The organism is Oceanobacillus rekensis (genome assembly GCF_002153375.1).
In the GTDB taxonomy this organism is placed as follows: domain Bacteria; phylum Bacillota; class Bacilli; order Bacillales; family Amphibacillaceae; genus Oceanobacillus; species Oceanobacillus rekensis.
This window is the reverse complement of sequence record NZ_MTBQ01000007.1, coordinates 57672-115342: the sequence shown is the minus strand read 5'-3', so window position 1 is coordinate 115342 and position 57671 is coordinate 57672. Positions and strand designations below refer to the sequence as shown.

Here is a 57671-nt window from a genome sequence, read left to right as displayed (position 1 = left end):
GTTTCTGTATCTTCAAAGAAAACTTCAATTTTCTTGCCGGCAACCTCCATTGTTCCATCTGTAGCATATTCGAGTCCTAATTCAAAACCCTTCTTTGTCTGATCTCCATAGGCTTCCAATGCACCTGTCAAAGATGCTAACACTCCTATTTTGATTGTTTCTTGTGTATCCTCCGGTGTATCTCCAGATGAATCTTCTGAATTGCTGGATGCATCTTCACTGTCATTGCATGCTGCCAAAATACCAACAAAGAATAAAACAATCAATAGTGACCATATTCGGTTAACCTTCATAATTTCTCCCCCTCAAAATTTAATCACTTTACATACTGCTATCATAAATAGAAGAAGTTACAGGAAAGTTACAAACAGGTTCTTCACCCAAACCAACGTAGTGCAGTTGCTGCCCATGTATAACCGGTTCCAGCAGAAACGATGACCGCAATATCCCCTTTTTTCAGTAAACCACGTTCCTCTGCCAGGTATAAACCGTAGCATGGATCAAGAGCAGACATATGCCCATGATGTGTTAGATAAATGGCTTGTTCCTCTTTTATTCCCACATGATCAAGCATTTCCTTAAACATGGATTTTTTCGTATGGAGTGGTAAAAGCACCTTTAAGTCCTCCAATGTCAGCCCACTTCTCTCTAATGATTGTTTAATGACATTCGTAAAATTGGGAATCGATACAAGGTCCAAGCGCTCTTTCATACTGGCTGGGTTTGGCACATCAATATAGTGCATTTTTTGCTGAACTACTTCTGAGCTTACTGGATTTACTGAGCCACCTCCCGGAACAAGTACGTCTTTACTGAATGAACCATCTGTAATTATCGACGAAGCAAGAATTTCGCTCTTTGTCGCATTTTTCGTTACTAATGCAGCTGCACCACCATCTGCAAAATTAAACATAAACCTTGAACGAGGATTTTCATAGTTGATGGTCATTGATTCCTTCGTTCCACCAACAAGCAAAATATTGTCTAGTTTTTCATCAGAATAGAGCATATCCTTTGCAACTTTAACAGCTATCGGAAAACATGAACTAACATTCATCAGCTCAAAGGCATACGAATTGCTGGTTCCCAGTTCATGTTGTATTTTTGATGAAGCCGTCCAAATCTGATAATCTTTGAAAGGGCTCCCAAAATAAATTACAATATCTATTGTTTTCGGGTCTACTTTACTCAGAATCTTTTTCCCTGCAGCTATCGCTAAATCCGATGCATGCATATGGTCTGGTGCTATTCTTTTTTCAGATAGCCCAAACTTCTCTATAATTACCTGTTCTGGAATGGTAGTTTTAAGTGATAGTTCTGCTGCAGTTTCCTTCCGTTCAGGTTCATAAATACTGGTTGCCTGAATACCAATCATATATCTAGCTCCTTCTTTGGCAGTTTCATTACTCCCTCACCATCCAGGACAATACTCCCATTTTGATTTTTACAAGTTGTTTTTAACGTTATTAATCTATTATCCAACTCAATCACTTCTGCAAGAGCGGTTATCGTGTCACCTATATAAACAGGCTCCGTAAAATACAAGGTTTGCGAAACATAGATTGAACCTGGTCCCGGAATATGCATTCCCAATAATCTGGACAGGAAACTCGCTGTAAGTAATCCAAGGCTGATGCGCTTACGAAAAAATGTATTTTTGGCATATTCCTTGTCAACATGTATGGGATTATAATCGCCACTTAATCCTGCAAACATTACAAAATCTGTTTCCGTTACGGTTCTTGAAAAACTCGCTGAATCTCCAATTGCAAAGTTCATAACGATATCACCTCCAAAGTAAATTCTTATTTAATTCTTTCTTATCAATTTTTCCTGTTGCATTTTTAGGAATTTCCTCCACTACTATCACCTTTTTAGGTACTTTGTATTTAGCTATTTTCATGAGGCAATAGGATCTAATTTCCTGTTTACTTATTATTTCATCATTATTTAAGGAGACAAAAGCAATTGGAACCTCTCCCCATTTATCGTCTTCTACTCCGATTACAGCTACTTCATTAATTTGCGGTAATTCGTTAATTATCTGTTCGACTTCTAATGGATATATATTTTCCCCTCCAGATATAATCATATCTTTCTTCCTTCCAGCGACGTATATGAATCCTTCCTCATCTTGTCTCATTAAATCACCCGAAAAAAACCAGCCATCTCGAATTGCTTCATTTGTTTTTCCAGGCAATCCCCAATACTCCTTCATGACATTCGGACCTTTTATGAGAAGTTCACCTACCTCTCCATTTTTAACTTGATTGCCTTCATTATCTACAATTAAAATGTCACAAAACATGACCGGCTTTCCTATAGAGCCCACTCTAGTTTGGTAATCTTCCCTGGAAAGCATGAAAATCGTTGGTGCAGTTTCCGTCATTCCCATTCCCTGTCCAAAAGGCAATCCCCTTTCTAAATAGGCGTTTATGAGTTCTTTCGGGCAAGGGGCGCCACCACTGTAAAACCATCTTACGGATGAGAAATTTGCAGTTTCAAATAAGTGATGTTTCCGGATAGCGTCATGTATCGTGGGCACTCCCATTACGATTGTTACACCAGTTTCTTCAATTATTTGGATTGTGTTGTCAGGATTAAATTTTCCAGGGATAATAACCGTACCGCCGGCAAGTAATGTTGGAAAGGCAAATAACCCAATTCCACCGATATGAAATAAAGGCAGAAGGACAATCACTTTATCCTTAGACGTAATGTCTATTGCATACTGGCAATTGATCGCATTCCAAAACATATTCGCCTGGGTTAACACAGCTCCTTTTGGTCTCCCGCTCGTTCCGGATGTATAGCATATGATAAAGGGATCATTTGCAGCATCTATTTTTACATGTTTTACTTTTATATCAAGACTGCTTTCTTCATCCTCAAAGTAGAAAGCGTTTTCAAATTTTATAAGATTGCAAATGGCATGATATAAATCAGCAGTTTCCTCCTCGTAAATGATTGTTTTGGTTCTACTATCGTTTAATTGAAATGTTAATTCCTGGGCAGTCAGCCGAATATTTAATGGCACTGCAATCAACCCAAGCTGAGCAATGGCAAAATAGGAAATCAGATACTCTTCACGATTATTGGAAAGGATAGCTATTCGTTCCCCTTTTTGAAGGAGATATTTCTTCTGAAGCAAAGCAGCCATCCATTCAACTCTTTCCGAAAGCTCTTTGTACGTATACTTATTTTTATCACTGATTAATGCGATACGTTCAGGTGTTATAAAAGCTCGTTTATGGATCCAGTAGGAAATAGGTTCCAATTATTTTACCTCCTGTCGTTTCAGACCATTAAAGATTACCTCCATAACCTCATCCAATACTTCATCAGGGACTAATCTCTCCTCCCAAAAAACCCAGCGCATCCCGATAAATTGACCGATTCCCATTAAGCAATAGGCAATCGTCTCTGGGGTCAAAGCTTTACATTCATGACTATCAACAGCTTCCTCGATCGATTTAATAAATCCATCTGCAATCTTCTCGTAATACCAACGATATAGATTCTTATCCACTAATACCGACTGCTGTACAATACTGTAAAAATTACGATGATTAATTACCCATTCGAAAAATGCGAGAAAGCCGGCCCGCTGTTTTTCTTCAAATGTTGTTTTTCCTTCCATTGCTAATTTAATCTGATGTCGAAAATTTGAACTCAATTGATAAACGAGTTCATCATATACTGACTTTTTCGTAGGAAAATAATTATAAAAAGTACCTTGTGCCACACCAGCCTTTACAGTAATTTCAACGATGGATGCTTCAAAATACCCCTTTTCACCGATAATCTCTTCTGCAGTATCTAAAATCTTCTGTCTTGTTTTCATACCTTTTGATGTTAACTGATTTTCTTTTATTCCTGACACATGAATCACCTCTCAGTTTTAGTTTATACAAAAATTTCAGATAAATTACAAGTGTTTTTCAAAAATACTACCTACAGATAAATAATTCATTTATCTTTCTGTCTTAGACCTCTATAACTTTTTCAAGACAAGCAACATGGTAAACTAAAATGCCTTAATCTGAATAGGTCCCTTAGGAGGTCACCTCTTCAAATTAAGACATATGTCAGTAAGTATTCAATTCTTCAGATTCCATTATCAACTGGTACATTTCTTTTGTGGATTCCATTGGTTCCACGCCAAGCTCCGTTTGCAGCGCATCACAGCACTTCCCATACCATTTCATTGCCTGCGGACGATTATTGTTCTGATAATAACTATACATTATCAGACGATAGGCCTCCTCCCAAGTACGATCAATAACCAAAATCTTTTCACACCAAGCCATACATTGGTTAAATTCCAACAAACGTACTGATACTTGAGCCATCTTCTCCGCACCTCTAAGATAAAGCTGTTGCAGCCGTTCTCTCTCCGTTTGACACCAGGATGTAAAGCGAAGGTCGGACAAGTATTCCCCATAATACAGTTTCAAGCCCTTCTCAAGTAATTCCATTGCATGTTTTGGATCCCTATCATCCATGCCTTTCATAACCAAGTCTTCAAACTGAATGCAATCCAATTCACACCCTGCATCCGGGTTTAATCCATATGCACTTCCTTCTCTCATAATAAAAAATGATTCCTCTCTTGCTTTCCTATGAGGCTCCAATACTTTCAATAAAGCATTAAGTGTTACTTTGAAACTTTTACTCACATTCGCTTCATCCTGATCCGGCCATAAAAATTGAAAGATCTCTTCCTTTTGTAAAAGTTTTTTACGGTTGGTTATAAGCAACTCAAATAATTCCTTAGCTTTACCCCGTTGCCAATCCTTGGGCTCTATTTGTTTCGTTCCAAGCCATATTTTAAATTGGCCAAGTGTACTTATCCGCAATGTATAACCTGGATGATTTTTAATCGATTCACTCAGGTTGAGTTCATACATTAACCTGGATACATATTGCGGTGCGATACCTAGCTCGTTTGCTTTTAATAACATTGGAGCAATATTTTGCATGTCTGTCGGCCCAAAGACTGTTTTTCTTTTCAGGAAAAATTCATATTCCTCTGTCTGCACTTCATGGAGAAAACGTTCCATCTCAAACTTAAATTGATCTTCCGCTTCATTTTCAAATGAAATGTAAGCATTCCAAAATGTGGTTACCATCATTCCATAGCGATCACCACAGGACTCCATATCAGACATTACTTGTTCATTCATTATCCAAGCCTGTTCGAAATTATGGTTATAAACCTCTGTTATCATCATACCAAGCTTAATCAGCGCACTTAACCAACGGTCGTTTACTTTTTCTGTTTCCTTCAACCCTTTAACCGCATAGTCCATGGCCCGGTTATAAACTTGCCGTTTGCCGTATAAAATGGAGAGACCCATATATGGTTCGGCCTTACCTCTTGAAATATTGATTTTACCCATCATTTCAAGCGCTGTTTCATAACATTGGATTGCTAGATTTGTATCATAATGGTCTGTCAATTGAACCGCATGCCCCATCCGTATCCAACCACATGCTTCCACAAATGGGGCTTGTATAGAAAGTCCTAGTTGAATCGCATCTGAAGCAAGCTGCTTACTTACTTCAGCATGACCCATAAAAGCTTCAATAATAGACAAAAGTAAATCTGTCTCACGGTGGGATTGCGGTAAATGTTTATGATTACTGGTATCGCTGTCCTTTTTTCTATTTAGCAGAATTTCTCTTGCCTTAACCAATCTTCCGGTACGCAGGTAAATTCTTGGCTGCAGATTACTTTCTTCCATCGGTAGGTTGAGTCGCTTTGCCCGTTCAAACCAAACTTCCGCCTTTGTTGCTTTGCCGGCATTCAATAAATTCTCCGCCATTAACAAATACAACTGAGCCATATCCTCAGGCAATCCCCCGGCTTTATCCCTGTAATGTATGGCTTGATTCACAAATCGTTCTGCTTGATCAGGCTGAATCGTATCCAGATAAATACGTGCCATCCCTTCCAAAGCCTGACTTCCGAGATAATGGTTTTCCTTTGTTTGTTCCGGCATTGAATGAATAATACGTTCATAATTATTCATTGCTAATTCATATAAGGATCGATAACGTTCAATCTCCCCTTGATAAAAATAAAGAACCTGCGTCTGTTCTTTATACTTATCTGGCAAATCCACCAATAAGTCATAGAGGGTATTAAGCCTTCCAGAACGCAGCATGTCGGGTCCGATATCTTTCAATAAATGAGCAATCTTATAATATTCCTCTACCTTTTGGTAATGGTTAAGAGCGGATTCCATACTCTCTCTTTTTTCAAAATAACTCGCTGCACGTAAATGCAATTCTTTGTATTCGCTTTCATAATTCTTCAGCAGTAGGTTTTCCAAAAATGCTTTAAATAGTGCATGATATCGGTAATAATTTCTATCACCTTCAACGATAAACAAGTTTTGCTCAATCAGACCCACTAGAATATCCTCTGACCCCTTTATTTGCAATACCTCATCACAACTCTCTGGTGATAGAATATCAAGTATGCTCGACTGCATGAGGAACTGCTGAATGATGAACGACTGCTTCGTTAATACTTCTGCAGCAAGATAGTCAAATAGGTCCCTTAACGATCTTTTTTGGTTCGTAAAAATCGCCTCTAATGATGTGCCTGCGTTGAGTTGCTGAATAAGCATATTAAATGCAATCGCCCAGCCTTCCGTTAACTGGTAGATTTTAGTTACCTCTTGGTCTGTTACTTTTACATGATGCACATCTTCTAGAAGGTAATGCATCTCCTCTGGAGAAAAGACTAAATCAAATTGGGTTATTTCTAGTAAATCTCCCTCAACCTTTAATTTAGGAAGAACTTCCCACCTTGGTTTCTTTCTACTGGATATTATTATATGAAGATTCGGTGGAATATGGTCGAATAAATAAAGCATCCAATTCTCAATTTCATTTGAATTGGCAACATAATGAAAATCATCCAACACGAGTATGACCTCTTCTTTTAATTGAATAATTTCATTTATAAAAGAAGTCACCAATGAATAGATGTGTTCTACATCAACATAATTATTAAGATTTTGTAGTTCTAGCAGAATGGTGTCACCAAAATAGAAATGGTTTTGTTTAATCGATTGAACCAGTTTGCTGATAAATGGCAGGATAGCGGCATCGTTTGGGGAAACAGAATACCAGCTTACATCTTTATTTATCTCATGCACAAATAATGTCAATGCTGTGCTCTTTCCGTAACCAGCACCTGCATACAATAATGTTAAAGGATACTTCTGGATATTTATTAGTTTTTTATTTAATTTACTCCGTTGTAGAAATCGTTTTCTTACCTGTGGTGGAGTAAGCTGACTTTGTATGATTGGTACTGTTCGCAAGCGATATCCTCCCCCTATTTTATTTAACTTAATATTCTATCATTTTAACATAGAATTTCTTTGTTTTTGTTGGATTCTTTCTCATTTTATTCTTTCCGTAACTTGTTTATGATTTGTTGATGGACGATATATGTGAGATTAAGAGCAAGCTTGCAGGTTTAGTAAAGTTCTGTCCTTATTATCTTGTCACAATGATTAACCTTAACCACTCGGGACGAAACCAAAAAAAGAGCTAAACCCCGAAGGATTCAGCCCTTATTCCAAATTCTTAGCTAAGGAAAACAAAATACAATATAAAGATAACAAACAATCCATACATGATCGGATGAATTTCTTTAGTCCGACCTTTTACAAGCATCGTAATTGGATAGAATATAAATCCGATTGCAATTCCCGTAGCAATACTATACGTTAAAGGCATCATCAATACCGTTAAAAATGCTGGTACTGCAATTTCGAATTGATCCCATTCAATATCTTTCAATGCAGATGCCATCATAACACCGACGATAATTAATGCTGGTGCAGTTACCTCTGATGTAACGACACTTAGTAAAGGTGAAAAGAAAAGTGCTAGTAGGAAAAATCCTGCTGCAACGATGGCCGTAAACCCTGTACGCCCACCAACACCAACACCTGCAGTTGATTCGACATAGGATGTTGTTGTTGATGTACCAACAGACGCACCGACAATTGTTGCTGCTGAATCTGCAAATAACGCTTTTCCAGCACGTGGTAATTTACCATTTTTCGTTAACCCTGCTTGCGTTGCCACTGCGACAAGTGTTCCTGCAGTATCAAAAAAGTCAACAAATAAGAAAGTTAATATAACAACTAGCATTTCGATTGTAAAAATATCACCAAAATGTAAGAAAGCCTGCCCAAATGTTGGTGCCATGCTCGGAACACCACTTACGATTCCGCTAATCCCAGACGGTACAGGGATTATTCCAAAGATCATACCTGCAACAGCAGTGAAAATCATTCCATAAAAGATACCTGCTTTGATACCAAATGTAATGAATATAACAGAAACAACTAAACCAAATATAGTCAATAATACTGTTGGTGAAGTTATATCACCAACTGCAAGTAATGTAGCTGGATCTGCAACAATGATACCTGCATTTTGAAAACCAATAAATGCAATATAAAGCCCAATCCCTGCCCCAACTGCCAGCTTCAAGCTTGCTGGAATGGCGTTGATTATTTTTTCCCGAAGTCCTGTTAATGTTAAAATAACAAAAATAATACCTGAAGCTAAAACACCGGACAATGCCGTTTCCCAGGGAATTCCATACCCTAGCACAACCGTATAAGCGAAGAATGCATTCAATCCCATACCAGGTGCAAGAACGATAGGATATTTAGCAATCAGTCCCATTAAGAGAGACCCTACAGCAGCTGCAATTGCTGTAGCTGCAAACACTGCCCCTTCATCCATACCTGTTTCACTTAAAATGGATGGATTCACAAAAAGTATATATGCCATTGCCAGAAATGTTGTTAATCCAGCCATAAACTCTGTTTTATAACTTGTGCCAAGTTCTTCAAACCTAAAATAATTCTTCAATGACCTTCCTCCTTCAAAAAATTGCCCCAAAAAACTGCAATACTCACTACATTAACTATAGGTTCACACTCTGAAAAAATACGAGTACTAAATAAATTACATTGTAATATTACTATTCGGTCAGTACATTGTCAATAAAATACGGACAATAAATATATTTAAATGGATAATGTTCGTTTTTACCCTTTTCAGAGCATCCTGAATTAAAAATACCTTCAACCGTTAGTTGAAGGTATTTTCCTCACTCCCACTCAATCGTTGCTGGTGGCTTACTCGTAATATCATAAACGACACGGTTAATATGTTCGACATCGTTCACCAATCTTGTTGAAACTGTTTCCAGAACGTCCCATGGAATACGGGCCCAATCAGATGTCATGCCATCAATGGATGTTACTGCACGAATCCCGATTGTATGATCATAGGTTCTTGCATCTCCCATGACACCGACGCTCTTAATGTTTGGAAGCACTGTAAAGTACTGCCAAATATCACGATCAAGTCCTGCTTTTGCGATTTCTTCACGCAAAATCGCATCCGATTCACGAACTATTTTAAGCTTATCTTCTGTTACTTCTCCAAGTATACGGATGGCAAGTCCTGGTCCCGGGAAAGGTTGGCGCCATACAATATGATCCGGAATTCCTAACTGAGATCCCAATTCACGAACTTCATCTTTAAACAATGTATTCAATGGTTCAATCAATTCAAATTGCATATCTTCCGGTAATCCACCTACATTATGATGGGATTTAATTGTTTGAGCTGTATCTGTTCCACTTTCAATCACATCGGTATAGAGTGTACCTTGTGCAAGAAAATCAATTTCTTTCAATTTTGCTGCTTCATCGTCAAATACGTAGATAAATTCATTACCAATTATTTTACGCTTTTTCTCCGGATCATCTACTCCAATAAGCTTCGAGAGAAAACGCTCTTTAGCATCTACCTTAATAATATTCATATGGAAATCCTGAGCAAAGACCTGCATTACATCGTCCGCTTCATTTTTACGAAGCAGGCCATGGTCAACAAAGATACATGTTAGTTGGTCACCGATTGCTTTATGAATTAATGCCGCTACAACCGAAGAATCCACTCCACCACTTAATGCACAAAGAACTTTGCGTTCGCCAACCTTGTTTTGGATATTTTTAACTTCCATATCAATGAAGTTTTCGATACTCCAATCACCACTACACTTACAAACATCAAAAACAAAATGATTTAATACATCATTTCCGTACTCTGAATGACGTACTTCGGGATGAAATTGCACACCATATAAATTGTTTTCGATATCACTCATTGCTGCAATTGGTGTAGAAGGACTTGTTGCATCAATTTTGAATGAAGGAGGAGCGGCAGTTACTTTATCTCCATGGCTCATCCATACCGTTTGCTTTGTTGGTGTGTCTTTAAAAAGAATCGGATCCGGATTTAATTCAATGAGTGCTTTCCCGTATTCACGATTTTGTGCCTTTTCTACTTTTCCATTAAAATGCAATGCCATCAGCTGCATCCCATAACAAATTCCAAAAATCGGAATATCTAAATCGAAAATTCGTTCATCACAGCGGAAACTATTTTCGTCATACACACTATGTGGGCCACCAGATAAAATGATACCTTTAGGATTCATTTCTTTAATCTCTTCAGCGGTTAATTTATGTGAGTGTAATTCACTATAAACCCCAAACTCTCTTATGCGACGTGTTATTAACTGATTATATTGACTGCCAAAATCTAAAACGAGTATTAATTCATTGTTTTCCATCGTTTTTCTCCTATCTACTTGCTTTTTGTAAAAAAAGTGCTTATACATTCTAAACTGCATAAAAAAACCTGGAATCCTCTTTTTGCATTCTATATAAAATTCACATAGAAAGCTACAAAAAGACAGAATACCAGGTAATATTACAAACGAGGGTTCTGCCTTCATAGTCAGAGCATTTACGGTGCCCCGGTAGAAACTTTCGACCCATATTGTCGAGGATATACGAACGGCTTATTTTTCATTTTTTGATAGCGGTTGTTACATTGACAGCAATGTCTGCCACGTCCAGCTCCAGCGCCCAGCGACTATTGGACTTCCTTCACCTCTGTGCGATAAGTCAACATCGGTTCACTACCGTTCACCGTGTTTCCTTTATCTCCGCCGGCTCAGTCCAGTCCATACGTCGCTAACCGGGCGCTTCCGCTTTTGTTCTTACAAGTACATCATTTATTCTACTAACCAACGTTCGACAGGTCAACCCATTATTCGTTTAATTAAATTTTTCCATAATTGAATCAGTTCAGGTATATTTAATGGCTTTGTTTCATTTTTATAAAGCATACGTTCATAAGAATTCGTCAGTTTTCCCATCTCATCAGTAGAATAATGAGTATCCACTTTCTTTGCAAATTCACCTAATGTTTGATCTGGATCCTTTGTATAGCCCCGTTTATTGAGTAAATTCATTAGGTAATGGTAGGCATCCTGAAAGGTTTTTGCATCCTGATTATGATGAAGCTTTACTGCAAGTGCCTTCGTTTTCCAGCGATACCTTGTTTTATAGATACCTACACAAATAGTAGCAATGATAGCAAGCAATATCACAACATGCCACCATTTAATGGAAACAGTTGAAGCATCTGCCATCGATTCATCTGGATTTACTTCCGCTTCTTCGGGGAATTCAGGCTCAGGCTGTTCCGGAATTTCTACTTCTGGTGGTTCTATCATAGCTTCTTCTGTTTCTTCACCATTCTCATCTAACTCAACATGAAAATCGGAGAGGTTGGAGAAACCTTGTGTTGGTTCAAACGAAACCCATCCAGACTCAGGAAAGTAAACTTCGACCCAGGAGTGTGCATTAGCATTCGTCACTTCATAGGTTGTTCTATTTCCCTCTACATCAACCGCTTCACCACTTGTAAAACCCTTCGCCCATCTGGCAGGTATATCAAGGGTACGGAGCATAACAACCATCGATGTGGAAAAATTATCGCAATATCCAACCTGTGATTCAAAAAGAAATTGGTCCACATAATCCTCATCCCCTGATGGTACGGGCACACCCTTTGTTTGGTAAACGAAATCATTACTTGCAAAATAGCGCTCAATCGCTTTTGCCTGATCATATGTTGTTTCCTGTCCAGCGGTAATTTCTTCTGCCAGGTCACCGACACGCTCAGGAAGTGTATCCGGTACCTGTGTATATTGTTCGATAATTTCATTTGTATATTCATCTGTATTGTTACGGAGTGCATTCATCTCAAAAGAAGGATGATCATATGTTAATTGGTATCCAGACAAATTCGTAGCTGATCCATTAATACGGGCTTCTATTGCATCCGAGTTTGTATCAAGGAAGAATGCTGCATTGTCTATCCCTTCTGCCTTCTTAATTCCGTATGGATATACGAGCTTATTAATTGTTTCATTTTCATAAAACTCGATAAAAGCCTCATGCTCTTCTGTCTCTACATTATCCGCAAATGTTTGTAAAGCAATGGATCCTCCTGGTTGTGACTCATAATTAGGCTCCGTTGAGGAAACCCATCCTTTTCCAGTATAAAGATCCTTTGTTTCTATCCGCCAATAATGGTTTTCAGATGCATGTGCAGTAAAGACCGGATTATCATCCTGAATAAAGGACCCTCCAAGCCTGGTATCGTCCTCCCCATAGCCAACCTTTTGAATTGTCGCTCCACCGCTTCCCACGTTACCGGCTGTACTTTGTATAAATGGTACTGGATCAGGCCATTTGGGTTCAGCCTTTGGTGCAGCGAAACCAATCATGCTTGAAAGAAACACAATTACAATGAGTGATGCCAACCAAATTGGTTTGTGCTTAACCAAGGCGAAGTGAATGGATTCCCTGTCCATTTCCCTTAGTAAGTTCGCTATCCCAAGGGCAACAAAGGAAATAATAAATGTTCTTATAATGGATACCTGTCCATCATATGGAGTAAACGTATCTAGAATCGTTATATACATCATCGTAAGAAGTACAAACAGAAAAATCCGCTTCATCTGGACGAACCAATAATGTAATAAATAGCTCATTAGCCAAATTAATAATAAGAACAGGAAGCTACGAAACAATGGTGTGAGATAATACCACTGTTGTGAAAATAAAGCCTGTATATTATAGGTGAATTCTATACTTACCTGTTCAAGCCATAAGGCACTTAAAATCGTTGGCTCAATATATAAACCATTTAAAATAAACAGCAATGCAAATCCCTTTAGTAAAAATCCAATCCACCATTTCCATTGAAAAATGGAAATAAAGAAACAAAACAGGGTGTAAATAAAAAATATCATACTATTTGTTGTATCTGTAATAGCTTCTAATGGATAAAGCCATTCAAGGAATAGAAAAAAACCACTTACATACAAAATAAAAGTGTATATGATTGCTGTTTTGCTCTTCTGTTGATTCATCCTATACTCACCTCTATCGGGGCTTTCATTAATTCCTTCTCTGTCAGTAACTGTACGGGTATATTGGAGTAGCGAAGTTGTTGTATCAATTGTTGTTCTTCATCTGAAATCAGCGCCTCCGACTGGATACATATTACCGACGCTTGTTTCGTACGCAATGTAAACCGCCTGATTGTTTGCTTTAAAAAGTCATCAAGATGGGTAGTTATAATAATAACGAAATCCCCTTTATCTATTCGCTTGATCTCTTCCTTTAAATTCATAGAGAATGTTCGTTCTCCACCAGGGGTCAATCTTGTCAAATAATGATTGACTGGGAGTTTATTTGCCTTACTTTGATCTGAAGGAAAATAAACCGTTTTTTTACCGATCGATAGTAAGCCCACCTTGCTATCTTGGTTCTGAAATGTCTCCATTAAAGATAGGCAAATTTCAATTGTTGCTTCAAATGCCAAAGGATTCAGCCCCTCTATTTGACAGCTATCGTGGATAAGTAATATATCTGTACTTTTTTCCTGTTCGAATTCTTTTGTCATTACCGAATTCTTTCTAGCTGTTTGCTTCCAGTCGATCCAGGAGAATCGATCTCCTGGTGCATATTCTCTTACCCCTACTGCAACATTCGTATTTGTCAGATGATGGCCAGTAGAAGAGACCGAACCTTGTTCATACTTACTAAACCTTTCTGACATCTTTAGTGCATGACTGCTAGGATAAGCAATGATCTCATCAGATACTGCAAATACATGCTCTTTTTTTACAAAGCCAAAAATATCGCTCGTTCTGATACGTATTTTCTTTAAACGATGTTCCCCTCTTGGCACATTCGTAATGGAGTATGGAAGTTGGAAACCCCTTTTAAATATGGGAAAAGTAACCCTTTTTATGCTTCGTTCCACATAAATTTTGTCGGGATGATGCATATATTGATATTTATCATTGCGATTGTCCACTTTCATGAGAGATTGTGGTATAACCTCTTCAATAATGCAATAGTACAGAGGAAATGGAAATGACCTTTTCACCTCGATGGTTGCATTTATACTATCGCCTGCCTCAATGATGTGATGAGAAAATCTCCTGGATACCTTCCATCTTTTAATGGGATAAATCAGGAATCCTATCAGGTAAAGAAAGATTGGAAGAAAGCTAAAAAATAAAAACCAACTGACAAAACCACCTTGAAACATCGCATAAGAAAATAAAATTGTAAAAAGGGCACAGACGAAAAGAATATTACCGACGATTCTTAACGCGTCTTTCATCAATTAAATTCCCTTCGAATGGGAATATCTGTCGTTTTTACAATCGATGCTATTGTATCCTCACTGGTTATACCTTCATATCTTGCTTCTGTATTTAATAGGATTCGATGCGAGAGAACGTATGGTGCAAGGAATTTCACATCATCTGGAAGAACATAGTCCCTGCCATATATGTACGCATATGCTTTTGCAGCTTTCATTAGAGCAATAGATCCCCTTGGACTGACACCAAGATAGATGGCACTGTTTTCTCTCGTTCGGGTAACGAGATTGATAATATATTCTTGAACATTTCCTGCAATATATACTTCCTTCACTTCTTCTTGTATTTTAATCAGTTCATCTCTGCTAATAACCGAGCTTATTGTCTCAATTGGATGATTTACTGCTGTTCTTTCAAGCATCTCAAGCTCATCCTCAAAGGACGGGTAACCCATTTTCAGTTTTAAAATAAAGCGATCAAGCTGTGCTTCCGGTAGTGGGTATGTTCCTTCATATTCAATCGGGTTTTGGGTTGCCATAACAAAGAAAGGCTTCTGAAGAGGTTTTGTATTGCCATCGACGGTAACGTTTTTTTCTTCCATTGCTTCAAGGAGAGATGATTGAGTCTTAGGTGAAGTCCGATTGATCTCATCTGCTAGAATTATATTTCCGAAAATTGGTCCATCACGGAATTCAAATTCCAATTCTTTTGGGTTATAAATAGAGACACCTGTCACATCAGACGGTAGTAAGTCAGGGGTAAACTGAATTCTTTTAAATTCACAGTCAAGCGACTTAGCCAGTGTCCGAACAAGCATTGTTTTACCAACACCAGGAACATCCTCCAGCAACACATGCCCTTCCGCTAATAAAGCTACTAAACTAAGGATCGCCACATCCTCTTTACCTATTATTACCTTATTTATATTATTCAGAACGCTTTCAATTTTTTCATTATATACCTTTGTATGATGTATCAATATTCTTACCCCTCTCTGTAGACACTTCATATCTATTATCTACTATACTAGAACCTAAAAATATTATAAACATATATTACCAAGTTTATACACTCGCTTTCCTAACACATCAAAAAGGAGAGGAAGATTTATATCTCCCTCTCCTCTATCAATCAATCTAGCATTTAGTTTATTTATTAAGAGTTATTTTTATTTCTCCCGATTCCACCTTTTTCACCAATCTCACGGTAGAAATCTTTATCATGATTTTTGGAAGTGGCTTCTCCACCTTTTTGACCTATCTCTTCATAGAAATCCTGATCATATTTTTCGGAAGTGGCTTCTCCACCTTTTTCACCGATTTCCTGATAGAATTCTTTATCATGATTCTTCGCAGTGGCATTTCCACCTTTTTCACCGATGTCTTCAAAGAATTCTCTATCGTGATTCTTTGCAGTGGCATTTCCGCCCTTTTCACCGATGTCTTCAAAGAATTCTCTATCGTGATTCTTTGCAGTGGCATTTCCGCCCTTTTCACCAATTTCTTCAAAGAATTCCTGATCATGATTTCGTGCTGTTTGATTTCCACCTTTTTGACCTGCTTCTTCACGAGACATTTTGCTGTTGTTTTTATTGTTTTTATTGTTCTTAGCCATACGTTAACATCTCCTTCTCAAATTAGTTTAGTCTTTAGCACCTACATTTTCATGGGTTCCACGATTCATTTCTTTTCAAACATTTTTTCGGTTAAATGATTTATTCGTATATAATTAGGAATTGTTGCTGCCTCGACCGCGGTTGCTTTCCTTACCGCCTTTGCGACCAATCTCTTCATAGAAATCTTGTGTCTGGTTTTTCGAAGTAGTTTCTCCACCTTTACGACCTATTTCTTCGAAAAATTCCTGATCATGATTTCTGGCAGTTTGATTACCACCTTTTTCACCTGCTTCTTCGCGAGACATTTTACTATTATTGTTTTTAGCCATATAAAACAACTCCTTTCAATATTTAGTATTCACATCCGCTTACAGTGTTTATATTCCACATAGGCTTTTTCCTAAACATAACAACACTTCTTTAATCAATTTGTAATATTAATCCCTACCAATGCTAATCTTTATTTACTATATTTTTCATTCATTTTCTCAAATACTTTTTTGGCTGCTTGGTCCTTTTCTTTTTTTTCTTCTTCTTCCAAATCAAAATCAAGTTGAGCATCTTTTGGTAGATTAAAAAATTCCTTCTTTGGTTTATCTTCTTTAATCGTCATACCCTCCACCCCTTCCTAAATTTTAAAATCTGGCATTTATGACTGGATCCACATAATTCTTCCGCTTCATCCAAACAAAACCATCACCTTTTGTAATAACAGCCACATCGATTGGTGGTCCAACTGATTCAGTAGCCCTCGACACCCTTCGCTTGAAAGAGGTCAGATTAACTAGTGCCTCTGCCATATCAGCTATATCTTCCTTTGGTAGGGAACGGACTATGCCGAGAAGAGGATTGATGTAATTATTTTCCTGATATTCTTCTACTGCATCCTCAACTGACTTATATAAGTCAGTACCCATGTTTTCAATTTCTTTAACTTGTTCATCATTAAATGTAATATTTAAATGTTTTTGAATCTGTTCTTGGTATCCTGTTAATACCTGCTTGATAATACCAAAGATTGCATCTTCCATATTTGGTTCTATTCCACCAATGAAGGAATCTACCATTTCTCGCTGGGCAAAAGCTGTTATTACAGCTGTTTCTCCCTTTTGATCATTCGTATAACTAATTTTCTTTTCCTTTAATTTCTTATATTTCAGCTCTCCCAACACAAATCCTTCCAGTCGATAATTCAGTAAGTGAGGGAAAATTTCGTGTTCTCCGAAACCTGCAATGACGATACCTGTACTTCCCAAACTGAAATAATCTTTTCTTGTCACTTCAAAAGCGAGTTCAAAAAGTTTATCTTTCAGTTCCTCAGGCAATTCAAAAGAAATCAATTCTTCTTTAATTTCCTTTACTATCGAGGAAAATCTTTCTCTAAACGGGTCATACTCCACATTCAGAAGGACTTCTTGTTTCTCCTTATATAAAGATAGATTTCTTATTACACAATCCATTAACCACTCTGTTACCTTTTCATTGGTTACTTTCTGGTCATTCCTTTCAATATCGTCCTCTACTTCTCTGACGATTCGCTTCAAAATATCTGAAAATGTTCGATACACAATAATATCTTCTACATCTGAGTTATTAAATCTTTCATCATGAAGCAGGAAATCGAGGAAGTCTTCCAAGTAAAATTCCAAATCAGTAAATTTTCGATCACCAAGATACTCTCTGTAAGACTTAATAATGACATCCCACGGAACTTCCATAAACGAAGCTGCACCATAAACCATTATTCCGACTGGATGTTCACTAGACAAAGAAAATAGCTTATTCGCCGAATTATATACCTTTTGCACACCTTCCCTGCCGCTTGTGATAGCACTATCTGCAGCCAAAGCCATTCCAAGCTTATTCATAATAGCTACTTCTGCAGTCATAAATCCACCTCACCTTTACATACTCTTTATATCCCTTTCCCGAAAACAGTGCCTGTCACTCCTCGGATTTTGTCGAGTTATATTTATGTGGATTGGAACTGTTGAGTTGCGGCTAGTTCCCGAGATAAGCAAAAAAGTAGCATCACCCTTTAAGTGAGTAATGCTACTTTTGTTACATCAGATAGATCCATTTCTATCGCGTATTATTGTGTAAAGATTATACCTAGAAAGAAAAATACGGGTTTGCTTTCATTCCTACCCATAAATCCGAACTTTCAAGCTGATATGCCAGCTGTAATAATCGGTGTTCTTCTCCTTTTTGTGCCATTACCTGCACGCCCAATGGAAGACCTTCCTCCGTTAAATGCACCGGGACAGACATGGCTGGTTGTCCGGTTAAATTTGCCAGTTGGGTGAACGGTGTATAAGTTAAGCTTGGTAGAAACATGTCATATATTAATGCTTGCTGCTCCTGCTTATCCACCTCGTTGATCTGTTCCCTTAAGCTTGCTTGTACCTGTTTAGAGTGAGTCAACTCACCAACCTGTGGGGCTGCATCAGCTGTGGCTGGTGTAATATAGAAGTCATACATCTGGTGCAGATAAGCCATATTTGCTGCTGCAGTGTCCCATGAAGCAAGACTTGCCGAAAATTCGGCTGCAGAAACTGATTTTCCTGCTTCATTCAATATCCAGCTTTCAATTTCAACATCATCTGCCGTTACCTGCCGACCGATACCTTTTTCCAACCCAAGGATTGTGGAAGCCATCTCCCCACTATTCATAAGATAATAATCCTTCATTAATTGAAGACCATCTACTCCATTTTCTTTTTCTTCTACATCATGCCCCCGAGCTTCTAACCATTTAACCATCTTCTCAACAGCTAGTTTCGCTTCTTCTGAAACCGGTGTACCAACCGGAGACGTTGTAGTAAACGCAATACGTAATGGTCTCTTAAAATTTTCTAACATGGAATTCTTATAACTACCAGGAAATAAGGGTGTTTGAAAAGCTGCTTCCAGTTGCACAACTTGAAGCATGTCAAGCATTGCAGCACTATCCCGTACGGTTCGACTTAGGACGAAATCAATCGATGCACCTTGCCACTGTCTACCCACGCCAGGTCCAACAGGTGTGCGTCCACGTGTCGGCTTTAATCCAAATAGACTTGTGAATGAGGCCGGTATCCGTATCGATCCACCTCCATCACTTGCACCAGCAAGCGGAACAACACCAGATGCAATTGCAGCAGCAGCTCCGCCACTTGATCCTCCTGGTGAATAGTTGGTATTCCATGGATTTCGGCTTGGTCCGTATAATTCTGGTTCTGTAATATTTTTCAAGCCAAATTCTGGTGCATTGGTATGTCCCATAAATTGAAATCCAGCATCACGAAACTTTTTTACAAAATAAGAATCATGTTTAGCAAGGTTGCCTTGAAGCAGTTTGGAACCTGAGGTGATTATTTCCCCTTCCACACTTTGGGAAATGTTTTTCAATAATATCGGGACCCCATTAAAGGCAGCATCCACAGCAATTCGTTCCGCTTCCTCCAATGCCTTTTCGATCCTTGTATTTGTCACAACATTTAAGGTTGGATGTACTTTCTCTAATTGCTTGAAGGCAATTTCCAATAATTCCTTCGCGGTTGTTTCCTTGTTCCGAATCAATTCAGCCATTTTTGTTGCATCTAAAGTTAGGTACGTTTCTAAATTCATATGTACACCACTCCCCTGGTCTTGAGTCTTTTACCATTCAGTCTAACATGAAGGGAAGATAGTTGTTACAGCACGAGGCTTTTGCTGAATTGTTTGGCTTTGCTCGTTCCTCTTATCTTGGAATATAAAAAAATTACAGTTAACAAATCCACTACTTTGAAGGTTGTTGTTGGTTTTTCTTCACCTGTTCTTCCTTTTTCCATGGGGGATCTGCATCAGCATGCATCTTTTGATTTACCTTATAAATTACAAATGGTACGAAAAATGCCAAGAACATGCAAAAAAATCCAAGTGTTGATGGTAATCTTTCCATAATCATATTCCACATCTAACCTTCGCCTCCATCATCTTCCGTCAATTGAATGGAATTACCTGGGGTCTGGACATTTGTATTTACATTGATGTTTATATCACTTTTCGCGAAGTAATTTTCACCGTAATCCCAATCCTTTTCAACCTCTTTCCATAATGCATAATGATGTATCCTAAGGTAATTTCCAAAAGTTAATACATCAACTTGCAAGTCATCTTTCACCTTTTTTACGCTGCCTTCTGCGATCTTCTTTATCTCTTCCTTTAACACTTTTTCAACCTTGTCCATGTTCTCCCTTTTATAAAAATCTAAAGACCCGTTGAACTCTCTTATTTGGGCTGTTAAATCAATATCTACTTGAAAGACCAGATTATTTTTATCTTTATTTGTAAGTTTTATTTTACTACTACCTTCCGATATCGAGTATGTTACTTGATCATCATCTACAGCAGCAGTGATACTTCCTTGTTGATTTTTGCCAATGATCATATTTAGCCCCTTTGCATCCTCCCCCTCAAGCGAATCAACCATTTGACCTGTTTTTCCACGAAAGACTGCAAGCCCTTCATAATTGATACTATTCTTTGAAAAAACACTAAGTTTAGGGATGATAAAACTTCGATTACTTAACAGGTATTCCTGTATATCACCAACCCGAACTGGTTCCGTCGTAATAGGATTCTCGTTGCCTTCAAGAAGTTTTGTAACATACTGTGATGGAACTTTCTCCTGCTCTGCTTCTACATTAAGGATATCCTTCGCTTTTTCATCTCCAATTGCAAGTAAGATTCCTCTGCGCATATTCTGTTGGCGGACAAAGACGTCAAGAATATTTGTGAATAACCCTGTTTCTTCAGCAATATCTTTAGATATAATCACTACATCTAGATGTTCTATATTAGACTTTTCACTGGTCTGCCTGGCAATAGAAGCATTAATATCATATAAACTTTCTCCAGTCTGTTGTAAATTTCGAAATGCCTTGCCACCACCAGCTTCTCCTGCTGTACCTAACCCACTAGGAACAACGAACTGGGTCGTCATTTCATAGGTTGTGTTTTCTCCTTGTTCTTCTGCCAAATCAACTGCAATTCCAGTATTAAATGCCCTTTCCTCAACTTCCACAGAATCCCAGCAGCCAGTTAAAAAAACAAATAGCAAGCAAAACGTAAAACTTAAACAGGGCAATTTACTTTTCATTTTGCTTCCCTCCTTTTAACTTGTATATCGCCCATAATATAATTACTGTCGTTCCCGTTAATCCCCAACCGAAATAACCTAAAAAATTCGCAATAGTTTTCATTTCCAAAAAATCCTTTGGAATCATCGATAAGAAAAATATGAAAGGGGATAAGAAAAAAATAATTTTTGTTTTAGTTATATTTGGAAAGATCGAATTTAATGCCATTACGGAAACATCAAAGGCCATTACAGTTGTCGTAAAAATAGCCATAATCCAAATAACAAAGAATATGGATTCAGTCCGTTCAAAAAACCCGCCGGGAATTTCGACCGATTTAGCCAATTCGATAAAAGGGAACCGAATGTTTTCTGTAGTTACATCCCCAAATACAGCAATACAAGTCAGATAAACGACTAGGTATATAATCACCGCCGAGGACATTCCAAGTGCAGCACTACCTGGTGCTTTTTTTGGATCCTTAACTAAAGATATGTAAAACAACAAGATTCCAACTCCTGTATATGATAAGCTACTATCCATCGTTCCTTGTAAATGCCCCTGTAAATCCGTTTTAAACATTGGTAACATATTATCTACTTCCATATACCCGATTGAAAAGAAAACTAGGAACAGTGTTGCCGCAAAAATGATTGGTAAAAACATTGTATTCAAACGGAAAATTCCGGCTCTTGATCCAGAGACAGCATAAACAACGACAAGTAAGAAAGTGAGCATAATAACTTCAATTGGCGTTCTTTCAAACAAATATTGATGGGAAATATCCGCTATTGCTCTGATCTCAAAGGCAGTTAACGAAATTCCATAACTAACAAATAACAAGGTTAAACAAATAGCAACTGGTTTCGAGACTAATGAGGAAGCATATGAAAGAAAGGATTGACTTGGAAAACTAACTGCTAGTTTCGCTACAATCCATGTATACAAAACTGCGATTATCCCACCCAAAATAATGGTCATCCATCCATCGGCAGCTATCGTACTTTCAGCAAGAAACTTTGGATAACTTAGAACTCCAATTGAAATTACCATGGAAGGAACCGCAATCATAATGTCCCGGCTTTTAATTTTTTCATCTTCATATTTAACAGTTTTCATCCGCTATCCCTTCCTTCGCTCTGGCTTTGGATTCTTTGATTGTTCATCTATTGTTTTCAGATATGCTGGCCGCTTCGTTAACTTTGTGATTGGAGCACGAATAATTAAGTCCGTCCAGTCCCTGCCGAAGAAAGGTGCAAAGGGAGTAGTATAAGGTATACCGATACTTTTCAAATTAACCAAATGTATATTAACTACAATGTACATAAGGACCAAGCCATACAAACCAAGGATGGATGCAGCTATTATAAAGGCAAAACGTAACCCCCTAAAGGTTATCGTTACAGTATAAAGTGGAATACTAAAGGATGCGATAGCTGTAAGAGCTGTAACAATAACCATGATGGGACTGACGATTCCTGCACTAACTGCTGCTTCCCCGATCACGAGCCCACCAACAATACCAATCGTTTGCGCGACTATCTTTGGCAGCCTAACTCCTGCTTCATGTAAAATTTCAAAAGTTACGGCCATTAATATCGCTTCTATCGCCGCTGGAAAAGGGACACCTTCTCTTGTTGCAGCAATCGAATACGTTAATATACTCGGAATCATGCCAGGATGGTAGGAAACAAGCGCCACATAAATGGAAGGCAGGAACACAGCAAGAAAGGCACAAAAATAACGCAATATTCGCAAGAAGGTTGCGGGTATCCATCTTTGATTATAATCTTCCATCGATTGCAAGGCATCGGCAAAATTAGTTGGTGCAATAAGTGCAAATGGACTTCCATCAAGCAAAATCGCCACCTTACCTTGCATTAAACTAGAAGAAACTGAATCGGGACGTTCCGTACTCTGGATTTGTGGGAAAGGGGACATAAAACTATCTTCTATCCATTGTTCGATAAATGAAGAATCCGACAGATAATCGATATCGATGGTCTTTAGCCTGCGATTGATTTCGTTAACAATATCCGGATTCGTAATTCCTTCCACATAGCTTACAACTAACTTTTGTTTGGAACTTTTTCCAACTTCATAAGTTTTAAATCTTAAGTTTGGATCCTTAATATCACGGCGAATCAGTGTCATATTTGTCGTGATATTTTCTACAAACCCATCTCTTGGGCCTCGTATTAATGATTCTGAATCAGGTTCTTCGATTGCACGACTTTCCCCGCCTGTCGTTCCCATGAGTAAAACAGTGTCCATACCATCTATAAATAAAGCTGTACTTCCGTTTAAAACAGCAAATGAAACTTCATCCATTGTTGTATACTTTTCAATATCTGTAATTGCGATTATTTCTTGATACACTTTATCAAGTAGATTAGAATCTTTCGTTTCCTTAGATTTCTTAGATTCATTCGGTTCATTAGTATCCTTGGAGTCTTTAGAACCATTAGATTCTAACTGTTTCAGATTATCTTGAATCGTCTTTAGAATATTATTGTTAATCAGATTCCCGTCTGTTATTCCGTTTATGTATAGAATTGCTACCCTTGTTCCACCCAGTATTAGTTCACGAATGACTAAGTCAACGGGATCCCCGAGCATCTGTTTCATGTTTTTTAAATTATCATCAAGCTTTTTATTTATTTGGATGCTAAATTTCGTTTGTTCCGTTGCTTGATTCGTTTGCTTTTGACTTCTCATTCGATTAAAAAGAGACCTCGCCATTTTATCCCCTCGATTACTCAAATAGATTCTCCCCCTTCTCTTTCCCGTATCAAGCAGATTTTATACGGATTCATGGAGGAAGGTTCAATCAGGATATATTGTATAAAATACGGCTACTGGTGAAAAATATAGTCCGAACGAAGGAAAGGGGTAAAAGGATGACTGAAAAGAAAATTCACTTAACATCTTCTGAGATTGCATCACTTTGGACCGCATATACGAATGGTAGTATGGCAAATTGTATCTTAGGTTTTATGCTAAAGGACATTCAGGATCCAGACATAAAGCCAGCAATTCAGCATGCATATGATATTACAACTAACCAGCTGGAACAATTACTTGCCTACTTTAAAAAGGAAAATTATGCCGTACCAAATGGATTTACGGAACAAGATGTAAACATGAATGCACCATGGCTTTTTACAGATACGTTTTGTCTAACCTATGTGAATCACATGTCGAAAGTCGGAATGCTAACATCCAGTGGGTTTCTTAGTATGAGCTACAAAAAGGAATTACGGGATTACTTTACAAAATCTATAACAGAAACTACTAACCTTTACAATCAAACGGTTGAAATTGCTCTTGAAAAAGGAATTAATTACAGACACCCGTATATAGAGGTACCCAAGAAATCAGATTACGTGGACAGCAAGAAGTATTTAAGTGGTTTAAATCCATTTAGCGATAAACGGCCATTAAATGCTATTGAAATTTCTCATTTATACACGAATATCATGACAAACGTGATAGGGGTTAAATTATGTCTTGCATTTGCACAAACCTCACCAAACAAGACCGTACAGGATTATTTGCTACGCGGAAAAGAAATCTCACAAAAGCATATTAAGATTTTTGTCGATACGCTGATGAAGGAAAATCTTGATGCTACTCAAGCTGCTGATGTCGCTATAAGTGATTCAACAACACAAACATTTTCAGATAAACTCATTATGTTTCATATGTCCGTTCTCATTTCTGCAGGAATAGGTAACTATGCCATGGCAGGTGCTGTCAGTCAACGAAGTGATTTAATGATTAATTATGAGCGACTATCCATTGAAACTGCCCGACTTGCAAAAAGTGGAGCAGATATCATGATTGATAACAATTGGCTGGAACAATCACCAGGAATAATTGATCGGGAGAAGCTGGCAAGAAATAAAGGAAAAAGCTGAATCCACTATCTATTCTTACAAAATGCAAATTTCGACTTTAGCGACAAATGTTAAAATTAAACATAGGAGGATAAGAATATATGGAATCAAAAATAGCTTTAACAGCATCGGAGCTATCCCAAATTTGGGAAGCATATATGAATGCTAGCTTAAATATTGCCGTATTTTCATACTTTAGAGAAAAGGTAGAGGATGAAGAAATCCAAGCCGTAATCCAGGATGCATTAAATCTATCTCAAAATCATTTGGTAAAGCTCAAAAAATTCCTTAAAACCGAAAATCATCCGATCCCACAGGGTTTTACGGATGGTGACGTGAATACAAATGCACCCAAGCTGTACACCGACGGATATATGTTACAGCATGCTTTAAATCTAGGTACGTTAGGAATGAATGCTGCAGCAATGGCTATAAGTGGTTGTGCCCGAGAAGATGTCTATTCCTTTTTCTCGGAATCATTTCACGATTACAATTCGATTCATCACAAAGCAACACAGATTGCACTAACAAAAGGAACTTTCGTCCGTCCTCCCTCGATTCCCATTCCAAAAGAGATTGACTTTGTAAAAAAGCAAAATTTCCTGAAGGGTTGGCTAGGCGAACGCAGACCATTACTAGCAGCGGAAATTATGAACTTATTCGCTAATATTGAGCGAAATACACTAGGATCTGCTACGTTAACAGGCTTCAGCCAAGTAGCAAAATCCAAGGAAGTAAGAGAGTATCTACAACGAGGAACCGATATCGCTAAAAAGCATGTGAAAATATTTAGTGAAGTCTTGGAAGGTAATGATGTTCCTGTTCCGATGGGGTCAGATTCTATGGTCACAAATTCCTCTGAGGTCTCCCCCTTTTCTGATAAGTTAATTATGTTTCATGCGACAGGAATGATTGCGGTAGGAATTGGCTTCTACGGTTTAGCTATCTCAACAGGTACAAGAAGAGATATCGCATCCAATTATGTTCGTTTAAGTGGTGAAATTATGCTTTATTCAGAAGATGGGGCTAATATTATGATTAAAAATGGATGGATGGAAGAGCCGCCACGAATGGTTGATCGCGAAGAATTGGCTGATTAGGTAAACCTATGAAGACAAACATAACAAAAAAGAGTAAAAAATTAGAAGCACTATTATGGAGCATTGCTCTTCCTGGTTTTTCTCAACTATTAAATCGTAATTATATAAAAGGAATTCTGTTCGTCGGGTTAGAAATCATAATTAATGTAATGGGAAATTTCAATACAATCATTGTGCTGAGTTTTAATTTAAAAATTGAAGAAGCAATTGCACAAACTAATTATTTATGGTTAATGTTTTATCCCTGTCTATATTTCTTTGCAATTTGGGATGCATATAAAGATGCCGGCGGCGGAGAAAAACCTTTTGCCTATTTACCACTTGTGTTTTCAGCCTATTTTGTAACAGTAGGCTTAATTTTTTCACCCACATTTACAATTTTTGGAAACTTAATTGGTCCAATGTGGCTGCCAATAATGTTTCTGCCTATTGGATTAGCTGTTGGTGGGCTCCTGCGATGGATTCTGTTAAGAATATATACAAAAGAAGCTCGTGAAATGAAATGAAAATGCTCTCGAAGTTAATTTAATCGAGGGCTTTTTACATTTATGAATACAAAAGGGAAATTCAGGGAAGAGAACCATATAACATGGAAAAAGGAGTGTTACTATGGGAAATCTAAATGCTTTAATCCTGAATTGCTCTTTAAAGAAATCGGATGAGAAGTCAAATACGGATGCATTGCTGAAAGACTTTACGAATGTCTTTGACAGTAAACACATAAAATCGGAAGTTATTCGCGTCGCGGATTATGAGGTAGCATATGGGATTGCTGATGATATGGGTGATGGTGATGAGTGGCCGAAAATATTGGAGAAGATAAAGCAGACAGATATATTGATACTTGCTTCCCCTGTATGGCTCGGTGAAAAAAGTAGTATATCGAAAAAGGTTTTGGAACGTTTAAATGGCTGCAGCCAGACAAATGATCAAGGTCAACCCATTTTTTATAATAAGGTGGCCGGTTCTGTTGTTACCGGAAATGAAGACGGGGCAAAAAATGCTGCTGGCGATCTAATTTTTGGCCTTGCACAGCTTGGATTCGCCATTCCACCAAACCCGATTGCATATTGGGTCGGTGATGCAGGTCCAGGACCATCCTATGTCGAAGCTGAAGGGTATAAAAATGAATTTACCCAATCAAATATTCAGATGGCAAGCCATAATCTTGTACACTTAGCTAATATATTGAAAGAAAGACCAATACCTGCTGAAGGAAATGTTTCAAATTAATGAATAACCTCTCACATGATGACGTGAGAGGTTTTTCTTATGGGTAACTATTTATTTTCCAGGATTGGAGTAGAGAAAATAAGGGTAACTGACAATCTAAGCAGCAGCATATATAGGAGGGAATAATTTGGATACTTCAATTACAATAAAAGTTGTTATAGGTCTTTTAGGGTTACTGGTCGTTATCCGTTTATTAGGAAAAAAAGAATTATCACAACTGACTCCATTTGATTTTGTTTATATGTTGGTTCTCGGTGGTCTTGTGGAAGATACGATTTATGATGATTTAGTAACCGTCTGGGAAATGCTCTATGCCGTTGCATTATGGGCTGTTCTCATTTTCATCATTGAATTAATTGTACGGAAATTTGATAAGCTACGACCAATTATTAAAGGGGAGCCATCGATTATCATTAATGATGGTGTGCTGGATGTGAAACAACTGAAGAAGAATAAACTAGAATCTGAGCAGCTTCGTACAATGCTACGCCAGCAAGGGATATTTTCCATAAAAGATGTTAAATTTGCAATTTTAGAACCAAGTGGCCAGTTAAGTATCATGGAAGCTGACTCATCTACACCAGTTACAGCTGAAATGCTGAACATCGACCCAGGCGAATCTACATTATCCCATCTACTTGTAGACGAAGGGAGAATTGAAAAGAAGGTATTGCAATCGATAGGTAAAGATGAAAAGTGGCTAATAGATCGGTTGAATAAAGAAGGATACAGTAATGTGAGACAAATTTATTATGCAGAATGGTCAAAAGAAAATGGATTTGTGGTGAAAATTAATGAATAGAAGGATGATACCTACACATTTATATGTTTTACTTCCTTAAATTCGGCTATTAACAATATATAGGTAATAATATTAATGGTATGGAGGTGGAAGTATGACTGCAGATAACAAACATAATCATAATGACGATTCACTAGAGCAAAAAGTGAAGGAAAAAGACCCGAATCAGGATATTGAACCCCAAAAAGAAAGCGATACAAAGCCACAGCAGAATAAGGATGGTAAATAGAGGGGAATATAGAAAAAGATATTTCACACCAACATACAACCAAAGCCCGGTAGCAATACCCGGGCTTTTCCTATCATTAATAAGCTATATGGAGGATAAAATGTTTAAAAATATCTTGCAGTATACAAATCATCGCGATTATCCATTACCACATGGGCCTTGGTTAGCAACCCAAAAATGGAATGATTTATTATTTATGCATTCACCTGTTCCCATAGAGACCATTACCAAGTACATTCCAAAAAGTCTAGAGTTAGATACTTTCGACGGCTCTGCCTGGATAACCATCATTCCGTTTAAAGTAAGCAATATGCGTCCACGAAAAATGCCTCCAATTCCTTTTCTGCATTCCTATCTAGAGTTGAATGTGCGGACATATGTAAAACATAAAGGAATACAAGGGATCTATTTCTTCAGCCTCGACGCCGATAAGCTGCTCGCAGTCCTTGGAGCAAGATTAGCTACGTTACCTTATTTTTACGCAAACATTAATTTGAAAAAGAAGAAGGAGACTTTTTATTTTGATTCTACACGGAAAGGCAAATCAGAAGCGACTTTCAAAGGATCATATCGGCCAGTTTTAGAAGCGTATTATCCAGAAAGAACCAGTCTAACTTATTGGCTACTGGAACGGTATTTTTTGTGGTCGCATCGAAACAACTCCTTATTCAGATGGGCTATTCATCATAGGCGGTGGAAGATTTACGATGTGAAAGCTATCATTGACAATGAAAATATGTTGTCCTTTTTACCAGAAGATACGGTGGTCGGAGACCCAATCTTCCATTATGCTCATTCCAAGCGTGTTTTATTTTGGCCTATAAAAAAAGTAGAGTAAATGATTTTTCGATAGGTAGAGTCTATGTTAAAGCAGACTTCCCTAAAAAGGAAAGACTGCATATTAGAGTTATTTCACCCCAGGAACCCATCCTGGTATGGATGTAATGACCTTCCAGAATGAATCTGGAAAATCTAATTTTTCCTTGCCATTCAAATCAAGGGTCGTGTTAATTTCTGCTTCATTCCCCTTTGCAATCTTCTGTACCCATTCTGGATCGATAAGAAGTTCTCTTCCAAGTCCAAGAAATTCGATTCCAGTCTTCTTTGCTTCAGCAGCATCATCTGCTTTATAAAGCGAACCAACACCAACCAGTGGTATTCGCTTATTGATTGTCTCGAGCAGTAATTCAACACGGGTTTTGGATGTATCTGCTTCTCTTCTTGCTTTCGACCAAAAGTCCAGCAGTGACACATGAAGATAATCAAGTCCCTTATCTGCTAGTACATCAACCAAATGGAGCGTATCTCCCATTGTTATTCCAGGGGTTTCAGGTTCCTCTGGAGAAAAGCGGTAGCCGACAATAAAAGGAGCCTTGGCGTATTCTTTCACTGTATGTTGTACTTTATCAATAACCGCTAGCGGAAATGTCATTCGTTTTTCTAAATTACCGCCATATTGATCCTCTCTTCTATTGGCATGAGGAGAAAAGAACTGTTGGATCAAGTATCCATTTGCACCATGTATTTCAACCCCATCGAATCCCGCTTCAATTGCTCTACGTGTTGCCTGTCCGAATGCATCGATAATTCCCTCGATCTCTTCTACCGTCAATTCTCTTGGTACTTCTCCAAGAGTTCCCTCGCGTTCGGCAGGAATATTACTTGGTGCTGTAACATCTCTATTTGGAACTTCGTCTGGTAAACTCATTCTTCCCGCATGGAAAATTTGTAATATGGCTTTTGCACCCTGACCCTTTATGCTCTTAGCAAGTTTAGATAAGCTGGGGATTAATTCGTCACGGTCACAACCAATTTGACCTGGGAAACCTTTTCCACCAGGTGTGATATTTGCAACTGCTGTAATAACAGCACCAACGCCTTTGGAGCGACGGGTGTAATAATTTATTTCATCCTCGGTTACCGATCCATCCTGATTTGATGAGTAATTTGTCATCGGTGCCATTATCATTCTATTTTTCATTTCCATTCCATTCGGTAATGTATAGGCTTCAAATAGGGTTGCGTACTTTGGCTTCATCATTTTCCTCCGTTCATATGCTTTCCTCTTAATATCGTAACAAGGATATCATCTTTTATTTTGGATGGAAACAAAACAAGCTTCCTTTGATAAATTAACATTTAGTTAAGAAGGAGGAAACTAATGGTAGATGTTGGGAAATGGACATTTCATATGAGGAAAGAGATTGCATAAGAAAAAAATTGGAGAAGAAATAGCTTAGGTACATGATATAAAAGTTGTAATATCCTACCTCCTTAAAAATTAAAGTGTAAGTCTCCTAACTAAGTTTCATTTACATTATATTATATAATCCAACCTCTGAACTAACGATATATCCCGGCTTAGGTTTTCCCTTATTTACTTTATGTCCACCTACATGTGCGTCATTTTCCCCCATTGTTTTCAATATATTTCTGATTCCCAGCAAATCATTACAATAACCTCCTAAGACCAGGAAAAAGGTAATAATTTAGAGCAATTCAGGAATGCTATTGATGGGAGGTGTTTGTAATGAGTCATCCATACCGTTGTCCGAACTGCAAAACAAATGGTTCAAGATTTAATATAATTGAACAAATTCCAAAGTCAGTAAAATTAGATGCACAAACCGGGGATTTAATAAAAGACTATACAAATGAAAAGGTTGAAGTTTTCCATATGGCATATAATGGTCCAGAATATAAAGTGCAATGTGGGGCTTGCGGGCTTGTTGAAGATGAAAACACATTTATTAAATTTGCTGAGTACATTCAAAAGTAATTTGAACACCATACTTAATTCGAAGCATCACTTACTAATTAGTGATGTTTTTTGTTTGGATTCTTATAAAGTTATTCTAAATAACCATAGGAGCAAATACTCGAATATGATATGATGAAATTACAATAGACTGGCTTCGCATGAGGGATTGGGTGCACCAATTTACCTTCCAAGATTTACTATGGGAGGAGGTGTAGCCTATGGATGTGAACGATGTATTAACGCTGATGATTTCATTCGGCATGTTGATTGCGTTTATCATGTCCGAAAACAAAAAATAATCCCTCATGTGACTTTGACCAGGTACTGAGGGATTATTCCTATTGTGCCCACCCTTTTTGTTGGGTTGGTCTATTGTAGCCGTTCCATGTTACCAGCATGGGACGGTTTTTAATACTCTATGATTTTCTGCATTTATTATACCACGAATGGATATTTTGTACAATTTCGATAAGTATTATAACTTCATTTTCTATTTTGGCTTTTTCCCATATAAATTTATGTATTCTTAAGAGGCATAGAGCCATTTTTAAGCTTTTTTTAAATATAATTTAAGTGATGTTTTTTCATTTCTATATACTTCCTTCCACTTCTTCTCTTGTTGGCATCCCACCTTGTGCACCAAACTTCGTAATAGAGATAGATGCTGCACGATTTGCAAAGCGCAGTGCTTCAGCTATTTGCTTTCCTTCTGCAACCGCAACTGCAAAAGCTGCATTAAATGTATCACCTGCACCCGTTGTATCAACTGGCTCAACAGTGTAGGCGGGCACAATTTCTTCGTTTATCCCATTGAAATACCGAACCCCATTTTTTCCTTCTGTAATCAATAATTTATTGGGAAAACGAACGAGCACTTTTGAACGGTCCTCTTCCCCAAACATAATAGCAAACTCATGCTCATTTGGTGTAAGAAACGTAGCAGATTCAATCACCTCATTACTTATTCTCCGTGCTGGTGCAGGGTTTAGTAACCATCTTTTATTAAACTGCTTGCAAAAGCCTGCAATATATTCAATCGTTTCCTCAGGAATTTCTTGCTGAACCATAATCATATCGGCTTTCTTAAGAATTGAAACAGCTTTTTCCAAATAGCTTGGTGATACCTCATCATTTGCACCTTTTACAACAATAATACTGTTATCTCCTTCAGCAAGCGTAATATGTGCAGTACCCGATGCAGTTTGCGGAACAGTTTCCACGTAATCTACTGAGACACCATTTCCTTTTAAATTATCGATGATTTCTTCACCAAAAGTATCCTCGCCAACCCGTCCAATCATGGATACATCCGCACCAAGTCTTGCAGCTGCTACTGCTTGATTGGCCCCTTTTCCTCCAGGAACGGTCTGAAACGATTCACCTATAAGTGTTTCTCCAGCCTTTGGCCTACTATTCGCTGTAACAACTAAATCCATCGAGGCACTTCCGACCACTACAATACTAACCATCTTCATCACCTGCTTTCTTTCTACTATATTTTATAGGTAGCTTACAATATAGATTTCATAGAATTTTTTTAACTACATCGCTAAAAACCTTAAATGTTCGGGCACATTTCCAGGTGATTCCTGTTCCAATGATTCGGGAAAAATAACAGTAGGATCTTCGTATGAATTTGATTTTCATAAAGGCTGTATGTATTCTCAGGACATTTATTAGCGGTATTTTGTTTCATAAAATCCAACATCTCCGGATTGCCAAAGTCCTCTTTCGGTAAAACAGGGGTTTGCGCTGTTTTCACGGGGATAAATTCAGTATGTTCTTTATCGTATTTTTGATATATAGGATTAATACGGATAAAATCCTCTACATAATTAATAACAGTATTCGTAGAAAGAGCTTCTTTATTATCCTCACTTAACTCATTATATGTTACATCATATTCAGAACCAGAGTCACCGTTTTTCCAAGCTGTAAATTGCATTGCCCGCGGTATATTATCAAACAGATTGTTTTGGAAGGTAGGATTGATGGCACCACTTGCAAAGATTCCCCTGTTAGCGTTATTTTCCCCAGGGTCTACATCTTTAAAGGTATTGTTTTCTATCGTAGCGTTACTCCAGTTCAACACGCGAATGGCATCCTGACGCATTTTCTCTATTTTATTATTCTTGATAATGATTTGGTCATGATATTTCCCGCCGGAATACTTATGTGTACCGATTGCGCGGTCCAACTCGTAGAAAATATTGTTTTCAATTGTCATATTAGTATTAGGTGTTTTATCGAACTTACTCCACTTGGAGCTCCATCCATTCGTTAACTTATCAGGCGTATCAATATTGATTGCTTCTTTGATTTCAGTTGATGAAGGTATTGAGTGCATAAATTTATTATTAGAAATTACAGCATCCTTTGTTGCATCAATCTCAATGAAATGACCGGAATACATGTTTAAGAAATTAATATTTTCAATCCTGATATTTTGATTATGACCAGCAATAATCCCTATACCATCCTTTTCGAAATTCAAATCAATCGTCGCTGTCCCAGACCCCATGATGGAGATATTCTTTTCTCCATCGTATTTGCCATAGACACCTTCTTCTTTCCCAAGCGAAGGGCGGATGAGTTGGAAAATTGATTTATCAGCATCGAACTTAGATGTACCTGTTTCGTTTCCATTTACAATTTTTGCACCATCTTCAAGTTTAATCGTTACGTTGGAAGGTACGAATAATACATTTGACACTGTATACGTTCCCTTTTCTAATACGAGTGTACCACCATTTGTTTCTTCAAGTTGTTCCAGATAGGAACGAAGTAAATAATAATGTTTTGTATCATTATTATAGGTTGGCCCATTCATTAGATTCCCATTATATGTTTTACTGTTCGGTGAAATAGTATATGTTTCTGTCTTGGCTTCAATTGCATTTGTAGGATAGACAACCCACAAAGTCAACAAAGCTAAGGTCAGTAAAAACTTTTGCATAATCTTGATGTTCCTCCTAATAAGTTGTTTATGTATTCAAACTTAACTAGAAATCAAGCTCAATTTAAATGTATTGAATTCTAGGTATTTAACCTATTTACCCCTAGTACAAATAAATAAACTTATGGAAGGGCCATACTATTAAGTCTATTCGATTAATAGCTTCGAAAAATAATGCAGGCTTACGAGGGTATTAATGGTATTTGAATTTTATTTAGAATACACGATGAGCAGTCATAGGGATTTTGCATTGCTGAACAAGGAAGAATAATTCAACTGGACAGCGGGTATATCGACCGAGTACGAGACTGAAGCGCCTCTCTTTCCATTGCTTTCATGTTATAAAGCGATGGGGATCAGGAACTTTTTTCCAATGTCTCTAAACTCAAATGCTTTGGACGATATTTTCCAACCGCCACCTCTAAAAACAGTTTACTTTTAAAAACGGGAGGGTAAATATATGCTAGAAAGCTGGTGTGAAAATGAAGAGTTTCTACAAACTAATCCTGACTGGTATCATCGCTGGAGTTGCACTTGCAGCATCGTTGGAAATTACTCAGCGGTTGACAGGAAATCCGGCATCCATTTTACTATACAACATGGATTATATTCCGTTTTTGAAAAAGTGGAATGACATCACTGGGGCAGGGCTTCTTTTTCATTTCATCACTTGCATTGTCAGCGTAGTAATTTTGTTCTATTTACTAAAACCATTCGCACTTGAACGAAAAGTGCTGCCTTATATGGTAACCTATACGGTTGGAGGAGGTATTTTATTTTTCCTAAGTTCCTTAACAGAGACACCACCTGCTTATAATGATTTGGCTGCCTGGATCTACTGGACAGCAGGCCATGCACTGTTTGGAATTATTGTTGGGCTTTTGGTGAGATGTGAAGAAGTATGAGACCTTTCCCACGCTTCAACTAGATTGTTTTGAACTTTAATGAATTATGTTTGCACTTAAAGTGAGAACATATAATTATCTAAAGTCCCCCATCACTGATACGCTGACGCTTTCATACAATAATATGATTTCCTTCAAGGGAGATTAGCTAAAGAAGTGAAAAATTAGCATTACCAAAACCCTCAACTCAAGTTTAAAGAGCCTGTCCCTCATTACTTGATGCTATAAGCAGTGAAAGACAGACTCTTTTTACTAGATTTATTTATTTAAAAATTCACCTGTCCGCTGATAAACATCTTTAAACTCATCAAGATGTGTCCATTTCCCTAAGAAGCCATGCACGACACCATCATATCTTTTTGTCTCAACATGTACGCCAGACTTTCTTAAGTTCTCAGCAAAGCGTTCCCCCTCATCTCGAAGTGGATCATGTTCTGCTGTGATAACAAGTGCTGCTGGAAGGTTCTCTAAATTTTCCTCTTTAATCGGTGAAACGAGTGGATCATTCGGATCTGCACCACCAGATAAGTAGAAAGAGTTAAATTCAGGTAATGCATCTGTTTCCAATCCATAGCCCTTTCTGTTTTCAGTTAAAGATGGATAGCGTGATATATCGCTAAAATCAAGGTCTAAGGAAGGATAAAATAATACTTGTTTTGTAATTGTAAATTCCCTTTTCTCACGAGCCATCAAGGATACTGCTGCAGCTAAATTACCGCCCGAACTATCACCAGAAATAGCAAGATTCTCGCCATCCCAGTTTAATTCTCCCTTATGCTCTGTTACCCATTTTGTCACATTGTAGCAATCTACCAATGCAGCAGGATAGGGGTGTTCTGGGGCAAGACGCATATCAACAGCAATCACTTTATAGCCAGAAACACTAGCAAGCGGACGAGCAATTTCGTCATGACTTTCTAGATTACCCGAGAAAAACGCTCCCCCGTGAAAATACATTAGAATTGGATAAGACGACTTTTCCTCTGGTGTATAAATTCGTACAGGTATATCTGCTTCAGAAGTCGGAACTTTTTTGTCCTCAATCGAATGAACCTGGACACGCTTTTCAAGTGGTATAGAAGGCGCATTCATACTTTTTCTCGCTTCTTCTGGAATGACTTTTATTTCCTCATTTGGATCTGACGCAGGAAAAGTATCAAAAAGTTTCTTTATTTCTGGATGTAATGACATTTGTGAAAGCCTCCCTGTTTTATTTTGCTTCGTTGTCACTTATACAAATTGTAAAGTATCATACCTTACAATTTGTATAAGTAAATCATATTTTCTTATCTTTGTTTCTATTTTGCTATTATTTCATTCTTTTCGCAAAGCATATCTTTTTTGTGAAAAAATAAAGCTTTATAGTTTAAAAGGATGATTATATTACTAATTCGCCTTTTCAAAAGTTTCCTTTTCTGGAAATGCCGTGTCAGATTGTTGTGTTGGCTCCTGACGTGATAATTTTTGATAGACATCTGTTATTGGTTTTCTGACTGACTGAAATTGTTGTAATGCTTCTGGAATGGTATCCGAATCACGTAACGCTTCAGCCAGGGCATGCGCATCTTGAATAGCCATATTTGCACCTGAACCTTGATGATGAAGCATTGCATGTGCAGAGTCTCCAAGCAGTGTAATACGATTAGTGCTCCAGTTATCAAGTGGTTCAATATCAAAAAGTGAGCGACAAGTATAGTCTTCAATCGTTAACGTTTCTGCTATCTTTTGAATATTAGGATCAAAGTTTTTTAATAGGTTTAAGATTCCTTCGTTCGTTACTTCTGGTCTCCAAGATATGTCCTCAGATTTTACCGTCACGTCAAAAGAAAGTTGATTTCTGTGCTCTAATGGTAATAGATATACCATCACATCCCCTTCGACATACACTCTAAATATGTTATCATTAGCAAAATCATATGTGTGCAGGTTATCTACAACTGCCCGATAAGCGTGTGCTTTAGCGGGAACAGGCTCACAGTCATTGATAAATTGCTTACGGATATTGGAACGGATTCCGTCTGCCCCAACAACTAAATCTACTTCCACTTTTTCACCATTTTCAAAATGAACTTCTACATAATCATCATGTTCAATAACTGTTTCGCATTTATATCCTAAATGAACATTCTTAAGTGGAATATGATCCATAAATGTTTCGATGAAGTCTGCTCGATGAATTAATCGCGACCATCTTTCATCTATATTATCCGTTAAAAGTGGCCACTGCTCATTGATTTTTACTTCTCCGTTACCTTTAAGAATTTGCATATAATGGCTTACTGTACTCTTACTTACAATTGCATCATAAATGCCCCAATCCCTGAAACACTTAACAGTTGGTGGCCGCATCCCAATTCCAGCACCAACCTCTCCGACAACTGGTGCTTGCTCATATAAATCAGCCTTAATTCCTGCACTATGCAAAGCAACTGCAGCTGCTGCACCGCCAAAACCTCCACCAATAATAGCAACTCTTAATTCTGAATTCTTTTTTCCCTTTAAACTCATGATTTTTCCCTCCTAGGTTTTTTTGCTAAATATTCTCATATGGTTATCGAAAGTTATTTTATAAATGCCAATATTCGGAAATTTACAACTATTATAATTGAAATGGGATTAACTTATAAAAATCCATTATTACTCGGCAGTTCATTCTTTAAAATTTATAGTTATATTTGAAACCGCTGTCAAATGATCGGTATTTGGATAGTAAAATCTTCACTTTAGAACTCTGGACCATAGACAAACCCCCGACTTCTTACAGTTTTAAAGAGTTTGTCTACGATACGGCATCCAAAAATGATTCCTTTTTGTTTAGACATGCCGACAAATAAGCCAGTGTCACATCAATTTAATCCGAATGAAATCCATTCTTCTTCCTCATCGATTTACTGTAAAGGTGTACTTATAGTCGTCAGCTCTATGGACAGCCCGTCTCCAGCCAATAAGGCGATCATTATGTGTGTACAGTTTGGTCTCCCCAATGAGAACAGGTTCTCCATCATTGATACTCAATTTCTTCGCCTCTTCTATGCTCGCGGCGGTTGCCCACATTTGTTGCTCACCACGGGACAAGGAGATCCCCTGCTCACGCTCAAGAAGCATGAAAACACTCTCTGCCTCCTCAAGCTGCTCTGCGTTCGGTTGAAAGTCCTCTGGAACACATAAATAAGTCTGCGTCCACACGAGTGGCTTTTCCTGAACAAGAATTAACCGAGAGACCTTAAGGACCTTGTCGTTTGGCTCAAGGCCAAGAATAGAAGAAATGTCGTTAGGCGGTTCCATACGACCAATGTCTAAGACAAACGACTTTGATTCCATTCCTTGTTCACGAAGATAGCCGACAAGCCCACCGAGCTCTAGTCCGGGGGGTCTTACTGGAAGTTGTCGCATTGGGAAAGTTCCTTTTGCACGCTCCCTATAAACATAACCCTCATTTGTAAGCTCTTTCAATGCCTGGCGAACAGGCGCTCGACTCACATGGAATCTTTGAACAAGCTCTTCCTCCGTACTGATCGGACGGAGAGGATCGCTATCGCTTGCACGGATTTCTTCGATCAGAATCTCTTTAATTTGCTTATAGAGGGGGACCGAAGAACTGCGGTCAATATTCAGTATTTGTTTATTCATCTTCATCCACCTCCTATGAATCTATGATTACTTGACTAATAATGCTTCACTTCTCTGAAGCGGTGCTGCAGTACGTTCTTGTACTTCTTCAAATTTTACCCCAGGAGCTAGCTCTTTGACAACAAGACCGCCTTCTGTCACATCAATTACCGCAAGATTTGTATAGATACGGTCTACACATCTAGTTGCTGTAAGTGGAAACGAACATTCTTCAACGATTTTCGCCTCTCCCTTATTAGTGCAATGCTGCATAAAAAGGAAAACCCGTTTACTGCCAACAGTAAGGTCCATGGCACCTCCTACACGTCCAAGCGTAGCATTTGGGAGCTTCCAACTGGCAAGATCACCATGCATCGAGACCTGGAATGCCCCAAGTACTGCTGCATCAAGGTGACCACCACGGATCAATGCAAATGATTCTGATTGCGAGAAGTAGGAGCCCCCTGGTTTTAATGTGATTGGTTCCTTTCCAGCATTCACAAGATCTGGATCCTCTTCACCGGCTTCAGGTTTTGGACCTAATCCGAGAAGTCCATTCTCACTGTGCAAAATGATTTCCCGGCCTTCCGGAATGTAATCGGCAACAAGTGTCGGTAAACCAATTCCAAGATTAACAAACCATCCATCTTCCAGGTCTAGTGCTAATCGTGAAGCTAACTCCGGCATTTTCCATCCCATTACTTCTTTTTGGTCTTTACTCATTTACTAATACCCTCCCTTCATGTTGCGCTTCCACTTGTATTAAACGATCCACATAAATACTAGGCGTTACAATTACTTCTGGTTCAATCTCTCCTACTTCTACAATTTCACTTACCTCAGCGATTGTAATTTGTGCTGCAGTCGCCATCACCGGGTTAAAGTTACGTTGCGTCTTTCGGTAAACAAGATTACCCCAACGGTCTGCCCGGTGTGCCTTGATAAAAGCATAATCACCTGTGATTGCATGCTCTAAAAGATGCGACCGTCCATTGAATTCACGCATTTCCTTGCCTTCACCAAGTTCCGTGTTTACTGCTGTTGGTGTGTAAAAGGCTGGGATGCCCGCACCACCCGCACGGATACGCTCCGCTAATGTTCCTTGAGGGGCGATTTCTAACTCGATTGTGCCACTCTGGAGACGCTCAATCAAATCCTCAGCGTGTGGGCCAACAGGGAAAGAGCATATAATCCTTCGCACTTGATTGTTACTAATAAGTGCTGCTACGCCATCGCTCACTGCACCAATATTATTTGAAACAACTGTTAAGTCCTTTGCTCCTTGCTCTGTGAGGGCTGCAACAAGATGTGACGGTAGTCCGCTTCCCCCAAATCCTCCAACGAGCAGTGTCGCCCCATCTTTCATGTCTGCAACAGCTTGTGCTGTACTTTCAAATTTCTTATTGATCATTTATATTTTCCTCCTTTCATTTATTCTGTGCAGCCATAAGTTCTTTTTGATAACCGTGCATTGTCACAAAGAAGGCACAAGGCAAGTTACGTGGATCACCTGTATAGCCAATCTCGGATGCGATTGATTCAAACGGTCCATATAACCCTTCCCCTTCATTTGACTTTCCACCTCCAGATAGATGCCGCCCGACAACGTCAGCGAGCTTCACATCCATCTCGAGACTTGCTTTAAGAACAGTGGAAACCTGCTCCTCCTCCACTACTGGATGGATAATCACTCCGTTTGAGTCCTGGAAATGATGCCCTAAGTATAGGCGCTTCGGACGCACTTCCTCAAGAAGATGCTGCACGCTCCTGCGGTAAAGCATAGGGTCTTCAATCGTAGGAATTCCACTCTTTACACCACCAAACATTTGCACAGCATCAGCTGCAAAAGCCCAGTTTAGGTCATCAAGGACAAATGTCACCGATCCAACCGAGTGTCCTGGTGTTTCCACTACGGTAATAGACACATCACCACCAAGCGATATATGATCGCCTTCAAAAACTTCTAGGGTTGGCTCCAAATCTGCTCCGATGTCGTTTAACAGGATTGCTTTATGCTTTCCTTGTATTTCCGCATCCAAGTATTGCCCTTGAAGTTGCTTATAGTCTGTTATTTGTGCACTGCGATCACGAAGTAAATATGCTTCCTTCCGAGGAATTACAACTTCAGCAAGCCCTCCTGTTTTCTCCCATATTGCTCGGGCGCCACCAAGATGGTCAACATGCCCATGAGTCAGAAGAATCCAGCGAATATCTTCCATACGTATGCCATTCGCAGCAAGAACTGCCTCAATTTCGTTTGAAGCGGATGACGCAATACCAGTATCAATAAGTGCAGGCTCTGCAGCGTCGATATAGTAGGCGTATGCAGATGTTGGGCCAAATTTACATTCGATTGGAATAACACGTACGGAATCCTTCATGTCGTTCACTCCTATAGTTAATTTATTCCACAGTGCCTACTTATTTTAAAACGAAGGAGGCACTACAAATTGTTTTTTTTTGCAGGAGATATAGCCTGATTAAGCAATATGAATTATTTAATGTTTCCTTCTGCCTCAGTTTGCACTTGGGTTTCCAACAACGCTAAACTCTTTCGGGATGACTGGTAATACTAAACGTGAATGATGATCTTTGTCCCTATAGATTTTATGTGTTGTCGCACGTCCACTTGGTAAGTGATAGCTATCTGGTGGTAATAATTTGGTATCCTCTCCATCAAGGTCTTCATTACAAGCAAGATCTAATTCAATACGATGTCCGGCTTTAATTAAGAATGAGAAAGGATATAAGCGAATCGCATACTTGATAATTTCACCAGGTGGTACCGGTACCGCACGATCATGTGGATGCCATGGCTCACCATAGATTGACTTTTCTTCATTTAGTTCACGGTGAGAGGCTTTTAAATAACCGGATGTCATTAATGTACGTTTACCATTAGGATCCACATCATAAAGCTTCGCAATGAAGTTTGTATCATCTGTATCGATTTTTGCATGTATATATAATGCTCCTGTACCTGTTATCTCTACTGGCTCTAAAAATTTTTCACTCGACCATTTAATTGATTCTGATTTCGTTGATACTGTTAATGGTGCTTGGTAGAAGCCATCTGGATGTGCATATTCAGATGTTAATGGTTCTGGTTTCTCGCTTATTTTATGGCGAGGACGTAAGTAGAACTCTTTCTTTTCTTCATTTGGCAATGGCCACTGATCCTCACCACGCCATTTGTAAGACCCTTCTACAGAGAACTGTACGGTTGGTTCATCCATAATGCCTGTGTCAATCCCTTTTAACCAGTAATCATACCAACGGAACATTTCATCATGGTTTTCATGAAATGGACGTTCTAACATTGGTGGAAGTGCTTGGATATCAAGTTTTTTAATGCCTGATACTTTGTGAAAAGCTTCGATTGTGCCCTCAACATTCCAACCGCGACCCCATTTTGCTTGTAAATAAGTTGGGATGGTTACATTACCCGCTACTTCAATTGCACTGTTTTCTTGCCAAAATGGTCCATCAAGTGGGTTTAATAAGTAATCCATCCATAATTCGTGACGATCTTGGTAATGCAGTAGGTGCACGAAATCTGACCAATGGGCGATATCTGGATCGTTTAAGCGTTCCTGTGTTTTTTGTTTAAGCTCTTCTTTTGTGAATACTTTCGAGCTCTTACTTGCTACATTATTAAATGCGTTAGCACTATCGCCCCCGCGTCCTTCACGAGAAGCACGTGGCATTAACCACATGATGCCACCGTGATAACAAAGTTCATAGAGATCGAAGTGACCACCATTTGCAAAGATGGCTTTTAAGTGTGGTGGTTGTTCCGCGGCACCTAATAGTTGAATAGATGCAAAGTATGAAATACCGATCATCCCAAGATTGCCGTCACACCAATCTTGCTGTGCTAACCATTCTACGATGTCATAGATATCTTTACCGTCTCCATGACCACCAGAGTTATAGTTACCACACATTTGACCTTCTGAACCGCCAGTACCACGTGTGTCTGCGATAATATGTGCGTAACCACGAGATACTACTTCATTAATATCACCTGCTTCAATCGCACCATTCCAAAGATGACTTGGACGTGCTTGTGGAGGCAATGTTAACGCCTGTGCTTGCAGTTCTTTACCATATGGGCTAAGAGCAAGTAATGCTGGTACTTTCTCTACACCTTCAGGAAGGTAGATATCAGCAGCGATATGTACGCCATCACGCATCGGGATTTTGACATCTTTTTTGATAATCATTTTAATTCGCTCCTCTTCTTTGTCCTTCTAAGTATGTGTTTAAGCATGTGATTACTTGAAACCTACTATTTTGAAAAGCTTACTATTTGCAGAATCTTAAATCTAATTATCTTGTTAAAGTCTATTTATAACACTTTAGTCATGCTGTCTTTATCATCCTTTAACAGGTGTGAAACATGGTATAAAAGGACCTGGATTATCCTGATCTCCACTTTGCTTGAATACCACTTTTACTTTTTGATTCATGTGTATCCTATCCAGGTCAAAATCAACGATATTTGTCATCATTTTCGGACCTTCATCTAGCGTAACGTAAGCGATCGCATATGGAGCTGGCTTTGCACGTCGCATCACGCTGAACGTATAAATATTACCTGTACCCTTTGCTTCCTTCCACTTCGTCTTATCACTCATACAAAATGGACAAAGCACGCGTGGGTAGTAGTGATATTCACCACAGGATTCACATTGCTTTACAAGTAGCTTTCCTTCTGCGGTAGCATCCCAATACTCTTTATGTTCCGGATGAACTTCAGGGATTGCCATTTTTCTTTCCTGTTGTGGTGTCTCCATGATTTACACCCTCTCCATAATAAGTGTTGCACTACAATGACGGCTTCCAAGGCCTCCACCAATACCATTAACCAGTGCGATGTCACAATCTTTCACTTGTACTTCCGGATGTGCTTCCTCGCGCAGCTGACGAACAGCTTCAATCAGTTTTGTCATGCCACCTCTGCTTGTCGGATGATTATTATTTAATCCACCGCCATCTGTATTGATTGGCAAGTTGCCAATACCTGCAATCAGATTTCCATCTGCTACGAATTTTCCACCCTCACCTTTCTTACAGAAACCAAGGTCTTCGAGCTGCATGATGACCGTAATCGTAAAACTATCATAAATTCCGGCGTATTTAATCTCGGCAGGATTTACCCCTGCTTCTTCAAAGGCCGCTTTCCCAGAATGAACAGCAGCCGTATACGTCATATCCATATTGCCACCCATCGGGCCTTTCGGAGACTCTCCAGCGCCAATTACTTTAATAAGTGGCCGTTTGAGACCTCTAGCAATTTCTTGGTTCACAACTACTAATGCACCGCCACCATCACTGACAACACAGCAGTCCATAAGATGTAATGGATCGGCAATCATTGGAGAATGGAGCACATCTTCAACTGTTACCAAATCTTTTAATCTTGCATTTGGATTATACTGGGCATGATGGGAGGCGGCAACCTTCACCCATGCCAACTGTTCACTAGTCGTCCCGTATTTATGCATATGAAGACTAGCGGCCATTGCGTATTCATTCACCGCTGTTGGTCCATAAGGGATTTCAAACGGTACTTCTGGTACATTCGGAGTGAACTTTTTTGGTTTGACACCACTTTTTCCTTCTGCACGTGGACGTCCACCCATCGTAATCAAAGCAACGTTACACTTACCTGCAGTGATAGCCTGTGCTGCATGTGAAACATGTGCAATGTAAGAAGAACCGCCAGTTTCCGTTGAATCCACATGTCTTACATTCAGTCCCAGATAATCAACCATGGACAAAGCTCCACCTGGTGCATCACCTGCACAAAAATAACCATCGACATCCTGAAGGGTGAGCCCTGCATCCTCTAATGCACCTTTTGCACATTCAGCATGTATCGCCGCAACAGATTTATCTTCAACCAAACGTTTCGGGTGTTCGAATGCTCCTGCAATATATGCTTTGCCTTCAATACTCATATTCGTAAAACCTCCGTGGTTCTGATCGAATTTCACTAACCCCACCTCGCCTCTCTATTTATGCAAGAACTGAGTCAGGAATTTCGATTAATTGTTAAATCATACACACAAACTTCTAAACCTTTTATTTATTATAGATACTAGCGAGTAAGATGAACTTTCATTAAACACTTTCATTAAACCTGTGCGGTTGCTTTTTTAGCCGCTTCCACTAAGTTAGGCTGTGGGTCTTGCATCGTTAGGAAAGAAGCTGGGGTATCGACAAGCAACATTTTGACTGTTTCGTCGCTAACTCCTCGATCTTTAAGGTCAGGAATGAAATTTTCAAGTAATTCTGCAACCGAATGTTCCGTCGATGCCCAACCTAGTGCAAAACAGTTTGCATCACAAGAAATGATTGCGCGATTTGCATATCCTGCATTGAAAAGATTCATCACCTGATCGAGACGTTCTCCCTTTGGCCGTGCCCAGAATGGAGCTGGGACTTCTGGTGTCCCTTTCTCTGTATCAAAACCGATCGTATCATAGCCAACGTAAGCGCCTCTCTCAGCAATTCTGAAATCTCGCTCTGGGTCAAGCCCTTCTTTACCATCTGAATGACCAATTACTATTCGGTCTAATGATAGCCCTTCCATTTCAATCAAATCCATCTGTCGATCAGCATCAATTGACAAATGTGTAAGGATGGGTACACCCGCAGCACGTGCTGCTCTTGCTGCTGCACGGTAAACCCTTTCATCCAATTCACTTAAACCACCGCGGCTGACACCTGCTTTGATGGCACCTGCTTTGACGTTGGTCCCTTCTATTCCGACAGTGATTTCGTGATAGAATAGGTCTGCTAAGTATTCAATCGACTTATCACGGAAGTATGGAAGCACTGTATCACCTGAAACAAACCCTGTCATGGGAACGATGTTTACACCAGTTACACGTGAGACGACTTGCCAATATGAAATATCACGTCCGGTTCCGATTCCGGTACAGTCTACAATGGTTCTGCCACCAAGTTCACGAAAGCGACGAAGCTTGTTGATTGTCACCTCAAGCATTTTTGGACGAGCTTCCCACCATTTTGTATCCAAGTCACATCCTGGAAGTCCGAATCCAATATGCTCATGCAATGCTGTAACTCCAAGTTGTTCCGTTGCAATTGGTCCGAGAACAGTGTTTATTTTACCCATGTTATATCCACTCCTTCTACTTCTGGTTTGAATAGACCTTTTTCCCCTTCAAGAGAAAGGATACGTTGAGGATTTACCTCCAATAATTGCTTCACTTGTTCTTCCGTAGCTCCTGCTTCACGAAACATCGGTACAAAGGATGTAAGCACATGATCAAATCCTATCTGTGAAGCTTCATGACCGACCGCATAGCCAACAGCATTACTTGAGATGATTACACGATCGCCAAGACCTTCTTTGAATAACTCTAAAACTAACTGCGCACGTCTGTCATTACTAACATATCCCCTATTTGGTGTCCAACCAGCATGATCCAGTGCAACTATAGCACCACGGCGAGCAATTGTTAGAGCATCGCCTCTTTCATCTGCATCCAAACTGTCAAGACCACCTACAATCACACGGCTTACATCAAGTCCTTCTTTTTCTAATATATCCAGTTCGTATACAGGGTCTTTTCCTGCCTGAATGGATACTGCTGCACCCGTTTGTAGTGCTGCTTGCGCAGATCCGCGGTAAAGATGTTTTTCAAATTCTGTGATTCCATCCTTATTAGCTGCAGTACAAATTAAACCAGCCGGACCTGTGCGTTCACGACGTGGAATAACAGTTCCTTTCGTTATTTCATTCGCAAACATTTCTGCAAGTCTATCAAGTGGCATTGGTCCAGGTGGCTCAGTTTGCTGTGTAGTGAAATAGGAACCAACCATCGTACCGGGTCCAAGACCAGTCGATGCAATGATATGTACGCCAGTTTCCTTAGAAAGTGTCCGGTAAAGCTGTACATTACGTCCTTTAAACATACCACCGTTATCAACAATTGTTTGTCCGCCTAATCGTTTGTACTCTATTAGAGCCACCTTTAATGCATCATATTGTTTTTGCTGATCCATTTCAATTTCAGGTGCAAATTCGGCTCCGGGTATGATAGAAAGTATTTGTACTTGTGGAAGAACTACCCCAAGTTCATCAGCCGAAATCGGCCCTAGAACAGTTTGAACTACATTATCTTTTAAATGATCTGCCATTTTTAAAACCTCCTTAGATTAACTGCTATTGTTCTTCATTTGCTTATCCTTCAGTATCTGGATAGGCAATATTAGAAGATAACGGACATGACTTCCTGAAAACTGACTGACTTATTTTAGTGCTCCATTGAGACACGATTAACTTCTGTATACGTTTTCATAAATAAATGGTAGCTCAACACGAAAAACAAGTTAAGCGCTTTAAAAGTTTAAGAGAATTATCTCCATACAAAACTAATTTGTTAAATACATATTATTATAATGTTATACCAAAGTCAACCATATTTTCTAATTTTCTGAATAGAGGGTTCCCAAGATCCCTTCATATCAGTTCTTTTTCACTTCTCAGATTTCTCTTTTAGGGGATATTTCAAACCTTTACTATAGTCTTTAAAGTGATTATAATTGAAAAAATTAATTTACATAAGTTAAAAGTTAAGTTTTTTAAAAATAAATGGTAAAGTTTGGATGTTTGGCATAATGAAGTCCGGAATTATTGCCAAAATAAAAGTATTCGAAAGTCTATTAGGACTGTGAATACTTTTATTTTTTATACCATGAGTCAATTTTACACAGCTTTTACCAAATCGTCATTAGCTTGTACTTTTGCAGGAGCTGTTTCCTTAAGGAAGAAGGAGAAAATAAATACCATTACCGCTCCTGCCGCACTAATCCAAAGTGGCGCTCCGGGTCCCCACATATCTCCAGCTATCCCACTTGCGATAGGATTAAGAAAGCCACCGAAGAATTCCCCTATTCCAATGGTTAAACCAACGGCAATACCCGAGAATGCAACAGGTACAGATTCTGTAGGGATTACGGACATGGAAAGTGATCCGACACCACTGCAGGATGCTGCCAGAAATACTAATATGAGCATTAATCCGAATGAGTCTACAGCTAGAATCGTTAATGGTGCAAGTGTACCCATTAGACCGAAGATAATCATAACAGGTTTTCGACCTAATTTATCGGAAAGTGCCGGCACTGCAACACCAAAAATGGCATAGCCGATACCGAATGTTGCCATAACAAAACTCATCTCTGTTGCAGATAAACCTTTTACGGTTACAAGAAAAACTGGTGTGAATATCTGGAACGCCATAAGAAATACCATAAAGAAACTAAACGTGATAATGGAAAGTAAAATATTTCTGTTTTTAAGGACCTGCCTTATACTTGGCTTCTCTCCATTAGAAAGTTTTGCCTGGGGCGCTTCTTCTGCTTCATTCACTTTCGGATTACGCATCAAGCCCATAATTAATGTAGCAAGTAAAATACCAGGTATGATTGTTAAATAAAACGCTGTATGCCAGTCAAAGGAACTGGCAAGTGCCACTATAACAAGTGGTGCAAGAATGCTTCCGAATATAGCATTCCCAGTATTCATGGTGAATCCCATATTAAATCCGCGACGTTTTTTAGACGATTCAACCGCCAGCACAGATTGTGTAACAGGTATGATCGGTCCTTCCATAATACCCATTGCCAAACGTAAAATAAATAGCATAGCAAAGGATGCAGCAAACCCATGTAGAAGTGATATAACGGAGAAGCCAAGAATAAATCCTGCTAAAAGCAATTTCTTATTTCTAACTTTATCCGATAGATAACCTCCGAGCGGTCCGGAGACTGACCATGTCAATGCCAAGCCCCCGCTCAATAGACCAATTTGTGTACTTGTTAACATGAAATCTTCCTGAATAAACGGAATGAGATAGTTGATAGCCAGTCGATCAAAGAATACAAAACCAATAGCGAAAAAGAATAGTATTACAATCGTATTTTCATAGCTCCAAAACTTTCTTTTTTCCAATATCTTTCACCCTTTCTTCCTTGTAGACCGGAAGTAATTTAGTTAAACGCCTATATAGTTCCATTTATAAATTAGTCTCAAATAAACTTTATAATATTATTGTTCCACTTCATATTCACCTAACGTTTCTGAAACAATGACTTTTCCCTCATAACCTTGTTCTTTAATGATTTCACTTGTCAAGTCCGCGTCTATCTCTCCATTCATTAAGTGGTTTAGGACAACTTGTTTGACATCCGCTTTAGCTGCTATTTTACCAATTTCCTCAAGTGTTAAATGTGCACTTGAGAGTTGGGGTTTAATATTTTGGAATTCTTCATAAAAAGAATCCCCTTCCTTCACTTCAGCAAGCATTCCATCCATCACCAGTAAGTCGGCATCTTTAGTGAAATCAATAAACGCTTCATCATATTTCAGATCTCCTGATAAAACAACCGTTTGCCCTCCAGCTTCAAACTTATATGCAATGGTCTCAATAGAGTGTGGTACAGGGGTAGTTGAAATCTTCACTCCATCTATCTCAAACTCTTCCCCACCGCTAAGATCTTGCACATTTACATTTTCGGTCATACCGTCCGCTTTTGTATAACCGGTTTTTATTCGATACTCTATATCATCTTTATAGAAATCAATTACAAAATCATAAAACTTCTTCTTTGTTCCTTCTGTTCCTAGTAAGTTCAGTTCTGTCCGGGGATTACTGGTAGCCCATCCGGCTATTAAAGCGGTAATGAAGTCAGAGTTATGGTCAACGTGATGATGGGTGAATAGTAGATTACTCACTTCTCTTGGATGTATTCCGGTTTTCGCTAATCCATGTGTACATCCGCCACCACAGTCAACAATGAAATTCTTGTCCTGATACTGAACAAGTGTTGCTGGCCATGTTTTCCCACCTTCAATTGGCGGTGAACCTGTACCAATCGTTGTTACCCTGAAACCATCCGGTATATTTCCCCCCTTATTGGCATCGCTTGTTTCAGTTGTACTTTCTTCCTCTGGGCTTGCTTCTGCTTTATCAGGGGAAACACCCTCCCCTTCACTTTCCGCTGAACTACTACATCCAACCGCAAACAGTAAGACAAGTAGAAATACAATCAGCAGAAGGCACTTTTTATTAATCATTGACACTCCTCCTTAAGTTTGAATCTTAATTATTAATAAATGAATATTTGCATTGCTATTGACTGAACTTCGAAGTAATTCTTTACTGCAAACGTAGTGTAAAAATCACCCTTTCTATGAATGCGCTTTCTTATGTGTTAAAATGTATAATATAATATTGTTATACCAAATGCAATACTTTTAATTAAAATATTTTAAAAATTTAAAATATAAATATTCCAAAGAATTACGTGAAATAAATATTTACACTTGTTAATTGGTGGTTATTTCATATAAAGAAATGCTTCGGTTTCTTTACAGACATGAAACAAGCAAAAAACACGCCATAACGATGACGTGTTTTTTTCCAATCATTTAATGTTTTCCTATTATTGCAGCAAGTTCACCATCGCCTGATTGCCAATAATCACCGCTCCTGCTACTTCCTAACAATACTTATTTAAAAATACTATCTATTTTTGCAATCTCGTTCTCTGTTAATTGAACATCTAACGTTTTTAAATTATTAAGCACTTGGTCAGCATTTTTAGCACCAGGTATAACAGCATCAATCGAATCACGTGTTAAATACCATGCTAGAACAATATGTGCTACCTCAGCTTGTTTTGCATTTGCAATCTCACGAAGTTGCTCTACTTTTTCTAGATTCTTTTCAAATTCTTCACCTTGTAGATGCGGCATGTTGGCACGTAAATCATTAAATTTCATATCTTTATTGTATTTACCGGCTAACAATCCGGATGCAAGCGGGAAGAATGGAATAAATGAAATGTTTTGCTCGGCAGTATATGGCAGTAATTCTTTTTCAGCCGAACGCTGGATTAAATTATATTCTCCTTGATAGACATCAACATAACCATCTTTGTTCGCTTCTTTTAACTGATCTAGTGAAAAGTTGGATAAACCAATCGCTCTGATTTTCCCTTGATCTTTTAATTCTTTTAAAGCCCCAACAGCTTCATATCCTGGTGTAACACCATCTGGATAATGAATATAGTATAAGTCGATATAATCTGTTTGCATACGTTTTAAACTATTTTCGACTTCTTGTTTCAGGAAGGATGGCGTATTATCGTGTTGCATTTCCCCGTTAACAAATTTTACTGACCCTTTCGTTGCAACAATAAGGTCATCTCTTTTTCCTGTTTCTTTAATCGCTTCTCCAACTAATTCTTCTGATCTTCCCGGACCATATAGATATGCTGTATCTATAAAATTCACACCATTTTTAATTGCTGTACGAACAAGATCTTTACCAGCTTCTTCATCTAAATTAGGATAGAGATTATGCCCTCCAACCGCATTTGTTCCAAGACCAATTGGATTAATATATATTCCTGATTTTCCAAGTTGTGTTTGTTTTGTCATGATATCTCTCCTCATTATTATTTTATAATTGTATTTATACAATTATTAATCCCTAAATCAGAGACAGTTTAAACATAAGCAGTCTAGCTACAATTCTTATTGTCTCTATACTTATCTTAAGTTACCTTCTAATTAAATACAACAATCTGACATTTGGTTTCATTATGTGAAACAATATATCTTAATTTTACTATACGCCAATTAGAAGTGCCTCTCTTTGGAAAACATAAAAAGCCTATTCCCACTAAAATTGAGAACAGACTGATGGCGCATTTATAATATCAAGCACTTCAAACGATTATTAACTAAGAACTGCTAAAACAGTCAACTGCTTTTAAAAGTATTTGTACTTAAATAAGGACAATGAACCCCCTAATTCCTCGAATCACTCTTCATTATCTGGTGCTTTTTCAAATAAAGCTTCTGGAATCATCTCAAATCCTTCAATCACCGTATTTTCTTCTACTTCCATCATTAAAAAACGTTTTCCGCTGAAATGAACTTGTCGTACATACCTTAAGTCTTGCGGGCTAATGGAAATATTCGCTATTTTCGTCTCTATTTTAATAGACTTTGACGTATATTTCGGTACGATATTACTTGCTTTAAATTCATATGTTTCATCATCAATCACAGTTTTAAAAGCAGATTCTACCTTTTCCGTATCGACGTCTTCTATTCCACTGCTTTTTAAGACTTTTTCTACATCTTTGAAGTCTAATTTTGGTACATCTTCCTCCTCATTCTCTTCCACGACACGATGAATCTCATCGTATACATTCGATAGTGTGGAGGTATTGATTGTTTGATCACCTGCTACTTTTTTTACAATTTCTTCAAATACAATTTTATCCTCTGCTGCAGTCATTATTTCTTCTGCATTTAGTACTTCCTCCATGAAATGATAATTCAGTTCATTCGCTTTCCCCGCTGAATAAAGGACGTGGTTAACATCAGCAGCATTTTCTGTGAAAGAAGGAAATAGAAATCCTGATATGGGAGCGTTCAAATTGATAATTGGATCAACGATAAAGTTGTATTTAAACTCCTTTTCTACATAGTCAAACAGTAATTCCTTTTTTGGTTCTTGGGTTTTATTCATACTACATAAGATAAAGGAATGGGAATAAACGGTATTCCGTTCACTTTCCTCTGCTTCTTCACTCATTCGTTTCATCGGTTTCATATATTCTCCACGAATAAAGGTTACGACAATATCCATTTCATATTGCTTTTCTTTCAGCATTTTTTCTACCATGTGAAGCATATGCTCTTTCCACTCATCTGTATCTGTACTTAATAAACCCTGATGAAGAATTAGCTGGCTATTATTCTCCACATCACGCTGGAATTTTAATTCAAATAATTTTTCATCTAACTGTCCTGATAGTACTTTCTTAAAGTTGGTCATAAACAACTCTTGCTGTTCCTGTTCCAACATTTCAAATGGCGTGCTTTGCTGATGATAAATTTCGCTCGATTCTTTCATGATGTATACATTAAAGATTTCCTTAATTTTCAATAAATCATTATTTACTTTGAACTGTTTCCGTATATTTGCTATATCTTTTTTATTCAATCTCGTATCGCTCCTAAACTTTTTATCTTTACTATTCATAAGACATAGAAATGGAGAGTAAATCCTATTCACTTGATTTACTCTCCATCCCTTTCATTTATTTTAACATATAATGTCCTGTAGATAGTTCTTTTTTCTATATTAATAAAGTAAGAGGCCTCCACCAAATTTATTAATCTGATGGAAGATCTCCAGCTAAGAACATATAAATTTTTAGGTCCACCTAGAGCACAGACTTTGATATATAGAAGAGAAATGACCTTTTAATTTTCAAAAAATGGCCAGTCTTTTACTAAGTTCTATCCCAAAAGCGCTGCTTGGCAATTGCTGAAACAAAGTCCTTTTCGAAGTTTGGATTGTTTTCGGCAAAAACAATTCCAGCTAAGTTATTTTCCTCTGTTTCTTCAATATAAGATTGTGCAGTCGTTGCAATACCAATTGGTTTATATTGTTTATATGCTTCATTTATGAAAGTCTTTAACATTGGTTGATTTTCATTATTTCCGCCAGCAACATAGATCGAGTCGAGTAAGACAGGATTTGCAGTAAGAAATGCTTTATCCACCTTGATTTCTGTACCATCTGTCGCTACGACTTTGCCAAGTTTTGCACTAATAATTTCTGCGAAAATTCCATTTTGTTGTAATGTATCAAGAACATTCCTTACTTCTTCACCATTAAATCCATCAGTAATGAGAACTCCAACTTTTTGTGTATATGGAGAAAAGGATGTATTTGCCTGGCTAAGTGTTGGAGAGCTTTTTTCAATCGAAACATGCGATCCCTCTGGAGCATTGACACCGATATTCTCAGCGATAGCTGTTGCCATCTCTTTATCCACGTTTGCAAACATTTCAACATTTTGCTGTCTAATTGATTCGCTTTTCACTTTTCCAAGGTGGTAGCTAAATGTTTCCACAATATTTTGTTTCTCAACAGGTGACATGCTATTCCAAAAAAGTCTTGCCTGTGAAAAATGATCATTGAACGATTTGCTCGGAAATTCCCTTGTTACTTGCCCCTCTACTTCCTCTGGATAATGCGCATATCCACCTTCTTCAGGAGGAGTCTCTGATGGTGTATTGTCAGCTAGCGTATTTTCATGATAATTTACGGAATCAGCATCAATTCTATATTTCGAATAGCTATCCCGCCCGTTATGGTTTGTTTCAGCAATAGGCCTGTTGACAGGTATTTCATTAATATTTGCGGTGCCAAGTCGATGATAATCTGTATCACGATATGCAAACGATCTGCCCTGCAACACAGGGTCATTGGAGAAGTCTATTCCCGGTACAATTGTTGACGGATCAAATGAAACTTGTTCTTCCTCTGCAAAGTGATTTTCAACTAGTCGATTCAGTGTCATTTTACCGATAATCTCAACAGGAATCTCTTCTTCCGGCCACAGTTTTGTGTCATCCAAAATGTCAAAATCAAACTTGAATTCATCTTCTTCATCAATCAGCTGTACACCCAGTTCATATTCTGGATAGGCTCCACGTTCAATAGCTTCATGTAAGTCGTGTCGATGGTAGTCCGGATCCACACCTCCGATAATATCTGCTTCATCGAGCAGCAATGAATGGACACCAAGTACAGGCTTCCATACAAATCTGACAAAAGTTGATTTACCCTGTTCATTGATAAACCGGAACGTATTGATCGGCCATGATTCCATCATGCGCCAGCTTCTTGGTCGTCCCCGATCAGACATAAGCCACATAATAAAGTGGGCAACTTCCTGATTGTTCGCGATATAATCCCAGGCATTATCATGTGCAGAAGTTGCTTGCGGGACATCTGTTTTCGGATTTGGTTTAACCGCATGCACAAAATCCGCAAATTTCATGGCATCTGCAACAGCGAAGACTGCAAATGAAAGTGCCAGCATATCGTAATTTCCCGCTTGTGTATAAAACTTCGTTGCAAAACCACGTATATCGATTGCTGTATCCTTGGAACCTTTGCTTCCGATAAAGCTGGAAAAGCGTACAAACACAGGTGTTTTGCTGCCGGCCTCCTGCAGAAAATCGGCTTTTGTGACATGTTTCATGGATTTATATAATTGAAATTCTCCATATGCACCGTCACCTCTAGCATGAACCACTTTCTCTGGTATCCGCTCCCGGTTAAAGTGGGATTGTTTTCTGTAAAAGTGAGCGTCCTGAAATAATGTCGGGCCACGTTTTCCTGCCCTTAATGTCTGCCTGTCATTCGAAATTTTTACTCCACTGTCACTTGTCAATTCCTTATCTGTTCCTGTATTTCGTTTTCGATACTGATTCATTTGCTCACTTTTCTTCCCGCCAATTCCGTGATTGTCATTTGACGAGGATTTATCCTTAGTCATTCTATCACCCATCCTATCGCTTAGATTAAATTGTTCAATAATTAACTTAGTACCCAAGTAATAATTTTTAAAACGTTATGACTACATAATAGGTGGATTTCTATTTCTTAGGTTGCAACGGATTAACCTTGGGTATAATGGATGGAAATAGAATGTTAAAGATATAGGTGCAGACGAAGGAGGATTCTATGGCTGACTTATGTAGCAATTCAAGAAAACCAAATGATATTACTCGCCTTAAGTACACAAGTCGCAATCTATGGTCAGGCGTCTTGTTTGGAATCGGCTTTGCTGCTTTTATAGATGAGACATTGTTTCACCAAATACTGCATTGGCATCATTTTTACGATAGGTCCACAACCGAAATTGGGTTGATTTCAGATGGATTGTTTCATGCTTTTAGTTGGTTTGCTACAATTGGGGGATTGTTTATGTTTGCCGACCTTCATAGGCGAAATGCTCTATGGCCTTTAATATGGTGGGGAAGCGTGTTAATTGGGACAGGGGCATTTCAATTATACGATGGGATTATTCAACACAAAATATTGAGGATTCACCAGATACGATATGTAGAAAATCTGCTTGTTTACGACTTGATATGGAACCTATTGGCTGTTTTAATATTCACTATTGGCCTCATCCTTGTTTTACGTACACATCGACAGTTGAAGCTAGGCGCAAAGGAAGATTAATATGAATAATAATTATATCGATCACACGATTGCCATTCCCTTTGAATTTATAATGATATTGCTTTTTGTCGCCCTGTTGCTTATATATATAGGAGTTGGAATTGCATCCAGCCGCTATCTTCATCTCCGAAAATGGCCGTTATACCGGTACGTTTTCTATATCCTCGGAATTCTATGTGTTGCCGCGTCAGTAATTGGTCCTCTGGCAAATCGTGCCCATATGGATTTCACGGCACACATGGTAGGTCATTTGTTATTGGGAATGCTTGCTCCACTTCTACTAGCTCTATCTGCACCTATGACACTCCTGCTCCGAACACTCCATGTTACTGCAGCACGACGTCTTTCACGTATGTTGAAAAGTCAGCTCATGCGCATTCCAAGTCACCCTATTGTTGCATCATTTCTTAATATTGGAGGACTATGGTTACTGTATACAACAGACTTGTACGCTTTGATGAATGAGAACTTTTTCTTACACCTGATGATCCACCTCCACGTCTTCTTAGCGGGCTATCTTTTTACTGTATCGATGATTTATATTGACCCGATTGCCCATCGATTTAGCTTTGTTTATCGTGCTGTCGTTTTTGTGATTGCTTTAGCAGGTCATGGTATTCTTTCCAAGTATATTTATGCAAACCCTCCTGCAGGCATTCCCGCAGCACAGGCAGAAATAGGCGGAATGATTATGTATTATGGTGGGGATGCTATTGACATTGTTCTTATCTTTATCCTTTGTTTGCAATGGTACAAAGCCACCAGACCACGAATGTCGGTCTCTATGGGCGGTAAGTAAACCAAAGCAGTAATATTGATAGCTTATTCCCCGGAGTTTCCTGCTTATCCTATTTATATTCTCTTAAATAGATATTGGACATAAAATGCCTTTTCAAATCATTTTATATTATGTATCTAATATTGAATAAGTATTAATGAGTAGGTAACGATAAGAGATGAAGATTGTTTACTATTTTTTTGAAGGAGGATTTGAATGGGAATTTTAAGTGGAAATCCTGAGAACGAACCAATGCACTATGGAGAAGTTTTTGCAACATGGTCTTTTCTAGCCGCGGCCAATGGAATGGTTGCGGGTAATCAAAAGCATCTAAACCATGCAGGTGATGAAGATCTGCAGAAATTGCTTGAAGAAGCTATTCAAGCTGGTAAACAGGAGATTGCACAGATTGAAACTCTTTTAAAAGATAACGGAATTGGTTTACCACCAAGTCTTCCTGAGCCCCCTAAAGCTAACTTAGATGAGATTCCGGATGGGGCCCGTTTCCAAGACATGGAAATCGCAGCTACCTTGGGGACACAAAACGCTGCTGGTCTAGTTGCATGTAGTCAAATTATTGGTGAATCAATCCGTGAAGACATTGCAATGATGTTTGGACAATTCCATACACAAAAAGCAATTCTCGGTGCCAAAGTTCTTAAATTAACTAAAGATAAAGGTTGGTTAATTCCTCCACCGTTACTTAAGAACAAAACTGAAGAATAGAATAACCAAGCATTATTAATGGAGAACAGACCAATACTATGGTTTGTTCTCTTCTTCTGTAAACTTAATTTCCTCGTAAACATAAATTTATTTATATGTAATTCTTCATATTTCAGCGATTCGTATATTATCCTCTTTCAGTACACTCCCGCCTTAAGGGTTCATGAAGATTTGCACCTAAACTATTTGGTTGATTCCTATATAAAAATACATCATCGTTTATAAAAAGGTAATTGGACTTTAATATCT

At 38.4% G+C, this 57671-nt stretch carries 52 protein-coding genes and 1 riboswitch (1 of these 53 only partly in view); of the genes, 13 read left to right on the top strand and 39 right to left on the bottom strand.

The window, feature by feature from the left end; translation table 11 throughout:
- The 20 genes from BV906_RS16135 to BV906_RS16050 form a co-directional block, all read right to left on the bottom strand.
- Positions 1-293: the beginning of a substrate-binding domain-containing protein gene (locus BV906_RS16135; RefSeq protein ID WP_087974655.1), read on the bottom strand. It extends 946 nt beyond the left edge of the window; 293 of the gene's 1239 nt are visible here — the first part of the coding sequence; its start codon is at positions 291-293; its stop codon lies beyond the left edge, outside the window.
- An 83-nt stretch (positions 294-376) separates the two neighbouring features.
- Positions 377-1375, bottom strand: coding sequence for a 3-oxoacyl-ACP synthase (locus tag BV906_RS16130; RefSeq protein ID WP_087974654.1), 999 nt, complete (start codon positions 1373-1375; stop codon positions 377-379).
- Positions 1372-1779: a MaoC family dehydratase gene (locus BV906_RS16125; RefSeq protein WP_087974653.1), complete on the bottom strand. Its 408-nt coding sequence runs from the start codon at positions 1777-1779 to the stop codon at positions 1372-1374. Before BV906_RS16125 ends, BV906_RS16130 begins: the two co-directional genes overlap by 4 nt.
- 7 nt (positions 1780-1786) lie before the next feature.
- The gene (gene menE, locus BV906_RS16120) at positions 1787-3277 is read right to left on the bottom strand and encodes an o-succinylbenzoate--CoA ligase (protein WP_087974652.1); all 1491 of its coding nucleotides are present in this window, start codon (positions 3275-3277) and stop codon (positions 1787-1789) included.
- Positions 3278-3844: a TetR/AcrR family transcriptional regulator gene (locus BV906_RS16115; RefSeq protein WP_087974738.1), complete on the bottom strand. Its 567-nt coding sequence runs from the start codon at positions 3842-3844 to the stop codon at positions 3278-3280.
- Positions 3845-4088: 244 nt separating this feature from the next.
- Positions 4089-7340 (bottom strand): AfsR/SARP family transcriptional regulator, encoded by a 3252-nt coding sequence (locus tag BV906_RS16110; RefSeq protein ID WP_087974651.1) that lies wholly within the window; start codon positions 7338-7340, stop codon positions 4089-4091.
- Positions 7341-7608: 268 nt separating this feature from the next.
- A complete protein-coding gene (locus BV906_RS16105; protein WP_087974650.1) occupies positions 7609-8913 on the bottom strand; it encodes an NCS2 family permease in 1305 nt (434 codons plus the stop codon).
- Between the two features lie 241 nt (positions 8914-9154).
- Positions 9155-10690, bottom strand: a complete 1536-nt coding sequence (gene guaA / locus BV906_RS16100; RefSeq protein ID WP_087974649.1) for a glutamine-hydrolyzing GMP synthase — start codon at positions 10688-10690, stop codon at positions 9155-9157.
- 144 nt (positions 10691-10834) lie between these two features.
- A riboswitch (purine riboswitch) is annotated at positions 10835-10936 on the bottom strand.
- A gap of 228 nt (positions 10937-11164) precedes the next feature.
- A complete protein-coding gene (locus BV906_RS16095; protein ID WP_087974648.1) occupies positions 11165-13348 on the bottom strand; it encodes a DUF4129 domain-containing transglutaminase family protein in 2184 nt (727 codons plus the stop codon).
- Complete coding sequence (locus tag BV906_RS16090; protein ID WP_087974647.1) at positions 13345-14613, bottom strand: DUF58 domain-containing protein; 1269 nt, start codon at positions 14611-14613, stop codon at positions 13345-13347. Before BV906_RS16090 ends, BV906_RS16095 begins: the two co-directional genes overlap by 4 nt.
- A complete protein-coding gene (locus BV906_RS16085) occupies positions 14613-15575 on the bottom strand; it encodes an AAA family ATPase (protein WP_087974646.1) in 963 nt (320 codons plus the stop codon). The genes BV906_RS16090 and BV906_RS16085 overlap by 1 nt, the downstream gene beginning before the upstream one ends.
- Positions 15576-15751: 176 nt before the next feature.
- Positions 15752-16210, bottom strand: a complete 459-nt coding sequence (locus BV906_RS16080) for a KGG domain-containing protein (protein ID WP_087974645.1) — start codon at positions 16208-16210, stop codon at positions 15752-15754.
- A gap of 114 nt (positions 16211-16324) precedes the next feature.
- A complete protein-coding gene (locus BV906_RS16075) occupies positions 16325-16540 on the bottom strand; it encodes a stress-induced protein, KGG, repeat-containing protein (protein WP_087974644.1) in 216 nt (71 codons plus the stop codon).
- 131 nt (positions 16541-16671) lie between these two features.
- On the bottom strand, positions 16672-16824 hold the full coding sequence (locus tag BV906_RS19580; protein ID WP_176330382.1) for a hypothetical protein: 153 nt from the start codon (positions 16822-16824) through the stop codon (positions 16672-16674).
- A 22-nt stretch (positions 16825-16846) separates the two neighbouring features.
- A complete protein-coding gene (locus tag BV906_RS16070; protein ID WP_087974643.1) occupies positions 16847-18100 on the bottom strand; it encodes a hypothetical protein in 1254 nt (417 codons plus the stop codon).
- A 223-nt stretch (positions 18101-18323) separates the two neighbouring features.
- Positions 18324-19820, bottom strand: a complete 1497-nt coding sequence (locus BV906_RS16065; RefSeq protein ID WP_087974642.1) for an amidase — start codon at positions 19818-19820, stop codon at positions 18324-18326.
- A gap of 151 nt (positions 19821-19971) precedes the next feature.
- Positions 19972-20148: a hypothetical protein gene (locus tag BV906_RS19575; protein ID WP_176330381.1), complete on the bottom strand. Its 177-nt coding sequence runs from the start codon at positions 20146-20148 to the stop codon at positions 19972-19974.
- Positions 20149-21333: a Ger(x)C family spore germination protein gene (locus BV906_RS16060; protein ID WP_087974641.1), complete on the bottom strand. Its 1185-nt coding sequence runs from the start codon at positions 21331-21333 to the stop codon at positions 20149-20151. It abuts the gene before it with no gap.
- Entirely contained in the window at positions 21323-22432 is a 1110-nt protein-coding gene (locus BV906_RS16055) for a GerAB/ArcD/ProY family transporter (protein ID WP_087974640.1), read from the bottom strand. The genes BV906_RS16060 and BV906_RS16055 overlap by 11 nt, the downstream gene beginning before the upstream one ends.
- Positions 22433-22435: 3 nt before the next feature.
- A complete protein-coding gene (locus BV906_RS16050; protein ID WP_342744406.1) occupies positions 22436-24076 on the bottom strand; it encodes a spore germination protein in 1641 nt (546 codons plus the stop codon).
- 137 nt (positions 24077-24213) lie between these two features.
- On the opposite strand from BV906_RS16050, the gene BV906_RS16045 reads away from it, so the two are divergent.
- The 7 genes from BV906_RS16045 (at position 24214) to BV906_RS16020 (ending at position 29414) form a co-directional block, all read left to right on the top strand.
- Positions 24214-25233 (top strand): DUF3231 family protein, encoded by a 1020-nt coding sequence (locus BV906_RS16045; protein ID WP_087974639.1) that lies wholly within the window; start codon positions 24214-24216, stop codon positions 25231-25233.
- Positions 25234-25313: 80 nt separating this feature from the next.
- Positions 25314-26312: a DUF3231 family protein gene (locus BV906_RS16040; protein ID WP_087974638.1), complete on the top strand. Its 999-nt coding sequence runs from the start codon at positions 25314-25316 to the stop codon at positions 26310-26312.
- A gap of 8 nt (positions 26313-26320) precedes the next feature.
- Positions 26321-26818, top strand: a complete 498-nt coding sequence (locus tag BV906_RS16035) for a hypothetical protein (RefSeq protein WP_087974637.1) — start codon at positions 26321-26323, stop codon at positions 26816-26818.
- Between the two features lie 103 nt (positions 26819-26921).
- Positions 26922-27545 carry a flavodoxin family protein gene (locus tag BV906_RS16030; protein WP_087974636.1) on the top strand — a complete coding sequence of 208 codons (624 nt, stop codon included), beginning with the start codon at positions 26922-26924 and terminating at the stop codon, positions 27543-27545.
- 127 nt (positions 27546-27672) lie between these two features.
- A complete protein-coding gene (locus BV906_RS16025; protein WP_087974635.1) occupies positions 27673-28347 on the top strand; it encodes a DUF421 domain-containing protein in 675 nt (224 codons plus the stop codon).
- A 94-nt stretch (positions 28348-28441) separates the two neighbouring features.
- The gene (locus BV906_RS20065) at positions 28442-28576 is read left to right on the top strand and encodes a hypothetical protein (RefSeq protein WP_281254158.1); all 135 of its coding nucleotides are present in this window, start codon (positions 28442-28444) and stop codon (positions 28574-28576) included.
- Between the two features lie 100 nt (positions 28577-28676).
- Positions 28677-29414, top strand: a complete 738-nt coding sequence (locus BV906_RS16020) for a YqjF family protein (RefSeq protein ID WP_176330380.1) — start codon at positions 28677-28679, stop codon at positions 29412-29414.
- 69 nt (positions 29415-29483) lie between these two features.
- On the opposite strand, the gene BV906_RS16015 is transcribed toward BV906_RS16020, so the two are convergent.
- Entirely contained in the window at positions 29484-30617 is a 1134-nt protein-coding gene (locus BV906_RS16015; RefSeq protein ID WP_176330379.1) for an NADH-dependent flavin oxidoreductase, read from the bottom strand.
- A gap of 489 nt (positions 30618-31106) precedes the next feature.
- Here BV906_RS16015 and BV906_RS16010 point away from each other — a divergent pair, with 489 nt between their 5' ends.
- Both BV906_RS16010 and BV906_RS20295 read left to right on the top strand, forming a co-directional pair.
- Positions 31107-31355 carry a DNA alkylation repair protein gene (locus tag BV906_RS16010; RefSeq protein WP_087974632.1) on the top strand — a complete coding sequence of 83 codons (249 nt, stop codon included), beginning with the start codon at positions 31107-31109 and terminating at the stop codon, positions 31353-31355.
- Between the two features lie 200 nt (positions 31356-31555).
- Positions 31556-31636, top strand: coding sequence for a putative holin-like toxin (locus tag BV906_RS20295; protein WP_425435204.1), 81 nt, complete (start codon positions 31556-31558; stop codon positions 31634-31636).
- 291 nt (positions 31637-31927) lie between these two features.
- On the opposite strand, the gene rbsK is transcribed toward BV906_RS20295, so the two are convergent.
- Entirely contained in the window at positions 31928-32806 is an 879-nt protein-coding gene (gene rbsK / locus BV906_RS16005) for a ribokinase (protein ID WP_087974631.1), read from the bottom strand.
- An 89-nt stretch (positions 32807-32895) separates the two neighbouring features.
- A complete protein-coding gene (locus tag BV906_RS16000; RefSeq protein WP_087974630.1) occupies positions 32896-34293 on the bottom strand; it encodes a right-handed parallel beta-helix repeat-containing protein in 1398 nt (465 codons plus the stop codon).
- A gap of 482 nt (positions 34294-34775) precedes the next feature.
- Between BV906_RS16000 and BV906_RS15995 the strand changes: the two genes are divergently transcribed.
- The gene (locus BV906_RS15995; protein ID WP_087974629.1) at positions 34776-35198 is read left to right on the top strand and encodes a hypothetical protein; all 423 of its coding nucleotides are present in this window, start codon (positions 34776-34778) and stop codon (positions 35196-35198) included.
- A gap of 258 nt (positions 35199-35456) precedes the next feature.
- Here the strand turns inward: BV906_RS15995 and BV906_RS15990 are convergent, their stop codons facing one another.
- From BV906_RS15990 to BV906_RS15915, 16 genes are all read right to left on the bottom strand, one after another.
- Complete coding sequence (locus tag BV906_RS15990; protein WP_087974628.1) at positions 35457-36389, bottom strand: alpha/beta hydrolase; 933 nt, start codon at positions 36387-36389, stop codon at positions 35457-35459.
- Between the two features lie 195 nt (positions 36390-36584).
- A complete protein-coding gene (locus BV906_RS15985) occupies positions 36585-37706 on the bottom strand; it encodes an FAD-dependent oxidoreductase (RefSeq protein ID WP_087974627.1) in 1122 nt (373 codons plus the stop codon).
- A gap of 372 nt (positions 37707-38078) precedes the next feature.
- Positions 38079-38828 (bottom strand): GntR family transcriptional regulator, encoded by a 750-nt coding sequence (locus BV906_RS15980; protein WP_176330378.1) that lies wholly within the window; start codon positions 38826-38828, stop codon positions 38079-38081.
- 27 nt (positions 38829-38855) lie between these two features.
- On the bottom strand, positions 38856-39530 hold the full coding sequence (locus tag BV906_RS15975; protein WP_087974625.1) for a 3-oxoacid CoA-transferase subunit B: 675 nt from the start codon (positions 39528-39530) through the stop codon (positions 38856-38858).
- Positions 39523-40218, bottom strand: coding sequence for a 3-oxoacid CoA-transferase subunit A (locus tag BV906_RS15970; RefSeq protein WP_087974624.1), 696 nt, complete (start codon positions 40216-40218; stop codon positions 39523-39525). The genes BV906_RS15975 and BV906_RS15970 overlap by 8 nt, the downstream gene beginning before the upstream one ends.
- A gap of 16 nt (positions 40219-40234) precedes the next feature.
- The gene (locus BV906_RS15965) at positions 40235-41188 is read right to left on the bottom strand and encodes an MBL fold metallo-hydrolase (RefSeq protein WP_087974623.1); all 954 of its coding nucleotides are present in this window, start codon (positions 41186-41188) and stop codon (positions 40235-40237) included.
- A gap of 135 nt (positions 41189-41323) precedes the next feature.
- Complete coding sequence (locus BV906_RS15960; RefSeq protein WP_087974622.1) at positions 41324-43033, bottom strand: CocE/NonD family hydrolase; 1710 nt, start codon at positions 43031-43033, stop codon at positions 41324-41326.
- Positions 43034-43186: 153 nt separating this feature from the next.
- Positions 43187-43606 carry a Zn-ribbon domain-containing OB-fold protein gene (locus BV906_RS15955; RefSeq protein ID WP_087974621.1) on the bottom strand — a complete coding sequence of 140 codons (420 nt, stop codon included), beginning with the start codon at positions 43604-43606 and terminating at the stop codon, positions 43187-43189.
- 3 nt (positions 43607-43609) lie between these two features.
- Complete coding sequence (locus tag BV906_RS15950; RefSeq protein ID WP_245844223.1) at positions 43610-44809, bottom strand: thiolase domain-containing protein; 1200 nt, start codon at positions 44807-44809, stop codon at positions 43610-43612.
- Between the two features lie 140 nt (positions 44810-44949).
- A complete protein-coding gene (locus BV906_RS15945; RefSeq protein ID WP_087974620.1) occupies positions 44950-45957 on the bottom strand; it encodes a phosphotriesterase family protein in 1008 nt (335 codons plus the stop codon).
- On the bottom strand, positions 45945-46985 hold the full coding sequence (locus BV906_RS15940; protein WP_087974619.1) for a phosphotriesterase family protein: 1041 nt from the start codon (positions 46983-46985) through the stop codon (positions 45945-45947). The genes BV906_RS15945 and BV906_RS15940 overlap by 13 nt, the downstream gene beginning before the upstream one ends.
- A gap of 568 nt (positions 46986-47553) precedes the next feature.
- Positions 47554-48801: an MFS transporter gene (locus BV906_RS15935; RefSeq protein ID WP_087974618.1), complete on the bottom strand. Its 1248-nt coding sequence runs from the start codon at positions 48799-48801 to the stop codon at positions 47554-47556.
- A gap of 96 nt (positions 48802-48897) precedes the next feature.
- The gene (locus BV906_RS15930; RefSeq protein WP_087974617.1) at positions 48898-49926 is read right to left on the bottom strand and encodes an MBL fold metallo-hydrolase; all 1029 of its coding nucleotides are present in this window, start codon (positions 49924-49926) and stop codon (positions 48898-48900) included.
- A gap of 435 nt (positions 49927-50361) precedes the next feature.
- Complete coding sequence (locus BV906_RS15925) at positions 50362-51294, bottom strand: aldo/keto reductase (protein ID WP_087974616.1); 933 nt, start codon at positions 51292-51294, stop codon at positions 50362-50364.
- Between the two features lie 385 nt (positions 51295-51679).
- On the bottom strand, positions 51680-52873 hold the full coding sequence (locus BV906_RS15920; protein WP_087974615.1) for a DUF4317 domain-containing protein: 1194 nt from the start codon (positions 52871-52873) through the stop codon (positions 51680-51682).
- Between the two features lie 292 nt (positions 52874-53165).
- A complete protein-coding gene (locus BV906_RS15915; RefSeq protein ID WP_087974614.1) occupies positions 53166-55226 on the bottom strand; it encodes a catalase in 2061 nt (686 codons plus the stop codon).
- 188 nt (positions 55227-55414) lie between these two features.
- On the opposite strand from BV906_RS15915, the gene BV906_RS15910 reads away from it, so the two are divergent.
- From BV906_RS15910 to BV906_RS15900, 3 genes are all read left to right on the top strand, one after another.
- A complete protein-coding gene (locus BV906_RS15910) occupies positions 55415-55918 on the top strand; it encodes a DUF2243 domain-containing protein (protein WP_087974613.1) in 504 nt (167 codons plus the stop codon).
- 1 nt (position 55919) lies between these two features.
- Positions 55920-56717 carry a cytochrome c oxidase assembly protein gene (locus tag BV906_RS15905; RefSeq protein ID WP_087974612.1) on the top strand — a complete coding sequence of 266 codons (798 nt, stop codon included), beginning with the start codon at positions 55920-55922 and terminating at the stop codon, positions 56715-56717.
- Between the two features lie 195 nt (positions 56718-56912).
- The gene (locus BV906_RS15900) at positions 56913-57422 is read left to right on the top strand and encodes a DUF3231 family protein (RefSeq protein WP_087974611.1); all 510 of its coding nucleotides are present in this window, start codon (positions 56913-56915) and stop codon (positions 57420-57422) included.
- Positions 57423-57671 lie beyond the last annotated feature (249 nt).

What these genes read in the sequence shown, in the direction of transcription:
- BV906_RS16095 (WP_087974648.1), bottom strand. Translation starts at nt 13,348, where the DNA reads ATGAATCAACAGAAGAGCAAAACAGCAATCATATACACTTTTATTTTG.
- BV906_RS15970 (WP_087974624.1), bottom strand. Translation starts at nt 40,218, where the DNA reads ATGATCAATAAGAAATTTGAAAGTACAGCACAAGCTGTTGCAGACATG.
- BV906_RS15960 (WP_087974622.1), bottom strand. Translation starts at nt 43,033, where the DNA reads ATGATTATCAAAAAAGATGTCAAAATCCCGATGCGTGATGGCGTACAT.
- BV906_RS16115 (WP_087974738.1), bottom strand. Translation starts at nt 3,844, where the DNA reads ATGAAAACAAGACAGAAGATTTTAGATACTGCAGAAGAGATTATCGGT.
- BV906_RS16010 (WP_087974632.1), top strand. Translation starts at nt 31,107, where the DNA reads ATGAGTCATCCATACCGTTGTCCGAACTGCAAAACAAATGGTTCAAGA.
- BV906_RS15945 (WP_087974620.1), bottom strand. Translation starts at nt 45,957, where the DNA reads ATGGGTAAAATAAACACTGTTCTCGGACCAATTGCAACGGAACAACTT.
- BV906_RS15965 (WP_087974623.1), bottom strand. Translation starts at nt 41,188, where the DNA reads ATGAAGGATTCCGTACGTGTTATTCCAATCGAATGTAAATTTGGCCCA.
- BV906_RS16020 (WP_176330380.1), top strand. Translation starts at nt 28,677, where the DNA reads ATGTTTAAAAATATCTTGCAGTATACAAATCATCGCGATTATCCATTA.
- BV906_RS15905 (WP_087974612.1), top strand. Translation starts at nt 55,920, where the DNA reads ATGAATAATAATTATATCGATCACACGATTGCCATTCCCTTTGAATTT.
- BV906_RS19580 (WP_176330382.1), bottom strand. Translation starts at nt 16,824, where the DNA reads ATGACGATTAAAGAAGATAAACCAAAGAAGGAATTTTTTAATCTACCA.
- BV906_RS15985 (WP_087974627.1), bottom strand. Translation starts at nt 37,706, where the DNA reads ATGAGTTTAAAGGGAAAAAAGAATTCAGAATTAAGAGTTGCTATTATT.
- BV906_RS16030 (WP_087974636.1), top strand. Translation starts at nt 26,922, where the DNA reads ATGGGAAATCTAAATGCTTTAATCCTGAATTGCTCTTTAAAGAAATCG.
- BV906_RS16060 (WP_087974641.1), bottom strand. Translation starts at nt 21,333, where the DNA reads ATGAAAAGTAAATTGCCCTGTTTAAGTTTTACGTTTTGCTTGCTATTT.
- BV906_RS15990 (WP_087974628.1), bottom strand. Translation starts at nt 36,389, where the DNA reads ATGTCATTACATCCAGAAATAAAGAAACTTTTTGATACTTTTCCTGCG.
- BV906_RS15915 (WP_087974614.1), bottom strand. Translation starts at nt 55,226, where the DNA reads ATGACTAAGGATAAATCCTCGTCAAATGACAATCACGGAATTGGCGGG.
- BV906_RS16045 (WP_087974639.1), top strand. Translation starts at nt 24,214, where the DNA reads ATGACTGAAAAGAAAATTCACTTAACATCTTCTGAGATTGCATCACTT.
- BV906_RS16090 (WP_087974647.1), bottom strand. Translation starts at nt 14,613, where the DNA reads ATGAAAGACGCGTTAAGAATCGTCGGTAATATTCTTTTCGTCTGTGCC.
- BV906_RS20065 (WP_281254158.1), top strand. Translation starts at nt 28,442, where the DNA reads ATGACTGCAGATAACAAACATAATCATAATGACGATTCACTAGAGCAA.
- BV906_RS15930 (WP_087974617.1), bottom strand. Translation starts at nt 49,926, where the DNA reads ATGATTAATAAAAAGTGCCTTCTGCTGATTGTATTTCTACTTGTCTTA.
- BV906_RS16055 (WP_087974640.1), bottom strand. Translation starts at nt 22,432, where the DNA reads ATGAAAACTGTTAAATATGAAGATGAAAAAATTAAAAGCCGGGACATT.
- guaA (WP_087974649.1), bottom strand. Translation starts at nt 10,690, where the DNA reads ATGGAAAACAATGAATTAATACTCGTTTTAGATTTTGGCAGTCAATAT.
- BV906_RS15995 (WP_087974629.1), top strand. Translation starts at nt 34,776, where the DNA reads ATGAAGAGTTTCTACAAACTAATCCTGACTGGTATCATCGCTGGAGTT.
- BV906_RS16015 (WP_176330379.1), bottom strand. Translation starts at nt 30,617, where the DNA reads ATGATGAAGCCAAAGTACGCAACCCTATTTGAAGCCTATACATTACCG.
- BV906_RS16035 (WP_087974637.1), top strand. Translation starts at nt 26,321, where the DNA reads ATGAAGACAAACATAACAAAAAAGAGTAAAAAATTAGAAGCACTATTA.
- BV906_RS16065 (WP_087974642.1), bottom strand. Translation starts at nt 19,820, where the DNA reads ATGAATTTAGAAACGTACCTAACTTTAGATGCAACAAAAATGGCTGAA.
- BV906_RS15975 (WP_087974625.1), bottom strand. Translation starts at nt 39,530, where the DNA reads ATGAGTAAAGACCAAAAAGAAGTAATGGGATGGAAAATGCCGGAGTTA.
- BV906_RS16000 (WP_087974630.1), bottom strand. Translation starts at nt 34,293, where the DNA reads ATGCAAAAGTTTTTACTGACCTTAGCTTTGTTGACTTTGTGGGTTGTC.
- BV906_RS16130 (WP_087974654.1), bottom strand. Translation starts at nt 1,375, where the DNA reads ATGATTGGTATTCAGGCAACCAGTATTTATGAACCTGAACGGAAGGAA.
- BV906_RS15900 (WP_087974611.1), top strand. Translation starts at nt 56,913, where the DNA reads ATGGGAATTTTAAGTGGAAATCCTGAGAACGAACCAATGCACTATGGA.
- BV906_RS15910 (WP_087974613.1), top strand. Translation starts at nt 55,415, where the DNA reads ATGGCTGACTTATGTAGCAATTCAAGAAAACCAAATGATATTACTCGC.
- BV906_RS16075 (WP_087974644.1), bottom strand. Translation starts at nt 16,540, where the DNA reads ATGGCTAAAAACAATAATAGTAAAATGTCTCGCGAAGAAGCAGGTGAA.
- BV906_RS15940 (WP_087974619.1), bottom strand. Translation starts at nt 46,985, where the DNA reads ATGGCAGATCATTTAAAAGATAATGTAGTTCAAACTGTTCTAGGGCCG.
- BV906_RS15925 (WP_087974616.1), bottom strand. Translation starts at nt 51,294, where the DNA reads ATGACAAAACAAACACAACTTGGAAAATCAGGAATATATATTAATCCA.
- BV906_RS15980 (WP_176330378.1), bottom strand. Translation starts at nt 38,828, where the DNA reads ATGAATAAACAAATACTGAATATTGACCGCAGTTCTTCGGTCCCCCTC.
- BV906_RS20295 (WP_425435204.1), top strand. Translation starts at nt 31,556, where the DNA reads ATGGATGTGAACGATGTATTAACGCTGATGATTTCATTCGGCATGTTG.
- BV906_RS16080 (WP_087974645.1), bottom strand. Translation starts at nt 16,210, where the DNA reads ATGGCTAAGAACAATAAAAACAATAAAAACAACAGCAAAATGTCTCGT.
- BV906_RS15955 (WP_087974621.1), bottom strand. Translation starts at nt 43,606, where the DNA reads ATGGAGACACCACAACAGGAAAGAAAAATGGCAATCCCTGAAGTTCAT.
- BV906_RS16040 (WP_087974638.1), top strand. Translation starts at nt 25,314, where the DNA reads ATGGAATCAAAAATAGCTTTAACAGCATCGGAGCTATCCCAAATTTGG.
- BV906_RS16125 (WP_087974653.1), bottom strand. Translation starts at nt 1,779, where the DNA reads ATGAACTTTGCAATTGGAGATTCAGCGAGTTTTTCAAGAACCGTAACG.
- BV906_RS16070 (WP_087974643.1), bottom strand. Translation starts at nt 18,100, where the DNA reads ATGACTGCAGAAGTAGCTATTATGAATAAGCTTGGAATGGCTTTGGCT.
- BV906_RS19575 (WP_176330381.1), bottom strand. Translation starts at nt 20,148, where the DNA reads ATGTGGAATATGATTATGGAAAGATTACCATCAACACTTGGATTTTTT.
- rbsK (WP_087974631.1), bottom strand. Translation starts at nt 32,806, where the DNA reads ATGGTTAGTATTGTAGTGGTCGGAAGTGCCTCGATGGATTTAGTTGTT.